This is a genomic window from Stappia indica (assembly GCF_020177335.1).
Taxonomy (GTDB): Bacteria; Pseudomonadota; Alphaproteobacteria; order Rhizobiales; family Stappiaceae; genus Stappia; species Stappia indica_B.
The window spans coordinates 1-54,586 of the sequence record NZ_JAIVMG010000015.1 but is presented as its reverse complement, the minus strand read 5'-3'; the positions used below and the strand labels follow the sequence as shown (position 1 = coordinate 54,586).

The following is a 54,586-nucleotide window of genomic DNA, read 5'->3' as shown; positions in this document are numbered from 1 at the left end:
TCTGGCGATGATGTCGCTACGACCGCATGCGCTGGCGGCGCTGCCCGGGTTCCAGCTCAAGATGGGGCTGATCGCTCTGGCCGGGCTGAATGCGCTGATGCTGCGGATCGTCCCGGCCTGGCGCCTGCTGGCGCAGGTGGATTCGCGCGGGACGATCTCCCGGTTCCGCACCGCCGGTCTGATTTCGTTGGCGTTGTGGCTCGGCGTTCTGGCGGCCGGACGCTGGCAGGCGGGCTGGCCGCCGTCCTGGCCAGCGGTCTGGTAGCCCGGTCGGATATCCGGCTACTGCGCCCGGCGGTAGATGGCCGTGTTGACCACTTCGCCCTGGCCGGGAACATTCACCGATTGTTCGATTTCCAGGGTGCGGCCATCCTCTGACAAACGCCTGCGCGCGGTCATCAGCACCTCGTTGCCGCGCTTGGCCTCCGAGGTCAGGGTGCGGTCGCCTTCGAAGAACAGCAGCAGACGGTCGGCAAGGCCGCTCTGTGACAGGCGCTGGCCGGGACCGCCAGGGATTGCCGCCATCTCGCCTTCCACGGTTTCTCCCTCGGCGGTGACCAGCATCATGCGGATGGTGACCAGACCGAACTCCTCCTCGATCCGGCACTGGCCGGAGCGGGGAAGGTCGCTCTGGTCAAACTCGCTGTCATCAAGGTCGAGCAGCCAGGTGCCTAGAAACGGTGCGATCTGATCGGTCATCGTGTGCCTTCGTTCATGTGTGCGGCCGCGCGATCGGCAGGGGCGCGGCGATTGGCCCTGCTTTAGCGCGCTTGGCCGGCGATGTCATGACCTCGGGGCCCCATCCCGCGGACCGCACCCTAGACGAATGGCGTTCTAGTGCTGGCCCGGCCCGGCGGGCATAGTAATATGCGGAGGAGGAAAGCGCATGACCGCACGGGTTCTGATTGTCGACGATGCGATAACCCTGACCGGGTTTCTCAAGGACCTGATCGAGGAAGACGGCTATCTGGTGGACACCGCCGATAGCGCCGGGACAGCGCGCGCGGCGCTGAACGCGCATCCGCCGGATATTGTCCTGCTGGATGCGGAACTGCCGGATGGCACCGGCTATGCCCTGTGCCAGTCGATGCGCGGCGATCCGCTGTCCCGGGAAATCCCGGTGGTGATGATGAGCGCCTGTTCGCGCGCCGTCGACATCGAGAAGGGGCAAGCCCTTGGTGCGGATGCCCATCTGGCCAAGCCTTTCACCGCCTCCGAGCTGATGGCCGTGGTGGCGCGGCTGCTCACGGAGACGCCGGGGCTGGCGGGGCGCGCGAATGCCTGATGGCTGGGCCGAGCGCTGGAACCTGCGGCTGCGGTTTTTTCTGTTCTTCGCCCTGATCCTGCTCGGCACCTCGGCAAGCATTGCCGGTGCCATGATCTATCTTGCGGCAGCGGCGCCGCAGGTGCCGGTCAATGCGCTGGTGCTGGGGGGCGGTGTGGCGCTGTTCGCCAGCGCCGGACTGACCTTGTGGGTCTGGCTGAAGTTCGACGACCATGTCGCCCAGCCGTTGATGAAACTGGGCGCGGAGTTGCGCGCCAGTGTTCATGCCGGCACCCCGCGCGAAATCCCTCAGGACACCGGGCGCTATCTCGGGCTGCTCGCGCCGGCCGTGCGGGAGGCGGCTGTGGCGCTGCTCGAGGCGCGGGCCGACGTGGAAGAGATGGTCGCCGTTGCCACCGCCGAAGCGGACCGGCAGAAGGGGCAACTGGAAGCGGTGCTGCGCGATCTGCAGCAGGGGGTGGTGATCTGCACCCTCGATCACAAGGTTCTTCTGTACAACCGGTTTGCCCATCACCTGCTCGATCAGGGGCGCAGCAGCCCGCTTGGGCTGGAGCGGCGATTGACCGGTCTGGTCGCCGGTCAGCCGCTGCGGCACAGTCTGGAGCGGCTGACGCGGCGCTTTTCCTCCGGCCGGTACCGCAGCCACAAGGACGGGCTGGCGGCCCAGTTCATCGGCACCACCGCCTGCGGTCACGAAAGCCTGCGCGGGCGCATGTCGCTGATCCTCGGCGAGGAGGAGCGCGAGGCGATCGGCTATGTGGTGACCTTCGACAAGGTGACCGACGAGCTGGCCGCCGGGATCTGGCGCGACCGTCTGCTTCAGGACGTGACCCGCGACATGCGTCAGCGGGTGGCGACGCTGTCCCTGTCGGGGGAGGTGCTGTTGCGCAAGGCGCCGATGGATGACGCGGCCCGCGAGCGGCTGCGCGAGACGGTCGACGTGGAAACCCGGGCGCTGGGGGAGCGGCTCGATCGGCTCGACCAGGTAGCGGGAGACCTTCTGGCCGGGGCCTGGCCGATGACGGAGGTCTACTCGTCCACACTGATGGACTGTATCGCCGCTCGCCGGTCCGAGGGACGGGACCTGTCCGTGACGGTGATGGGCGATCCGCTGTGGCTGTCCTGCGACAGTGCCACCGTGGTCGATCTGGTCGACCGGATGATGAATCGCATCGGCGTCTGGGCGCAGGTGCGTGATTTCCGCCTGTCGACCAGCCGGCGCGATGGAACGGCCTATCTCGATCTGCTGTGGGCGGGGGAGCCGGTGCCCGAACCGGTGCTGGAAGGCTGGCTCGACGAACCGCTGGAAGAGGCGCTGGGGGCAATGACCGGCCGGGATGTGCTCAGCCGGCACAAGACCGACGTGTGGAGCGATGTGCTTGGCGGCGGGCAGGCCCGGCTTCGGTTGCCGCTGGCCGTGGCGGTGGAGCATCAGGACCGGCCGATGAAGTCCAGCGCGCCGCTGGCGCCGCGGCCGGAGTTCTATGACTTCGACCTGTTTGCCCGGCCGACACCGAGCACCATCGGCGAGACGCTTTTGCGCAATTTGTCCTATGTGGTGTTCGATACGGAAACCACCGGGCTGGAACCGTCGCGCGGCGACGACCTGGTGTCGGTGGCCGGGGTGCGGATCGTCAACGACCGGGTGTTGCGCGGCGAGATCTTTGACGGCCTGGTCAACCCGGGGCGGCCGATCCCGCCGGCGTCCAGCCGCATCCACGGCATCACCGATGACATGGTGGCGGAGGCGGATCCGGTGGAGCAGGTGCTGCCGCGCTTTTATGCCTTCATCGGTGACAGTGTCCTGGTGGCGCATAACGCGGCCTTCGACATGACCTTCCTGTCAAAATACCAGGGCCGCACCGGCCTGCGCTTTGAACAGCCGGTGCTGGATACGGTGCTGCTGGCCGGTCACATCTTCGGCGCCAGCGAAAGCCTCACGCTTGATGCGCTGGCCGAGCGGTTCGGCATCGTCATCCCCGTGGAGGACCGGCATACGGCGCTGGGGGATGCGCTGGCGACCGCGGAGGTCTTGCGCAAGCTGATCGCCCTGTTGACGCCGCTGGGTGTCGTGACCCTGAGCGATGCGATCAAGGTCTCCAACCGGCAGGTCGCCTTGCGCCGGCGCCAGCGGCGCTATTGAGGCGGACGTCCGGACCTGGCTTGGTCAGGGCAGGGCGGGCGCTTCCGCCGTGCCGCTGGCCTGCGCGCCGCGGCGGTCGATCAGCAGATCGGTCAGCCCGGCGGCGGCCCACATGGCGCTGAGCGTCAGCCACGCGGTGAGGGCGAAGATCGAACCGCCGGTGACGCCGGCGCCGACGGCGCAGCCGCCGGCCAGCATTCCGCCGAAGCCCATCAGTACCGCACCGGCAATGTAGCGGCGCATGCTGTGCCCATCCCGAAACCCCTCCAGCGTCCACTCGCGGGCAAGCAGGGCAGCGATGGCCGCGCCGATGAAGACGCCGGGGACAAGGCCGATGTCGAAATCGATGTTGGTGCCCGGCGGGGTAAGGACGGTCATCAGGGTGTCAGCGGAAGGACCGGTGAAGGTCATGCTCTTCACCGTCATGGGCTCGAATGCCTGGAACGACAGCTGATAGGTGAACCACCAGCCGGCGGCGACGGTGGCGCCGACACCGGCAGCGCCAAGCCAGCCCCAGGGGCCGAGGCGGGCGCGGACGGCGAAGAACACCGCACCGGACAGGAACAGGAGCCCGATCACCAGACCGGCTTCGGGGCCCGGTCCGAGCAGTTGCAAGAGGTCGAGCCGGTCGCGCCCGCCGACGGTCCACAAGCCGGCGAGCCAGTCGCGCAAGGGCGACAAGAGGCCATGAATGGAGGCTTCGGCGGCGACGGCGAAGATCAGACCGGAGAGCAGCGCACGCAGATTTCCGGTGGCGGACAGGACGAGCAGCCGGCTGGCGCAGCCCCGGGCCAGCACCATGCCGCAGCCGAACAGCGCCCCGCCGATCAACGCGCCGGAGATGGAGCCGCGCGCGGCGAATTGCCTGGCCTCGGACACGTCCAGCAGGTCCAGGCTGATCAGCGCCTGGGTCAGGAAGACGGCGGAAGCGAAGGCAATCAGCCAGACGGCCACCTTCAACTGAATGGCGCCGCGCACGAATTCCACCACGGCGGCGCGCAGGCAGAAGCGGCTGCGCTGGGCGAAGGCGCCAAAGGCGATGCCGATCAACAGGCCGCCGATGGCCGAGGTTCCCTCCTCGCCGAAAATCTCGAACCAGCCGGTCAGATCCATTTCCTGCCTCCCGCCATCCCGTCCAGGCACGCATATCACATTCCAATATATGAATATCGGAAGGAAGATGCGGGCGCCTTGATTTTCCTCAAGCGGGCGGAAGCGGTGTCAGTCGACGATCAGTTTCAGGGCAGTGCCTGCGGGGATCGGCTTGCCGGCGGGCGTCTGGTTGAGGATCGTGAACAGCTCAAGCCGGCGTGCCGGCTCAATGCCGCTCATGCCGACCGCCAGCTTTTCCGGGGTATCGCCGGCATCGGCGCGGATCACCTTGATCCGCAAGGGACGCAGCCGCGCCCGTTCCGTCGGTGTGAGCTGGCGGAAGCTTTCCAGAGTGTTCTGATAATCGGCGGCGAAGGCATTGCCGCCCTTGCGCGAGGCGAAGATGAAGCGGTAACCGGTGCGGCCGATGCGCACCACGGCGATGCGGAAGGTCCAGCCATCGGTGATGGCCGAGGCGGTGACTGCCGGCAGGCCATTGACCGTGGTTTCGCGCACGCTGTCGCGGATCAGGCCATTGATCCAGCCGCTGGTCATATAGGCGGTGAGTGATTCGAAGTCCGTCAGGTCGGCGCCATCGAAGCGCAGGGCCGTGCCGGCGGAGTTGCTGGCCAGCACTGCTTCGGGCGAATTTTCCAGCACATAGCCACGCGGGACGGTGAAGCTGATGCCGAGCGCCTTGTGCAGGAAGGAGCGGCCGCGCACAAAGCCTTCAAGCGGATCGTCGCCATAGAGCATGCCGTCGATCTTGGTCAGATAGGCGTCGCGGTCGCGCTCGCCGACACCGGGCGCGCCGATCTGCCGGGCCGCGCGCACGGCGGTCTGCACCCGCTCCGGCGTGGTCGGGTGGGATGACAGGAAGTCTGGCGCGCTGGAGGTGGTGCCCTGAGCGCTTTGATAGGCGGCGTAGAGGCCCATGGCGTTGAGGAAACGGGCAGCGGCGAACGGATCGTAGCGGGCACGCGACAGGGTGCGCACGCCAACTCCGTCCGCCTCCAGTTCCTGGATCTGGGAGAACCGGGCGAAGGAGAGCTGGGAGGAAATGATCGCCGCGCGGGCCTGATCCGGATCGCGGACGACATTGCCGAGCACCTTGCCGGCCAGTTCGGTCGCCTCCGCCCGCTGCTGACGCTTGATCGCGTGGCTGGCGGTGACATGGGCCATCTCATGGGCGAGGACGGCGGCCACTTCCGAGGTGTCGGTCGCCAGTGCCAGAAGGCCCCGGGTGACATAGAGATAGCCCCCGGGCAGGGCAAAGGCGTTGACCGCCGGCGAGTTCAGGATGGTGATGCGGTAGCTCTGCGAGGGATCGTCCGAGGCCTCGACCAGCCGTCCGACCACCTGGGCGACGGCCCGTTCCGCGCCCCGGTCCTCGTAGACGCCGCCGTAGGTCGCAACCACCTTCGGGTGTTCGCGGGCGCCAAGATCGGAGGAGAGGCCCGGACGCAGCTTGCCCGGCGCCGGCGTGCCGATGTCGATCGGCGAGGAGCCGGAGAACTGGCAGGCGGAAAGCAGAGCCGCGGCCACGCTCACGAGCGCGAGGCGGGTCCCCTTTGCAACGAACCGTTTGAAGAGCGAGGGCGTCATCACTGCCGCATGTTGTCCTTGTCGAGCCGCTCGATCTGCGCGGGATGGAATACCCTTATACCCGGACCGCCGGAAAATTGAATGACCCCGCGCACACGCACCGTGGCGCCTTTCAGGGAAGGAAGGTCGAGACCGGCTTTCGCGAAGGCCGCTTCGTCGTCCGCCGGAATGGTGACCGTGAAGTCGCGGCTCCAGCGGCGACCGAAATTGAGATAGAGCGTCGAGCGGGTTTGGCCCACCGAGCGCACCCGGCCGCTGACCAGCGTGTAGCGGCCGGTACGCGGGGCAAGCTGGTCCGGCTCGTGCGCCGACCAGACCCGTTCTGTCGCCCAGAGACCGCGCCGCGCCTTGCGGGCCTGCCGTTCGGCGCCGAAAAGCGGAGCCAGACAGTCGGTGGGGCTCTGAGCGGGAGCGACCAGCGCCTGACCAGCGGAAACAAGCGCATGGGCCAGCCAGCCATTCGTTTTCTTATTGGAAAAATGCCCCAGGCGCCGGTTCCAGCGGTCCGGTTCCCCCGACGTATCGGTAAATTGCAGGGATGTCGGCAGGCGTCGCGCCGACAGGGCGGGGGCGGCCTTTGCCGGAAAGACGAGGTCGGACTGCCGGAACAGGGCGCCGTCGGCGGCAATCAGATCGCCGTTTGTGCCGATGCTGGCGATGACGACCTCGCGTCCGGTGGCCTCGGCGCGGCAGGACGCCGGGACGGGGATCGCCTCCGTTGCTTCCGCTGTGCGGCTACCGGCAAGCATTGCCAGGATCGATCCGGCGGCGAGCACCGTTCCGGCCAGCGGCAGGGGCCGGCATGGTTGTCCGCGTCGCATGTGCCTGTTCCCGTGCATCGTGGTGAAACAGCTGCCTCCGATCCTGTGCATTCGCCGCCTGTTGTGGCGGCGAATGGTGACAGGACTGGGGCAGGCCGCTGCGTCAGCTTGCCAGACCGTCCTCGATTGCTCCGGCGAGCTTGTCGACCAGTTCGTCGATCTGGCTGTCCTCCAGGATGAACGGCGGGGCAAGCAGGATGTGGTCGCCATGCCGGCCGTCGATCGTGCCGCCCATCGGATAGCAGATCAGGCCGCGGGTGAAGGCCGCCTTCTTGATGACGGCGTGAAGCTTGCGGGCCGGGTCGAACGTGGTCTTGCTCTCCCGGTCGGCGACCAGTTCCAGGCCGAGGAACAGGCCTCGGCCGCGAATGTCGCCCACATGGGGGTGCTGGCCGAAGCGGTCGCGCAGGGCCGCGTCGAGCTTTGCGCCCATATCGCGCGAGCGGCCGACGAGATCGCGCTCCACCAGCGCGCTGACCACCGCCCGGCCGGCGGCGGCAGCGGCCGGGTGCCCCAGATAGGTGTGGCCGTGCTGGAACAGGCCGGAACCGGTCTCGATGGCCGAATAGATCGCCGCGCTGCACAAGGTCGCGCCGATCGGCTGATAGCCGGCGCCAAGGCCCTTGGCGATGCACAGGATGTCCGGCACCACGCCATCTGCGTCGCAGGCGAACAGGTGCCCGGTGCGGCCCATGCCGCACATCACCTCATCGAGAATGAGCAGGACGCCGTAACGGTCGCAGATTTCGCGGATCCGGGCGAAATAGCCCGGCACGGCGGGCACGGCGCCAAGGGTGGCGCCGACCACCGGTTCGGCGATGAAGGCGGCGATGGTTTCCGGTCCGCGGGCGAGGATTTCCGCCTCCAATTCGTCGGCGACCCGTCGGCCGTATTCCTCGGCGCTCTCGTCCTCCCGCTGGTCGCGATAGGCGTAGCAGGGAGCGATATGCGACATGTCGACCAGCAGCGGTCCGAAGGGCTCGCGCCGCCACATGTTGCCGCCAGCGGACAGGGCGCCGATGGTGTTGCCGTGGTAGCTCTGGCGGCGGGCGATGATGCGCGCTCGGCTCGGCTCTCCCCGCTCAAGATGGTACTGGCGGGCAAGCTTGATCGCGGCTTCCACCGCCTCCGATCCGCCGGACACCAGATAGACCCGGTCGAGGTCGCCCGGGGCATGGGCAATCAGAAGATCGGCCAGCTCCTCGGCGGCTTCGGAAGTGAAAAAGCCGGTATGGGCGAAGGGGATGGCATCGAGCTGGCGTTTGATCGCCTCGGTGACGGTCTTGTCCGAATGCCCGAGGCAGGACACGGCGGCGCCGCCAGAGGCGTCCAGATAGCGCTTGCCGCTGTCATCGATGATGTAGCAGCCGTCGCCGGAGACGGCGCGCGGCAGGCGCATGGCGGTATGTCTGGGGAAGATATGGGTCATGATGTTAGATGTCGATCGTGAAGGGGACGCTCAGGTCCGGTTGGTCAGAAGGATCTTGACGGCGAAACCGCCGATCACGCTGGCGAACAGCCAGTCGACCAGGCGCATGACGCGCGGCGATTTGCGCAAGGAGGCGGAAAAGCCCTCGGCGGCCAGGACCATGGCGGCGCAGAAGGGGAGGGAAAAGGCAATCATGTAAAGCCCGAGAAAGACCAGCTTGGCCGAAGCTTCCGGATCGCCCGCCGTTACGAACTGCGGCAGGAAGGTGAGGAAGAACAGGATGATCTTCGGATTGAGCAGGTTCACCAGCAGGCCGGTGGCGAACACCCGGGACAGGGGCCTGCGCTGCGCTGGTGCGTCGGCGCGTACCGTCAGCGCCGAACCGTGGCGGATGCTCTGATAGGCCAGCCACAGCAGGTAGAGGGCGCCGACGAGCTTGACCACCAGAAATGCTTCGGCGGAGGCGGCGATCAGGGCCGACAGGCCGAAGGCAATCAGCAGGGTATGCACCAGATTGCCGGTCGCGGCGCCCAGCATCGAGGCCATGCCGGCGGCGCGTCCCTCGGACAGGGAGCGGCTGACGAACAGGGTCATGTCCGGACCGGGGGTCAGCACCAGAACGAGGCAGGCAGCGGTGAAGGTCGCCAGCGTGGCAAGATCGGGAATGAAGCTCATGAATTCCCCGTTGGACCGTCCAGACCGGTCGTCCAGGCCGGTTGTACAAGGGCTTTGGTTCAGGTGGCGCAGTCACCGTGAGCGACCACAAAGATGCAACCTATCACGGGTGTCAACGCCCGGTCGATGGCCGTTTTGCCGCGCTGGGCTGCGCTGCGCGCAGGGCGATGCTGGACAGGCGTACGCAGCACTTTATAACCGGCGGACCTGAAACGGTCCGATTTGTCGGGCCTGCCAATATCGTTGCGGCGCCGCCGGTGTCTTCCGTTGACGCGTACCGCCATGCCGATCGAGGATCCCTGCTCGCGATGACGCCCGTGCCGCATCAAGCCTCCGTTCCGCGCAACCTGTGTGCGTGGTGCGCTGCCCATCCGTTTCTTGCCACCTTCGTCTATCTGCTGCTGGTGTCCCTGCTGTTTCTCGCGGTCCCCGCCCTGGACCTGATGGCGACCGGGCTGTTTTACGATGCCGAGGCGGGGTTCTGGCTCGCCGAGGTGCCGTTTTTCGTGCGGCTGCGCGCGCTCGGCCCCTATCTGGTGAAGGTGGTTGCGGTGCTGGCGGCTCTGCCGCTGCTGGCGGCGCTTCTCCTGCCGCGCTTGCCCGAGTGGGTGCGGCTGCGGGCCTCGCTGTTCCTGCTGTCGACGCTGGCGCTGGGGCCGGGACTGGTGGTCAATGCGCTGTTCAAGAACAACTGGGGCCGGCCGCGCCCGCGTGACGTGACCGCCTTCGGCGGTGACGCCCCCTATGTGCCGGTCTGGAAGGTCACCGACCATTGCGACACCAATTGTTCCTTCGTGTCCGGCGAGGCCTCGGCCAGTCTCTGGCTGGTGAGTCTGGTGTTTCTTGCGCCCCGGCGCTGGCGCCTGGGCATGCTGGCGGTGATCGGGCCGCTCTGCGCGGCGCTGTCCATCAACCGGGTGGCCTTCGGCGGTCATTTCCTGTCCGACACCCTGCTCTCCTGGGGCCTGACCCTTCTCGTGATCCTCACCATGTACCGGCTGTTCTACGTCGCGCCGCCGGCGATGCTTCAGGAGGCGTCGCTGCGCTCCGGGCTCGCCCGGGTTGGAGGCTGGCTGCGCCGGGCCGGGTGCCGGTTGGCCTGCGGGCTTGCGAGGCGCACCCGGGCGTTTTTGCACCGATTCCGATAGGCTGGTTGAACTTGTCGCCCAAAAACGGTCAACTCCGGAACGGAGGATTGCGCCCGATGACCCGGTTGGCGGATGGCCGCCTCGATTGCTGGAGTGCGAAAGGTGGGAAGGACGCCGGAGGCGGCACTTTGCGTGGAAACTGCTGGTCTGGCGGCCGATGATGATGATGGATCGAGCAACTTCACTGCCGCAGGACGAGACGGCCAAGGAGGCGCAAGCGACGCCTGAGGGCGCGGGAGCGGAAACACGTCGGCGGATGCCCCGTCGGCGGCGGTTCCTCCGCTGGCTGCTGGTGCTTGCCCTGGCGGTGGTCGTGGTTGGCGGCGGGTTCCTGGTTGGCGGGTTTTTCCGCTTCGCCGGCATGGTGACGGAGGGGGAGCCTGCGGTGCTGACCCGCGCCGATGCGATCGTGGTGCTGACCGGCGGACGCGAGCGGGTCAAGAAGGCCTTGATGCTGCTGGAGGAGGGGCGGGCCAATCGCCTTTTGATCTCCGGTGTGCATCCGGACACGCGGCCGGAGCAGATCGTTGCCCTGACCTCCAGCAATCTCGCGCTCTTCCGCTGCTGCGTCGATCTGGACCGGATTGCCAACAACACGCTGGAAAACGCTGCGGAAACCGCGAAATGGGCGCGTAGCCGGCATTTCGACAGCCTCTTGGTGGTCACCAGCGCCTATCACATGCCGCGCGCCATGCTGGAATTGCGTTCGGTGGCGCCGGACCTGCGCCTGATCCCGGCCAAGGTGCAGAGCGCCGACCTGCCGCTTGAACGCTGGTATGCGGATCCGCAGACGACGCGGCTTCTCCTGCGCGAATATGTGAAGTATATGCTCACCTGGCTGAGAATAGGGATGGTTGACGGCGCGTCGTCCTGAGGGGCGTTGCCGGCCTTGTACCTCCCGTCGATTGGCCGCGACACGCAATTCATCCGGTTGGCCATTCGATGCTTCTTCTTCGCTCGCTCCTGTTTCATGCGCTGTTTTATCTGGTGACCCTGGGTCTGATGATCCTGTTTTCGCCGGTGCTCATCCTGCCGCGCCGCTGGGGCTGGCCGGTCGTGCCGTTCTGGGCGCGGACCTGCCTGGCGCTGCTGCGCTGGATCGTGGGCCTCAGGGTCGAGGTGCGCGGTCTGGAGAACATTCCCGAGGGCGGCTATATCGTCGCCGCCAAGCATCAGTCCGCCTGGGAAACCTTCGCCCTCTTGCCGCTGTTCGCCTCGCCGACCTACGTGCTGAAGCGGGAGCTGCGCTACATTCCGCTGTTTGGCTGGTACACCGCCAAGTACCGGCAGATCCCGGTCGATCGCGGCAAGCGCTCCGTGGCGCTGGCGCGGATGACGGAAAAGGCCAGCGAAGCGGTGGCCGAAGGACGGCAGATCCTGATCTTTCCCGAAGGCACCCGCCGGCCGGCCGGGGCTGAACCGCGCTACAAGCATGGCGTGGCCCATCTTTACCGCTCGCTCGGCTGTCCGGTGCTGCCGATCGCGCTGAACTCCGGCGTCTATTGGCCCCGGCGTGGCTGGACCCTTTACCCGGGCACGGTGCTGGTGGAGATCCTGCCGCCGATCCAGCCGGGGCAGGACCTTCATGCCTGCTACGACCAGCTGGTTTCAGTGGTGGAGAGTGCGTCGGACGAGTTGTTGCGGGAGGCGGCGCGGCGCGATCCCGGCAGTCCCGTTCTGGCTCAGGTGGAAGAGCGCTGGCGCGCGCGCGGGCTCGTGCTTCCGCGCGACTGACAGGGTGCGCAAGACGCGGCGTTGCTCGCGTCGATTGTCTGCTGACAAGGTTTCCGGTTTGTTCTATTGTTGCCAGCATGACGTCATCGCTGACCAATATAGATCGGGCTGTTTCCGGGGTGGTTCCCAGCTCGGGCGAGGGGAAAAGCGGCGGCGCCGCGGCGCCGCGCGCGGCCGCGGCGCTGGGGCTGGATGATCGCTACCGGTATTTCTTCGGCCATTCGGGCCGGCGGTACCTTTTCTCTGCCGTGCCGGTGGAGGCGCTGGAAGATTATTGCGGCGCGGTGGTCGTGCTGTTGCCGCGCCGCAGCGGCGGGGCCGTCTGGATCGGCGAGGTCGACCGCTACGGACAGCGGCGCGGCGCGCCCATCGCCAGCCGCGACCTCGGTCGGCGCATCGCCTATGTGCATCTGCTCGCCGGCCGGCCCGACGAACGTCGCGCCGTGGCCGATGACCTGTCCCGGGCGAGCTGCATCTTCGCCGCCGACGCGGCGGGCGCGGAGGTGGGAACGGACCTGTCTGTGGCGGAAGGCGATTAGCCTCCCGGGCAGGGAAGGCCGGGCGCGCCGCCTCAGACGACCGCGGCGAGGGCCTTCAGTCGCTTCGCCAGCGCTGACAGCGCCGGATCGTGGATCTTCAGTTCCTCCAGATGCGCGGCGGTGTTGAGCACATATTCGGGATTGGGGCCGGATTGACCCTGGGCCCCTTGTACCAGCTCGAACTGGCGCTCAGTGCTGAGAACGCCGGCATATTGATGGTGGTCGCGGTTGACCAGGTAGGTCAAAGCGGAGACCGTGCCGCCCTCTTCGCCATCGAGTCGCACCCGCCTTTCCGCTTCAAGATAGACGGCGGTGACCTGCTCGCGTTCGCGCAGATAGGCGATCACCTCTTCCCGGTTGCGACCGGCAACCCGAAAGGCGATGCCCCGGCAGGCGCCGCCCCGATCAAGACCAAGCACGAGGCCGGGCCGCTGCTCGGTGCCGCGATGCACCCAGGAATAGACGCAAAGCGAGCGGTGGGCGCCATGAAGAACGCCGGGAACGGCGATCTCGTAGGGAAAACCCGGTCGCCACATCAGCGAGCCGTATCCGAACACCCAAAGATCGCTCATTCGCCGTTGATCCTCTCATCGCTTCCGGCCGTGCCTTTGCCCTTGCTCGGGCCTGGCGAGGCGGCCGGCAGGGTGCGTCAGAACCGGGGGGAGGATCAACCCTCCGGCGGTTGTTTCCGGCCGGGTTGGTCGGATTTTCCTCCCACGGGCGCGGATGTGACGCGGGAGCCGCGCGCCGATCCTCCTTGAAACTGTCGCGATCCGGGCGTAGACGCGGAGGGTCGATTTCCAGCCGCGAGGACCAGATGACCGAGACGCCGACAGCCACCGGGACGCCGAAAGGGCGCTCGCCCTCCCGCTGGAAGTACCGTTTGCTGGTGGGGCTCGTCTTTCTGGTTGTCGCCCTCTGGAGCGCCTATTGGGCGATCGGCCGGGGGATGGCCATCGATATCCTGCGCAACACGGTCGAAGTGGCGAAAACCGAAGGCGGCCGGCTTGCTTGCGGCGATCAGTCGCTGGGAGGGTATCCGTTCCGCTTCGAGCTGCGCTGCGCGCCGCTGGAGGTTGCGGCGGCGACCGGCGACAGCCTGAGCCTTGGAGGCGTGCGGGCGGTGGCGCTTGCCTATAACCCGCGCCAGCTGATCGTCGAGGCGGACGCGCCGGCGCGGCTGGTGCGCTCCGCCGGTCCCGCCGGCCTGGCGGTCGATGCGACCTGGCGCACGGCGCGGTCCAGCGCCCGGCTCGGCGATGAGACAGTGGCGCGGATGGATCTCGTCGTCGAGGCGCCAGCGCTCGATATCGCGCTGGAGGGCGCCGGTGCGGATATGCCCTTCCGGGTCGCTGCCGATACGGCTGAGGTGCATCTGAGGCAATCGCCGGAGGCGGCGGAGGACGTGGATCTCGCCGTGCGGCTTGCCGCCGTTTCGACCCTGCCGTCCGTGCCGTCGGTCGATCTGTTCGCCGACATGACGGTTGTCGGCGCTGCGCCGCTGCTCGGCCGCTCGGATGGCGACTGGCGGGCGGTGCTGTCGTCGCGCGAGGCGCTGGCGATCGACCGGCTGGTGCTGTCGTCAGGCAAGCTTTCCCTGCAAGCCAGCGGGGCGCTGTGGCTCGATGAGGCGGGCCGGCTGAGCGGCGGCCTGCCGCTGACCGTGGTCGGTGTGGACCAACTCGCCCAGGCGCTGGCGCCGTTCTTCCCACCGGAGTCCACCGTGCCGGCAACCTTGCAAGGGGCGTTGATGGGCTTCGGCAGTCCGGCGGAGCTCGATGGCGCGCCGGCGGTCACCGTGCCGCTCCGCTTCGAGGGCGGTGTCGCCCGTGTCGGCCTCATCCCGATCGGACGGCTCGGGCCGATGATGTAGCCAGGCGGTTCCGGCGCGCAACGCACCGCGTGTCGGGCGCGGCGCGTTGTGGGCACTCGGACAGGGATCAGTCGGTTGTCGGCCGGTCGATCGCCAGGGTGTACCCCTTCCAGTTGGCCGGTTCGGCGATCTGGTCGTAAAGGGTGACGGCAGGCACGTTCTTGCCCGGAACGATCCAGCGCAGTTCCGACCAGTCGCGGCGGGCGCCTTCCTGCACCAGGGTCTCGATCATCCGCCGGGCAACGCCGTTGTTGCGGGCATCCGGATGCACATAGAGCTCATCGAGCTGTCCGGCGCGCAGGCCGGTGATGATCTCCGGCAGGTCGAAGAAGATGGCAAAGCCGACAAGGCGGCCATTCAGCTCCGCACCGATGACCTCGGCAGTGCGGTCGCCAAGAATGCGCTCGGCGTAGAACTGGTCGGGACGGCGCGGCGCGCCGCGCTTCAGGGCCTGGGCGTATTCCGCGATCAGGGGCGCGAGAGCAAGTGCGTCGTCTGGGCCAAGCGTCTTGATGTCGATGGTGTTCATGAAAGCTCCGCGTTGGATCGGTGGTCAGCGACCCGGGGGACCGGAACGCGGCGCTCACCTTGTCCCGAACCGTGACGGTTTTGCAACCGCCTCTGTCGATCCGTGCGCCGCTGGCCCCATTGACCGTGGTGGAAAGGTCGCCGCATAGTTGTGAGGTGCCCTGCCGTTTCTCTTCCGGAAAGCCATGCCATGAGCGAGGATTCGCGCCGTCGCCGTGCGACAATGATCGGCCTGACCGCCGTCCTGATGTGGTCGATGCTCGGTGTCTTCGGCGCCGCTTCGGGCGCTGTACCGCCGTTTCTGCTGAATGCCCTGTGCTTCGGCATCTCCGGGCTGGCGGCGACCCTGTGGCTGGCCGCGCGGGGTAGACTGCGGCTGATGCGCCAGTCGCTTGGCGTTTGGGCGTTCGGAACGCTGGGCCTGTTCGGCTTTCATTTTTTCTATTTCACGGCGATCCGCAATGCCCCGCCGGTGGAGGCCAATCTGATCAACTACACCTGGCCGTTGTTGATCGTCGTCTTCTCCGCGCTGCTGCCGGGGGAACGGCTGCGGGCGCATCACCTGATCGGCACCGGGCTGGGGCTTGCCGGGGCGGCGCTGCTCGTCACCCGGGGAGAGAGCCTGGCGCTCGATCCCGCGTATCTGACCGGCTATCTTGCGGCGGTTGCCTCGGCGCTGTTCTGGTCGAGCTATTCGGTGCTGTCGCGGCGTCTTGATCAGGTGCCGACCGAGGCGGTGGCGGGCTTTTGCCTCGGCACCTCGGTTCTGTCGCTGGTCGCCCATTTGGCGGTGGAACAGACGATCTGGCCGGCGGGGGCGGGCGAGTGGCTGGCGGTGCTCGGCCTTGCGGCCTTTCCCGTCGGTCTGGCGTTCTTCGTCTGGGATATCGGCGTGAAGCGCGGTGACATCCAGGTTCTGGGGGCGGGGGCCTATGCGGCGCCGGTGCTGTCGACCTTGCTGCTGATCCTCTTCGGCTTCGGCACGTTCACCGTCAGCGTTGCGCTCGCCTGCGCGCTGGTGACTCTCGGTGCGCTGGTGGCTGCCCGGGACATGCTGTTTCGTCCCGCAGCAGGCGCATCGGCTCGCGCCTCCGCCGAAAGACCGGTGGCGGAGGACCGTTCCGCGCATTAGGGTCCACATCCCAAGGCCCGGCTTTCCAGCGCCGCAGGCAAATTCTCGCAACCAACCAAAAGGGACAGGTTCGCCCATGACGACATCCGCCGCCATCAGACCTCGCCGCAGCGTCCTTTACATGCCCGGTTCCAACGCTCGGGCACTGGAAAAGGCACGCAGCCTCGATGTGGATGCGCTGATCCTCGATCTTGAGGACGCCGTGGCGCCCGACGCCAAGGATCTGGCCCGCCAGCAGGTGGCCGAGGCGGTGGCCGCCGGCGGCTACGGGCACCGGGAGGTGGTGATTCGGGTCAATGGCGCCGGGACGCCCTGGGGCGAGGCGGATCTGGAGGCGGCGATTGCCGCCGGTCCCGATGCTATCCTGCTGCCGAAGGTGTCGACCCCGGCGGATCTGGAGCGGGCGGCGCACAAGGTCAACGCGGCCAAGGCTCCGGCCGGGCTGGCGCTCTGGGCGATGATGGAAACGCCGCTTGCCATGCTGAACGCGCGGGAGATCGCGGCGGCGGCGGCCAATCCCGAAACCCGGCTTGCCTGTTTCATCATGGGAACCAACGATCTGGCCAAGGAGACCCGGGCACGGCTGGTGCCGGGACGGGCGCCGATGCGTCCCTGGCTGATGGCTTGCGTCGCCGCGGCCCGGGCCCATGGGCTCGACATCATCGACGGGGTCTACAATGACCTGTCGGACGCGGACGGCTTTGCCGCCGAATGCCGTGAGGGCGCCGAGATGGGCATGGATGGCAAGACCTTGATCCATCCCAAGCAGGTCGAGGCCTGCAATGCCGCCTTCTCGCCGGATGCGGCCGAGGTGGCGCAGGCGCGCAAGATCATCGCCGAATTCGAGAAGCCGGAAAACGCTTCCAAGGGCGCCTTGCAGGTGGATGGCCGGATGGTTGAGCGGCTGCACGCGGAGATGGGCGAGCGGGTGGTGCGGATCGCCGATGCGATCGCCGCTCGCAGTGCCGCGGCCGCAGCCGGCTGACGTGTTTTTTGCCGGCCGGGTGCCGCCCGGCCGGGTTCCTCCCGGAGACGCATTTCATGAAACTCTATCGCTTCATCACCGGCCCGGACGACAGCGCCTTCTGCCACCGGGTGACGGCGGCGCTCAATGCCGGCTGGGACCTGCATGGCACCCCGAGCCTGACCTTCGACGCGGCCAAGGGGATCGTCGTCTGCGGCCAGGCGGTGACCAAGGATGTCAGCGGCGAAAGCTATTCGCCGGAGATCAAGCTGTCGGACTACTAAAGGTCCGCGCCAAGGCCGCGCGGCAGCGTGGTCAATCCTTGTCGTGATCCAGCGTGTGACGCTGGATCATCGGCAGCTGCATCAGGGTGAAGACCACGGTGATCGGCATCATGCCGAACACCTTGAACGACACCCAGAAATCGGTCGAGAAGCTGCGCCAGATGACCTCGTTGAGGGCGGCGAGGAAGAAGAAGAACACCCCCCAGCGGAAGGTGAGCTTGCGCCAGCCGGCGTCATCGAGCCGGAACACGCTGTCGAACACATAGCCAAGCAGCGATTTGCCGAACAGAAGGCCGCCCAGGAGCACCGCCCCGAACAGGACGTTGACGATGGTCGGTTTCAGCTTGATGAACAGCTCATCCTGCAGCCACAGGGTCAGCGCGCCGAACACCAGCACCACAATGCCGGAGACCACCGGCATCACCGGCAGGCGCCGGGTCAGCACGTAGGACACGGCCAGCGACACGGCGATCGCCACCATGAAGACGGCGGTGGCGAAGAAGATCGGTCCGCCCAGGTCGGTGATCACCGGAAAGCGCTCGGCGAGCATCTCGCCGCGTGAGTTGGCGAGGAAGAACAGCAGCAGCGGGCCAAGCTCCAGCGCGATCTTCAGGAGCGGCGCCACCTCCTTGCGGTCGGCGGCATTGGGGCTGTGTTCGAATTCCATCAGGGATCAACTCTCGCTTGCGGCGATGGCGGCGGCGAAGTCGCCGGCGGTGAAGGGTTCGAGGTCGTCGATGCCCTCGCCAACGCCGATGAAATGGACCGGCAGCTTGTGCCGGGCGGCAATGGCGACAAGGATACCGCCGCGCGCGGTGCCGTCCAGCTTGGTCATGACGAGGCCGGTGACGCCGGCGGTCTTGCCGAAGATCTCGACCTGGTTCATGGCGTTCTGGCCGGTGGTGGCATCGAGGGTCAGCAGCACGCTGTGCGGGGCGTTCGGGTCGTGCTTGCGAATGACGCGCACGACCTTTTCCAGCTCGGCCATCAGTTCGGCTCGGTTCTGCAGCCGCCCGGCGGTGTCGATCAGCAGAACGTCGACGCCCTTTTCCCTGGCTTCGCGCATGGCGTCGAAGACAAGGCCGGCGGCATCGGCGCCGGTGTCGCGGGCGACCACGGGGGCGCCGGTCCGTTCGCCCCAGATCTTGAGCTGCTCGACGGCGGCGGCGCGGAAGGTGTCGCCAGCGGCCAGCATCACAGATTTGCCCTCGGCCCGGAGCTTGGCGGCCAGCTTGCCGATGGTGGTGGTCTTGCCGGTGCCGTTGACGCCGACCATCAGCACCACATGCGGGGCGTTGGCCGGGTCGAGCACCAGCGGCTGGGCGACCGGTTCCAGCACCTTGGCCACTTCCTCGGCCAGGATACGGCGCACCTCCTCGGGGGCGATCTCCTTGTCGAACCGGCCGTCGGAAATCCGCTCGGTGATGGTCATCGCCGTCTCGACGCCGAGATCGGCCTGGATCAGCAGGTCTTCCAGCTCTTCCAGGGTCTCCGCATCGAGCTTGCGCTTTGTGAAGAGCGCGGTGATGCCGCCGGTCAGGCTGGCGGAGGAGCGCGACAGGCCCGCCTTCAGCCGGGCGAACCAGGACAGGCGCGGCGCGGCCGGTTCCGGCGCCGCTTCGCTGGTCTCAGGCTCCATGGGGGCAGGCGGTTCGCTCTCTTGCGCTGGTTCCGCTGCGGCCTCCGGCGCCGGCTGCTGCGGGGCTTCGGCGGCCGGGGTAGGCCGTTCCCCGTCGGCGGGCGCGGTGGGGGCCGGTTCCACCGGCGTTTCCGGCGTGGCGAGGTCCGAGGTCTCGCTGTCGGGGCTATCGGTTTGGGGGGCGCGGGCCTCCGCAGGCTGCGCCTTTGGCTCGACCTCGGTTGGCGCCTCGGGTGCAAGGGGGGCTTGCGCGGCGTCGTCCGCGCCGGAGAGAGGGGCGTCGGCGGTTTCGACCGTCTCGCGCGCATCCGTCTGCGTCTTGTTGTCCTTACGGCCGAACAGACGTCCGAGGAAACCGCGTTTTTCGTCACTCATGCTGTCATGCCGCCCGCTGCCCGAGGAGATGGCGCCCGGTATGCCCGCTGATGCGCAGGCTGACAAGGTCCCCCGGTCCGGCACCAGCGCAGGCATCCGCATCGAACTCGACCTGGGTGAACTGTTCGCTGCGGCCAAGACCCTCCCGCTCGATCAGGACCTGGCGGGTGCGGCCGACCTCGGCATCGAGATGGGCCAGGAGCGCCGCCGCGCCCTTTTCCCGCAGCCGCGCCGCCCGCTCCTTGACGGCGGCACGCTCCACCTGGGGCATGCGCGCGGCCGGGGTGCCGGGCCGGGGCGAGAAGGGGAAGACATGGAGATGGGTCAACCCGCATTCATCGACGATGCGCAGGGTGTTCTGGAACATCTCCTCGGTCTCGGTCGGGAAGCCGGCGATGATATCGGCGCCGAACACCACATCGGGGCGGGCGGCGCGCACCTCCTGGCAGAAGCGGATGGTATCGGCGCGCAGGTGCCGGCGCTTCATGCGCTTGAGGATCAGGTCGTCGCCGGCCTGCAGCGACAGATGCAGATGCGGCATCAGCCGGTCTTCCTCGGCGATCACCCGCATCAGGGCCGGATCGGCCTCGATCGAGTCGATCGAGGAAAGGCGCAACCGGTCGAGGGTCGGGACCTTCTTCAGGATCTTTTCCGACAGGGTGCCGAGGGTCGGGGTGCCCGGCAGGTCGGCGCCATAGCTGGTGATGTCGACGCCGGTCAGCACCACCTCGCGGTAGCCGTTGTCCACGAGCCGGGCGATCTGGTCGACCACCACGCCCATGGGCACGGACCGGGAATTGCCGCGGCCGAAGGGGATGATGCAGAAGGTGCAGCGATGGTCGCAGCCGTTCTGCACCTGGACGAAGGCGCGGGCGCGGCCCTCCAGCCCGTCGATCAGATGGCCGGCGGTCTCCGTCACGCTCATGATGTCGTTGACGCGCACCTTTTCGGTCTCATCGATGCCGAACTGGGCGACCCGGCCATAGGAGGCCCGTTCCAGCTTTTCGCTGTTGCCGAGAACGAGGTCGACTTCCTCCATGCCGGCGAAGCTGTCGCTTTCGGTCTGGGCGGCGCAGCCGGTGACGATGATCCGCGCTCCAGGGTTTTCCCGGCGCAGGCGGCGGATGGTCTGGCGCGCCTGGCGCACCGCCTCGCCGGTCACCGCGCAGGTGTTGACCAGAACCGCGTCCTTGAGGCCGGCGGCCTCCGCCTCATGCTTCATGACCTCCGATTCATAGGCATTGAGCCGGCAGCCGAAGGTGACGACATCGACGCTCATCGGCCTGCCTCCGGCGTTGCCGAGGCATCCGCATCGCCCGGGCCGGTCTTGCGGAAGCGGCCGGTGGCAAGGTCGACAAGCCCTTCGAACTCGATTTCCGTGTCGCCGGTCATCAGCACATGCCCATCGCTTTCGCGCCATTCCAGCAGCAACGGGCCGCCCGGCAGGTGGATGGTGACACGGCGGTCGGTGCGCCCGTCGCGGATCGCCGCGACCGCGGTGGCACAGGCGGCGGTGCCGCAGGCCTGGGTCAGGCCGACGCCACGCTCCCACACCTTGATCTCGATCTCCGTATCCGACAGCACATGGGCGAGGGTGATGTTGGCCCGCTCGGGGAACATCGGGTGGTTCTCCAGCATCGGGCCGACCTGTTGAAGGTCGACAACGTCAAGCGCCGGCACCCAGAAGATGGCGTGGGGATTGCCCATGTTGACGACGGAGGGGGTGTGCAGCACCGGCGCGTCGATCGGGCCGATCTGCAGTTCGATCGCCCGGGTGTCGGCGAAGGGCTCGGCCAGCGGGATCTCGTTCCAGGCGAGCTTCGGCTGGCCCATGTCGACGGTCACGCGGCGCGGGTCATCGGTGCCGGCGGCGTTGAGCAGGCCGGCCCGGGTTTCGATGGTGGCGGCGGGACGGCCGCTCTCTTCCATCAGCAGGCGGCCAATGCAGCGGGTGGCATTGCCGCAGGCGGACACTTCCGACCCATCCCGGTTGTGAATGCGCATGAAGGCATCGGCGCCGCCGGGCGAGCGCTCGACCGTGATCATCTGGTCGAAGCCGATGCCGGTCGTCCGGTCGCCGATCAGGCGGATCGTTTCCACCGGCAAGGCAAGCGGCGTGGTTCGGGCGTCCCAGACAACGAAATCATTGCCGAGCCCGTTCATCTTCAGGAAAGGGGTGCTGCCGTCGCTCATCGCCGGTAATGCCTGTGACTTGAAGGCCTGATGCCTGGGCCCGGTATCGGGGGCCTGATGTCTGGAATCCTGACGCGGCGCCGGTCCCCGATATCAGGGCAAGCGGGATCGTCGCGCTTTTCGTCTATATGGCCGAAAGCGGGGCAATATTCCAGTGTTGCCTTCAAATCCGCCCCTCACCGAGAGAGCGAGGAGCGGATGCGCGTGGGTGGAGCCTTCTGTCGGGGAGGGCTTAGCGCCCGTCTCCTTGCCTGATGAAGGTGCCGTTCTGCAATTCAGTGACCGCCTCGATCAGCTCCTGCCGGGTGTTCATGACGATCGGTCCGTGCCAGGCCACCGGCTCGCGGATCGGCTTGCCCGAGACCAGCAGGAAGCGGATGCCGAGCGGGCCGGCGGTGACGGTGATCTCGTCGCCGGTGCCGAACTGCACCAGCGTGCGGTCGCCGCTTTGATCGCGAATGTGCAGCTCCTCGCCGCCGACCGATTTTTCGGTGAGGATCCCCACCGGGCTGGAGGCGTCGCGAAAGCTGCCCGAGCCTTCGAAGATATAGGCGAAGGCTTGCCGGTAGGTGTCGACCGGCAGGCGCCGGGTCCGGCCGGCCGGCACGAACACATCGAGATAGGCCGGATCGGCGGCGATGCCGTCGACCGGGCCGCGCTTGCCCCAGAAGCTGCCGCAGAGGACGCGCACGGTGGTGCCGTCATCGTCGATGATCTCGGGGATCTCCGCCGCCGGCACATCCTGATAGCGCGGATCGGTCATCTTCAGCGATGAGGGCAGGTTGGCCCAGAGCTGGAAACCATGCATCCGGCCCCGGGCGTCGCCCTTGGGCATTTCCTGATGCATGATGCCGCGTCCGGCGGTCATCCACTGGATGTCGCCGGCTCCGAGCGTGCCGCTGTTGCCGAGGCTGTCGCCGTGATCGACCGTGCCGGCCAGCACATAGGTGATGGTCTCGATCCCCCGGTGCGGATGCCAGGGGAAGCCGGCCCGGTAATCCTCCGGGCGCTCGTTGCGGAAATCGTCGAACAGCAGGAAGGGATCGTGCCGGGTCGGATCGTTGAAGCCGAAGGCGCGGTGCAGCTTGACGCCGGCCCCTTCAAGGGTCGGCTGGGCGGCGGCTGTGTGGGTGACGGGTCTGATGGACATGGCGGCTCCTTCTCGCCAAAGGGCGTTTTCTCCCATCTGGGGCGACGGCGGGGCGGAATAAAGCCCCGGTGTGGCGACACACCGTTCACCGCAGGCGCATCAATCGATGATCATGCGCGTTGCCGGGCCGCAGGTGCCGAGCACCTTCAGCATGTCGGCGCGGGGAAGGGCGACACAGCCCTCCGTCGGCGTCAGGCCGGGGCGGGCAAGGTGGAAGAAGATGGCGCTGCCCCGGCCGCGCACCGCCGGCGCCAGATTGCAGTCCAGCACGACGACGATGTCGTAGAGCCCATCCTCGCGCCACATCTCTTCGTGCGAAGCGGCAAAGGGGCGGGTCACCATCCGGTTGTAACGCGGGTGGACGGGGTCGTCGCACCAGCCCATCTCTGGCGACAGCGGCACGACCGGCAGGCGGCTGCGCGGCCGGGGGAGCCGGTCCGGCCGAAAGTAGACGGTCTTGAGCAGGAAGATCCCCGCCGGGGTGGCGCCATCGCCTTCGCGCTTCATCCGGGTGATGCCGCCCCGGCCGAGCGCACAGGGGCGCGTGATTGGGCCGAGGCTGAGCCGGCCGGTGGTGGCGTGGGCGGACAGCGCCCGTACCCGCAGGATATCCGCCGGGCCGGCGGGGGGAGGCGCACTTGGTGTGCAGTCTGGGGCGTGAAGGTCGATCGACATGGGTACCGTGATACCCTCTCGATCAAATCCACGTGAAGCAGATTTGTTTCCGGGCGGGACATTTTCGGTCAATTCCCGCTCGCGGCGCGTGTTGTTGTTGCATAAGTGATGATCAAGGGATTGAATTGATTGAGAACCCCAAAAGGGAGGACAGAGAATGAGCGCCCGCAAAATCCTCATTGTCGATGATGACAGCGATCTGCGTGAGGCGCTGGTCGAGCAGCTTTCGCTCTACGACGAGTTCGAGACGCTGGAGGCGGAGACAGCGGCGGCGGGGATCAACACGGCCAAGACGGAGCATGTGGATCTGTTGCTGATGGATGTGGGCTTGCCGGACATCGACGGGCGCGAGGCGGTCAAACTCCTGCGCAAAAACGGCTTCAAGGCGCCGATCATCATGCTGACCGGCCATGACACGGATTCCGACACGATCCTCGGGCTGGAGGCGGGGGCCAACGATTACGTGGCCAAGCCGTTCAAGTTCGCCGTGCTGCTGGCGCGGGTGCGGGCGCATCTGCGCCAGCACGAGCAGAGCGAGGACGCGGTGTTCACCATCGGCCGGTTTGCCTTCCGGCCGGCGCAGAAACTGATGAGCGACGACAAGGGCAGCAAGGTCCGGCTGACGGAGAAGGAAACCTCGATCCTGAAGTTCCTCTACCGGGCCGGGGAAAAGCCGGTGACCCGCGATGTGCTCCTGCACAAGGTGTGGGGCTACAACTCCGGGGTAACCACCCATACGCTGGAAACCCATATCTATCGCCTGCGGCAGAAGATCGAACGGGATCCGTCGAACGCGGAACTGCTGGTGACGGAAGCGGGCGGATACAAGCTGGTGCCTTGAGACCGGGGACGGGGTGCAATTCTGGTCTTGTGCTGGCCAAGGGCTTCGGCGTACTCCTCAAGTCATGAGTCTCGCCCGTGATATGGATCTCCTGCGCAAGGTGCCGTTGCTCGCCGATTTTCCGGATGAGCAATTGCGTCTGCTCGCCTTTTCGGCGGAAAACGTCTCCTACCGGGATGGCGAGGTGCTGTTCGTGGAAGGCGAGCGGGCCGATGGCGGGTTGGTGGTCGCCTCCGGGGCGGTCATGCTGGAAAGCGACAGCGAGGCGGATGGGCTGGGGGGGCGCTATGGCCCCGGCAGCCTGATCGGCGAGACAGCGCTTCTGGTGGAGACCCGGCGCCCGGCGCGGGCCGTTGCCAGCGGCGCCACCGAGGTCATCCGCATTCGCCGCGCCCTGTTCAAGCGCATGCTGCAGGAGTTTCCCGATATCGCGCAGCGGCTGTTCGACAGCCGGGCGGCACGGTTCCGCGATACCACTGCGGCGCTTGGCCGGGTGGGGACCTTGCTGGAACAGCTCGAACGGGAGCATAGCGCCTTCCGCGCCGCCCGGGCGAAGGCGAGCGGCGACGCCCAGTAGGGCGACGCCAGATCCCGTTATGTCTTGAAATTTGCGCTGTGTGACGCGGGCTGCATCAACGCGGCGTCACACCAGCTTCAGCGTGACCGGAATGTTGCCCCGGGTTGCGTGTGAATAGGGGCAGACCACATCGGCCTTGGCGATCAGCGCCTCGGCGGTGGGTTTGTCGAGCCCGGGCAGGGCGATGTTGAGGGTGACCGCGATGCCGAAGCCGCCGCCATCCTCGCGCGGGCCGATGCCCACTTCCGCATTGATCGAGGTCTCCGCCGGCAGCTTGATCTTGTCGCGCCCGGCGACAAAGCCGAGGGCGCCGATGAAACAGGCGGAATAGCCGGCGGCAAAGAGCTGCTCCGGATTGGTGCCAGCGCCGCCGTCTCCGCCCAGCTCCTTCGGCGTCGACAGGGTAATCTCCAGCCGACCATCGTCGGATTGCGCGGTGCCGGTACGGCCGCCGGTGGCGCTCGTGTGGGCGGTATAGAGGATGCTCATCTGCGGGTCCTTTCCCGAAAGGCGGTACGTTTCGAGAAAAACTATTGCGCAAAATTTAATTTTGTCAAATTCAATATCAAGCAAGCAAACTTGACAGGCCGGGCGCACCGGGAGATTTGAGAGAAGATGGAAAGCGCGCGGTGCGGCTGTACGCGACCGCCGCCGGCAAGGCGCGAACGGCGCAAAGGGCAAGCGACAAGACGGATGACCGAGACCATTTCGGCGCAGGTGGAGGAAGATGCGGCGCTGCTGCTGTCGCATCAGCTCTGTTTCAGCCTGCATTCCACCACGCTGGCACTTGGTCGGCTCTATGCCCGGCTGCTGGCGCCGTTGGGACTGACCTATACGCAGTACCTGGTGATGCTGGTGCTGTGGCAGCACCGCAGCCATCCGGTGAAGGCGCTGGGCGCGGCCTTGATGCTGGATTCCGGCACGCTGACCCCGGTGCTGAAGCGGCTGGAGGCGGCGGGGCTGGTGTCGCGCCGGCGCGATCCCGCCGACGAACGGCGGGTGATCGTCACGCTGACGGAGGCGGGCGAGGCGCTGCGCCAGGCGGCGCGGCCCATCCCGCATCAGGTGATGGCGGCCTGCGACACCTCTGGCGTCGATCTTCAGCGGCTGAAGGGGGAGCTGGAAGCGCTGCGGGACGGGCTGACCGGCGAAGCGGGCGCATAATCCGGATACACAAAAGACAAATCCCCCGGCGCCGCTGGCACCGGGGGATCTGCAAAGCGTCTGCTCTCAGGCGGCCAGTGTGGCTGGCCGCCTGTCAGAGGTTCACGCCCAAGGGCGGCTTTCCGCCGTGGTCTTCTCGAACCGGTCGATCGACGGTGCCTTTTCCATGGTCAGGCCGATATCGTCGAGGCCGTTCAGCAGGCAGTGCTTGCGGAACGGATCGATGTCGAAGGTGACCACGCCGCCATCGGGGCCGCGAATTTCCTGGGCTTCCAGATCCACCGTCAGGGTGGCATTGGCGCCGCGCTGGGCGTCGTCCATCAGCTTGTCCAGCTCTTCCGGCGAGACGACGATCGGCAGGATGCCGTTCTTGAAGCAGTTGTTGTAGAAGATGTCGGCGAAGCTGGTGGAGATCACGCAGCGGATGCCGAAGTCCAGCAGCGCCCAGGGTGCGTGCTCGCGCGAGGAGCCGCAGCCGAAGTTGTCACCGGCGACCAGAATGCTGGCCTTGCGGTAGGCCGGCGTGTTGAGCACGAAATCCGGGTTCTCCGAACCGTCGTCAAGGGTGCGCATCTCGTGGAACAGGGCGCTGCCGAGCCCGGTCCGCTTGATGGTCTTGAGAAACTGCTTCGGGATGATCATGTCCGTGTCGATGTTGATGATCGGCAACGGCGCGGCAACGCCGGTCAAGGTGTCGAACTTGTCCATTTCGCAAGGTCTCCTGCAGGTCAGTCGCGGGTCAGGCGGCAAGGCTTGTGGCGCTGTCGCAACCCAGCATCAGGTTGAGGTTCTGTACGGCGGCGCCGGAGGCGCCCTTGCCGAGATTGTCGAATACGGCGACCAGCACCGCCTGGGCGCGGGCGTCATTGGCAAAGACATGCAGCTGCATGCGGTTGGTGCCGTTGAAGGTTTCCGGGTCCAACTCGTCCAGCCGGGCGCTCTGGGAGAGCGGCGCCACATCGACGAAGCTGCCCGCAAGGCTGCCGTAATGCTCCGTGAGCGCTGCATGCAGCTGCGTGCCTGTGGGGACGCGGGCGAGGCCGCCGAGTTGCAGCGGCACCATGGTCACCATGCCTTGGGCGAAGTTGCCGACGGCCGGCACGAACAAGGGCGTGCTCGTAAGCCCGGAGTACAGCCCCATTTCCGGCAGGTGCTTGTGGTCGAGGGTCAGCGCATAGGGCATGTAGGCCGCGGCCGCGTTGCCCTCGGCCTCATAGGCCTCGATCATCGTGCGGCCGCCGCCGCTGTAACCGGAGATCGCATTGACCGTCACCGGCAGATCGGCCGGCAGCAGGCCGGCGGAAATCAGCGGCCGCAGGCAGGCGATCACCCCTTGCGGATAGCAGCCCGGGTTGGCGACCCGGGCCGAGGCGGCGATCTTCGCGCGCTGATCGGCAGCCATCTCGGCAAAGCCGTAGTCCCAGCCCTCCGCCGTGCGATGGGCGGTGGAGGCATCGATCACCCGGGTGTCGGCATCGCCGATCAGCGACACGCTTTCGCGCGCCGCGTCGTCCGGCAGGCAGAGGATGGCGATATCCGCCTCGCGCAAAAGCTCGGCGCGGGCGGCAATGTCCTTGCGCCGCTCCGGGGCGATCGACAGGAGGTCGAGGTCGCGGCGACGCGCCAGCCGCTCGCGGATCTGGAGACCCGTCGTGCCGGCTTCGCCGTCGATGAACACTTTCGCGACCATGTCCTTCTCTCCGTTGGTGGACGCCTCTGACTTCCAGGCGCAAAACCTGGCAGGCGTAACTGATTTCGCCGGGCGCGGCGGCGATGCCACGCCCGGTTCGGCGGACTTCTACACCACCGGCGACCGGTTTGTCATTCTTCTCCTGCCCGAGAGCTGCCCGGTTGCCTGTTCGTGAGCATGTCCGCGGGTCTGTCAGCGGGCCTGGCCATGATACTCCGGATTGGGCCGCATGTCGGTGGCGGCGGCGACCCGGTTGGACATGTTGAAAAAGGCGGCCACCGCGGCGATGTCCCAGATATCCCGGTCGGAAAAGCCGGCCGCGCGCAGGGCCTCGCGATCCGCCTCGACGATGGCATGGGGTTGCTCGGTCAGCTTCACCGAAAAATCGAGCATGGCCCGCTGGCGCTGGTCGAGCTCGGCGGCCCGGTAGTTCATCACCATCAGCTCGCCCAGTTCCGGATCGCCGGAATATTGGCGCACGGCCGCGCCATGAGCGGTAAGACAGTAGAAGCAGCGGTTCACCGAGGAGACGGCGACGGCGATCATCTCCCGCTCCAGCTTGCTCAGCCCGCTGTCGGCCAGCATCAGGTCATTGTACATGGCGGTGAAGGCGCGCAGCTTGTCCTCGTTGAAGGCATAGGCGCGCAGCACATTGGGCACCATGCCGAGTTTTTCCTCGCATTTGGCGAAATAGGCCTCGGTCTCGGGGCCGAGCTCGGTTTCCTGCGCCAGGGTCAAGGCGATGGGGCTGGTCGCGTCGTTCATGCAGTTCTCCTCCCGAAAACAGACGGCAAATGCGCCGCCATTTACCCAATCGTCCGTTTGTCCGCCGTGATCGGTGGATCGCGGCGCATGAAGTGATTACATCGGACGACAACTCGGCCTAGCATGGGGCCGTTTGTCGGAGATAGCGACCGGCGAATCAGTTCCGACGGCCAGGTGGCCGCTCCGGTGTCGAAATCACAAACAGCAGTGAATGCCAGAAATGGCTCTAGGGGGAAAAATGCCCGAAGGACAAGAGCAAGCAAAGGTCCGGCTCATCGAGGCGGTGGTCGCGGGTCTCGCGCCCGATCTGGCGGCCTTTGCGCGCGATTTGTTCGCACGCGGTGCCGCCGAGGATCTCGTCAGCTACACACCGGAAGAGCTTGTCGCCATCGCCGAGGTCGCCTGGGCCGACATGGCAACCCATCCGATCGGAACGCATCGGATCAACATCTACAATCCGGACTTCAAGATCGAGGGCGGGCGCACGGGCGACGTCACCGTGATCGAGGTCGTCAACGACAACATGCCGTTCCTGGTCGATTCCGTGATGGGCGAGTTGCAGGCGAGCGGCCTGGAGGTGCGGCTGGTGCTGCACCCGATCCTGACGGTGGAGCGCGACGACAAGGGCGGGCTGATCGCCTGCCACGGCATTGTTCGCAGCAAGAAGGCCGGATACCGGCGCGAAAGCCTCATTCACATGCATGTGGCGCGGATCGATGCGGATGTGGAGCGCACCGGACTGCGGGAGCGGCTGGAGGCGGTGATGCGCGATGTGCGCTCCGCCGTCGACGACTGGGTGCCGATGCGCGAGCGATTGGTGCAGGCGATCGCCACCTTCAAGGAGACGCCGCCGCCGGTGCCGGCCGCTGAGCTCGGCGAGGCGGTCCAGTTCCTGGAATGGCTGGCTGCGGACAATTTCATCCTGCTGGGCATGCGGGAATACTATTTCGAGGGCGGCGCCGCCGAGGGCGAACTGTCCTTGAAGAAGGGCACGGGGCTCGGCCTGCTGGCCGACCCGGAGGTGCGGGTGCTGCGCCGCGGGTCCGAATTCGTGGTGATGACCCCGGAGATCCGCGACTTCCTGATCAAGCCCGAACCCCTGATCATCGCCAAGGCGAATGTGAAGAGCCGGGTGCACCGCCGGGTGCACATGGACTATGTCGGCGTCAAGCTGTTCGATGAGAATGGCGAACTGGCGGGCGAGTTGCGCATCGTCGGGCTGTTGACGGCGACCGCCTACACCCTGTCGACCAAGAACATTCCCTTCCTGCGCCGGAAGATCGACGCGGTGCTGAACCAGGCCGGGTACGATCCGGAAAGCCACTCCGGCCGCGCTCTGCTGAACGTTCTGGAAAGCTATCCGCGTGACGAACTGTTCCAGGTCGACGTGGACCTGCTCTACTACTTCGCCACCTCGATCCTGCAACTGGACGAGCGTCCGCGCATCCGCGTGCTGGCGCGGCGGGACAAGTTCGACCGGTTCGTGTCGATCCTGTGCTATGTGCCGCGCGACCGCTACACCACCGAGGTCCGGCTGAAGGTCGGCGACTATTTCGCCCGGGTCTATGACGGGCGCCTGTCGGCCTGGTACGTGTCCTACCCGGAAGGTCCGCTGGCGCGGGTGCATTTCATCATCGGCCGCGATGAAGGCGAGACCCCGGACCCCAGCCAGGAGGATCTGGAGCAGGCGGTCACCGGTATCGTGCGGACCTGGGCCGACGATTTCCGCGACGTGCTGCGCGTCGCCTATGGCGGCAACCGGGCGGTGGAGCAGGCCACGCGCTATGCCGACGCCTTCCAGGCCGGCTACAAGGAAACCTATGGCGGCGAGGCGGCGCTGTCGGACATCGGCATCGTGGAAAAGCTGTCCGATGAGGCGGACACGGCGCTGACCTTCTCCCAGCGCCCGGAGGATGCGCCGCGCCGGGTGACGCTCAAGGTCTATCACCATCTGGTGCCGATCCCGCTGTCGGCCCGGGTGCCGATCCTGGAGAACATGGGTTTCCGCGTCATCAACGAGCGGACCTACCGGGTCACCCCGGCGGACCGGCCGCTGGCCTATCTGCATGAGCTGACGCTGGAGGCGGCCAGCGGCGACGACCTTCTGCTCGATGACGATCTGAAGGGCCGGCTCGAAGCGCTGTTCATGGCGATCTGGCGCGGGCAGTCGGAATCGGACGGGTACAACGCGCTGGTGCTCAACGCCGGACTTGCCTGGCGCGATGTCGCCATGCTGCGGGCGCTGTCGCGCTACCTGCGTCAGGCCGGGATCCGTTACTCGGAAGACTACATGTGGCGGACCCTGAACCGCTATTGCGATGTGGCGAGCAAGCTGGTGGAGCTGTTCCACCTGCGTTGTGACCCCGAACCGGGCGATGAGGATCGCGCGCTGGTGGCGGCGCAGCTGGAGCAGGAACTGGCTGATGTCTTCGACGGGGTGGAAAGCCTCGACGACGACCGGATCCTGCGCCGGTTCGAAAATGTCATCGACGCGGTGCTGCGGACCAACTTCTTCCAGCTCGACGTGCATGGTCAGCCGAAGCCGACCTTCGCCTTCAAGCTCGATCCGCAGCGCATCGACGAATTGCCCCGGCCGCGCCCGTTCCGCGAGATCTTCGTCTACAGCCCGCGGGTGGAAGGCGTGCATCTGCGCTTCGGCAAGGTGGCGCGCGGCGGTCTGCGCTGGTCCGACCGGTCGCAGGATTTCCGCACCGAGGTGCTGGGCCTGGTCAAGGCGCAGCAGGTGAAGAACGCGGTGATCGTGCCGGTCGGCGCCAAGGGCGGGTTCGTGCCCAAGAATCTGCCGGTCGGCGGGTCGCGCGAGGAGATCTTCGCCGAGGGCACCAAGGCCTACAAGATCTTCATTTCCTCGCTGCTGGACGTCACCGACAACCTCAGCGGCGACAAGATCTGGCCGCCGGAGCGGGTGGTGCGTCACGATGAGGACGATCCGTATCTGGTGGTTGCCGCCGACAAGGGCACGGCAAGCTTCTCCGACACGGCGAATGCGATTTCCGAAAGCCGCAACTTCTGGCTCGGCGATGCCTTCGCCTCCGGCGGGTCCGCCGGCTACGACCACAAGAAGATGGGCATCACCGCCCGGGGCGCCTGGGAAGCGGTCAAGCGGCATTTCCGGGAGATGAACAAGGATATCCAGTGCGAGCCCTTCACCGTCGCCGGCGTCGGCGACATGTCGGGCGACGTGTTCGGCAACGGCATGTTGTTGTCGCGGGCGATCCGGCTGGTGGCCGCGTTTGATCACCGCGACATCTTCCTCGACCCGGATCCGGATCCGGAGGCGAGCTGGGAGGAGCGCAAGCGGGTGTTCGATCTGGGGCGCTCGTCCTGGAACGACTACAATGCGGCGCTGATTTCCAAGGGCGGCGGGGTGTTCTCGCGGCAAGCGAAATCGATCCCGCTCTCGGCGGAAGTACAGGCGATGCTGGGTATCGGCAAGGCCAAGGCGACACCGCATGAGGTGATGAACGCGATCCTGCGCATGTCGGTGGATCTGTTCTGGTTCGGCGGCATCGGCACCTATATCCGCGCCGCCAGCGAGAGCGATGCGGATGTGGGCGACCGGGCCAACGACGCCATCCGCGTGACTGCGGCCGAGGTGGGCGCCAAGGTGATCGGCGAGGGTGCGAACCTCGGCATGACCCAGCTTGCGCGCATCGCCTTCAACCGGCACGGCGGCCGCTGCAACTCCGATGCGATCGACAACTCGGCCGGCGTCAATTCGTCAGACGTGGAGGTCAACATCAAGATCGCGCTGGGCGCGGCGGTGCGGACCAACAAGTTGACCCTGACCGCGCGCAACCATCTCCTGTCGGAAATGACGGACGAGGTGGCGGGGCTGGTGCTGCGCAACAACTACCTGCAGACCCTGGCGATCAGCCTTGCCGAGGCGCGGGGCATGGAGGACTTCGGCTATCAGCGGCGGATGATGCGCCAGCTCGAACAGGCGGGTCTGCTCGACCGTGCGGTGGAGCAGTTGCCGGACGAGGCGGCGCTGGATGAGTTGCAGCTTGCCGAGAGCTTCCTGACCCGGGCGGAGATCGGGGTGCTGCTGGCCTATGCCAAGCTCACCCTCTACGATCGGTTGCTGGAAAGCTCCGTGCCGGATGACAGCTATCTGGCCAAGGAGCTGTTCCGCTACTTCCCGGTTGCCATGCAGGAGACCTATGCGGAGGAAATCGCGGGACACCGGCTGCGGCGGGAGATCATCGCCACCATGCTGGCGAACTCGATGATCAACCGGGGCGGACCGACCTTCCCGACCCGGATCGCCGATCAGACCGGAGCCGATTTCGCCCGGATCGCCCAGGCCTTCGCGGCGGTGCGCGATGCCTATGGCCTGACCGACCTGAACACCGAGATCGACAGGCTGGACACGCATATCGATGGCGCGCTGCAGCTGTCGCTCTATCGCGCGGTGCAGGATCTGGTGCTCGACCAGACGGTCTGGTTCCTGCGCAACGTCGACTTCGAGGACGGGCTGGAAGCGGTGATCGGCCGGTTCCGGGACGGCATCGACGCGGTGGCGCCAACGCTGACGGGCATCGTCAACGAGGCGATGCGCGAGGGGCTGGCGGCGGAAACCGCGCGGCTGGTCGAAGGAGGCGTGCCGGAGGCACTCGCCGCCCGGATCGCCCGGCTGCCGGTGGAAACCGAGATCCCGGACATCGTCCTTGTCGCCGAGCAGGTCGACCGGCCGCTGGCGGATGTGGCCGAGGTGTTCTTCAAGGCGGCGGGGCATTTCCGCCTCGGTGCCATGGAGGCCAAGGCGCGCGGCCTGTCGATCCACGACTATTACGACGGGCTGGCGCTCGACCGGGCGCGGGCGCTGCTCGCCGACGCCCACCGCCAGATCACCGCTCAGGCGCTGGGTGCGAATGGGTTCGAGAACTGGCTGGAGGCCAATGAAATCCGGGTGGAGCGCACCGCCCGGGCGGCCAACGAGATCGTCGAGGGTGACCTGACGGTGTCGAAGTTCTCCGTCGCGGCAAGCTTGCTGGCCGAACTGGCCCGGTGAGCGAAGCCCATTGCATGCCCTCTGGCGGCCGCGTCGCGGTCGCCAGCTGGGTGCTGTTCGACTGGGCGGCGCAGCCGTTCTTCACGCTGGTCACCACCTTCGTGTTCGCGCCCTATTTTGCCTCCGCCGTGGCATCCAGCCCGGCGGAGGGGCAGGCGTTGTGGGGCTATGCCACCGCGGCGGCCGGGCTGATGATCGCGCTGCTCGCGCCGGTGCTCGGCGCGGTCGCCGACAAGACCGGTGCGCGCAAGCCCTGGATCGGGGCGTTTTCCGTGCCGTTGGTTCTGGGCTGTCTGCTGCTCTATTTCGCCGAACCGGGCAGCGGCTTCGGCGTTGCCGTGGCTCTGACCGGCTTCGCCGTTGCGACGCTCGGGGTCGAGTTCGCCACGGTCTTCACCAATGCGATGATGCCGGATCTGGTGCCGACGCATCGGCTGGGGCGGCTGTCGGGCAGTGGCTGGGCGGTGGGCTATGCCGGCGGGTTGATATCGCTGGTGCTGGCGCTTGGGCTGATGGCGGCCAATCCGGAGACGGGCAAGACCCTGCTCGGGCTCGATCCGATCCTTGGGCTCGATCCGGCGACCCGGGCCGGCGACCGGGCCTCGGGGCCATTCTCGGCTCTGTGGTATCTGGTGTTCGTGCTGCCGCTGTTCCTGTTCGTGCCCGATGTGCCGCGCCGGGCGGTTGCCTTGAAGGCGGCGGTTCGCCAGGGGCTTGCCGATCTCGGCGAGACCGCGCGCGGCGCTCGCGCCGACCGCAATGTCTTTCTCTTCCTTGTCGCCAACATGGTCTACAAGGACGGACTGGTGGCGCTCTTTGCCTTCGGCGGCATTTATGCCGCCGGGGTGCTCGGCTGGTCGACCATCGAGATCGGCACCTTCGGCATCCTGCTGACCATCACCGGAACGCTCGGTGCCTTTCTCGGCGGGCGGCTCGATGACCTGTTCGGGCCGAGGCCGGTGATTGCCGGTGCGCTTCTGATCCTGATCCTGTGCGGGCTCGGGCTGGTCTCCGTCGACCGGCAGACGGTGTTCTTCGTGATCAACGTGGCGCCGGCCGATGGGGCCGGGCTGTTCACCACCTTGCCGGAACAGGTGTTCCTGGTGCTGGGCGGGCTGCTTGGCGCCGTCGCCGGACCGTTGCAGGCGGCCTCGCGCACCTTGCTGATCCATCTGGTGCCGCGCGGCGAGTTGACGAAATACTTCGGCCTGTTCGCGCTGTCGGGCAAGGTGACGAGCTTCCTCGCGCCGCTCGCCGTCGGCGTTGTCACGGCGGCGACGCTCAACCAGGCCGCCGGCATGGCGGTGATCCTCCTGTTCTTCAGCGTCGGGCTGGTGTTGCTGACGCGGGTGCGAGATCCCCACGCGGGCTGATCCGCCCTGCCTCGCAGTCGATCCATTGAAAAAGGCGCGGTCCGTGAGGGCCGCGCCTTTTTTGTCATTGAGGTCTTTCTGGGGGGCTTTCCGGCCGGATCAGCCGGCGGCCTTGCCTGCGGCGCGCTCGGCGCGGCGGCGGTCGTTCGGATCGAGCAGGGCCTTGCGCAGGCGGATGGTTTGCGGCGTCACCTCGACCAGCTCGTCATCGGTGATGTAGGACAGCGCGGCTTCGAGCGACAGGCGGATCGGCGTCGTCAGCCGCACCGCTTCGTCCTTGCCGGAGGAGCGCACGTTGCTGAGCTGCTTGCCCTTCAGCACATTGACCTCAAGGTCATTGCCGCGCGTATGCTCGCCGATCAACATGCCCCGGTACACCTTGACGCCCGGGTCGATCAGCATCGGGCCGCGATCTTCCAGGTTGAACAGGGCATAGGCCACGGCCTCGCCGTCGCCATTGGAGATCAGTGCACCGGTGTGCCGGCCGGCGATCTCGCCCTTGAACGGCGCATAGTCGTGGAAGACGCGGTTGAAGATCGCCGTGCCACGGGTGTCGGACAGGAGCTCGGACAGGTAGCCGATCAGGCCACGGGTCGGGGCATGGAACACCAGCCGGGTGCGGCCGGCGCCGGAGGGGCGCATTTCCAGGAGCTCGCCCTTGCGCTCCGACAGCTTCTGCACGACGACGCCGGAATGCTCCTCGTCGACGTCGATGGTCACTTCCTCGATCGGCTCCAGACGGGTGCCGTCCTCGGCGGTCTGGAACACCACGCGCGGCCGGCCGACGCACAGCTCGAAGCCCTCGCGGCGCATGTTCTCGATCAGGATGGCAAGCTGCAACTCGCCGCGTCCGGAGACGATGAAGGCATCGGCCTCGGGGGAATCCTCGACCGTCAGCGCCACGTTGCCTTCCGCCTCGTCCATCAGCCGCTTGCGGATGACGCGCGACTGCACCTTGTCGCCCTCGGTGCCGGCGAGTGGACCGTCGTTGACGTGGAAGGTCATGGACAGGGTTGGCGGGTCGATCGGCTGGGCCGGCAGCGGCTCGCCGACTTCCGGCGCGCAGATCGTGTCGGAAACGGTGGCTTCCTGCAGGCCGGCGATGGAGATGATGTCACCGGCGACCGCCTTGTCGATCGGCTGGCGCTCCAGACCGCGGAAGGCGAGCACCTTGGAAATGCGCCCCGTTTCGACGGTCTTGCCGTCGCGGGACAGGGCCTTGACGGCCATGTTCGGCACCGCCTCGCCGGAGATGACGCGGCCAGTGAGAATCCGGCCGAGGAACGGGTTCGGCTGGACGGTGGTCGCCAGCATGCGGAAAGCGCCTTCCTCGGCCGCCGGGGCGGGAATGTGCTTTTCAACCAGATCGAACAGCGGGTCCATGCTGTCCTTCGGCCCGTCCGGATCGGCGGCCATCCAGCCCTGCTTGGCCGAGCCGTAGAGCACCGGGAAGTCGAGCTGCTCCTCATCGGCATCGAGGGCGGCGAACAGGTCGAACACCTCGTCGAGGACTTCCTCGGAGCGCTGGTCCGGCTTGTCGATCTTGTTGATCGCGACGATCGGGCGAAGCCCGAGCTTCAGCGCCTTGCCGAGCACGAACTTGGTCTGCGGCATGGGACCTTCCGCCGCATCGACAAGCAGGACGACACCGTCGACCATGTGCAGGATACGCTCCACCTCGCCGCCGAAATCGGCGTGGCCGGGGGTGTCGACGATGTTGATCCGGGTGTCGCCATGGGTCAGCGAGGTGACCTTGGCGAGAATGGTGATGCCGCGCTCCCGCTCAAGATCGTTGGAATCCATCATCCGCTCTTCGGTCCGCTGGTTGTCGCGGAAGGAGCCGGATTGCTTCAGGAGCACGTCAATCAACGTGGTCTTGCCATGATCGACATGGGCAATGATGGCGATATTGCGCAGTTGCATCAGTTGATTGCTCCGAGAAAAAAGTAACGCGGGCCGTTTGGACCCGCGCAATTGTGCGGCCTGTATAAACCGGCAAGGGCCATCTTGCAACGCAGCAATACGTGGCGTCATCCGGCTGGGCACACGGGCGGATTGACAAGGGGCGCGGGTGCGGGCAGATAGTAAGGAAATCTGATTATATGGATTCCTCATGAAATCTGCCGCAGCATCCCGCCCGATGGGCTTCCTTATTGGTGATCTGGCGCGCCTGATGCGCCGGCGTTTCGAACGCCGGCTGGCCGGGAGCGACACCGGTCTGACCGTCAGCGAGGCGCGCACATTGGCGATGGTCGAGCATTATTCCGGCTGGCGCCAGACGGCGCTGGCGGATCGCATGGGCATCGAGCCGATGACGCTGAGCGGTTTTCTCGACCGCCTGGAAGCGGCCGGACTTGTCGTTCGCAAGCCGGACCCGAACGACCGGCGGGCCAAGCTGATTACCCTGGCTCCGGCGGCCGCGCCGGTGCTGGAGCGGATCCATGAGGAAATGGTGGCAATCCGGCTGGAGGCGCTGGAAGGCTTTTCCGAGGAAGACGCGGACCGGCTCTACGCGCTCTTGCAACGGATGCATGGAAATCTCTGTTGTTGCGGGCCGGAGGAGCTGTCATGAACCGAACGCCCTTGATGAGCGAGCGGCGCACGGCGATGCTCGGCGGCGCGCTGGTGGCCATCGGCCCGATCTCCATGGCACTCTACACGCCGGCGATGCCCGTGCTGGCGGCTGCCTTCGACACGTCCCAGGCGATGATCAAGCTGACCCTGACCGCCTATTTCACCGGTTTTGCCCTGAGCCAGCTTTTGTGCGGACCGCTGACCGATGCCTTCGGGCGCAAGCCGATCGCGCTGCTGTTCCTGAGCCTTTATTTGGCCTCGACGCTGCTGGCCACCTATGCACCGACCATCGAATGGATGCTGGCGGCCCGCGCGCTGCAAGGGGTCGGCGCCTCGGTCGGTATCGCCGTGTCGCGGGCACTCGCCCGGGATCAGTTCGTCGGCCAGGCGTCGGCGCGGATCATGAACACCACCGGGATGATGCTGGCGATCGGACCGGCGCTGGCGCCGACCATCGGCGGTGTCACGCTGGAGCTGTTCGGCTGGCGTGAGATCTTTATCGCGATGATCATCTACGGTGTTGCCCTGATGCTGGGCGTCATGGTCTTCATGCGCGAGACCAACCCCTATATCGACCGCAGCAACCTGCATCCCTACCGGCTGTTCCGCAACTATCTCACCCTGATCACCGATACCCGCTTTCTCCAGCCAAGCCTTCTGACCGGGATCGGCACCGGGACGATCTACACCATGGCGACCATTCTGCCCTTCGTGCTGATCGACAAGGTCGGGTTGACGCCGGTCGAGTTCGGCTTCGGCATGATGGTGCAGTCCTGTTCCTTCATCGCCGGCACCATTGTCACCGCCCGCCTGCTGCGCCGGGTCGAGGCGCATCGGCTGTTGCCCTACGGCATCGCCGGCATTGTGGTCGCCGCCGTGTCGATGGTGGTTCTGCTCACCATGTTCCCCTTGCATTTCCTGACGGTCATGGGGCCGGTGGGGCTGTTCGTCTTCTTCCTGGCGACGGTGATGCCCTCCGCCTTCACCTCGGCGCTGCATGATTTTCCCAAGATTGCCGGCGCGGCGTCGGCGATGATGGGCTTCCTGCAGTTCGGCGCCGGGCTTGCCGGCAGTCTGGTCGCCGCCGCGCTTGGTGACCCGCTGCTCGGCGTGGTGATCGTTCCGCCGGGCATGATGCTGCTGGCGGTCGGGCTCTACCAGGTGCTGGGCATGCGCAACCGCAGGCGGGCCATCGCTGCCGAATAGGTGGCGGTTCCGCCCCGGCGCTCACCTATCGCGCCTTCCGGTAACTGGACGGCTTGACGAATGGGCGGGAAAGCCGCAAGACCCTTCGCTCGAACAGGGACCTTGCGCGTGATCGCGCGGGCGCGGGCAGGCCAATCGCCCGGGTTGGGCACGGGTGGCAGCGGGAGAGCGACGGCATGACGGCAGACACAGCAACCGGCCGGTTCTGCTTTCGCGGTGGTGCGCTCGAGCTGTCCGTGCCGCGGGTCATGGGTATTCTCAATGTGACGCCGGACAGTTTTTCCGACGGCGGCCGCTTCATCAACCGGGATGACGCGCTGGCGAATGCGCGCAAGATGATCGCCCATGGGGCGGACGTCATCGACGTTGGCGCGGAGAGCACGCGACCCGGCAGCGAGCCGGTGGATGCGGCGGAGGAATGGCGGCGCCTTGAGCCGGTGATGGCCGATCTCGCCGGGTTGGGAACGCCGGTCTCAATCGATACCTACAAGGCGGAGGTGGCGGCGAAGGCCTGCGCTGCCGGCGCGGGGATCGTCAATGACGTCTGGGGCCTTCTGCACGATCCGGCGATGGCCGATACGGTGGCGGAGGCGGAGGCCGGGGTCATCATGATGCACAACCGGCGGGAGGTGGATCCTCATATCGACATTCTCGCCGATATCGACCGGTCGTTCGAGCGGTCGATGGAGCGGGCCACCCGGGCGGGGATCCCGACCGAGCGACAGATGCTCGATCCGGGCATCGGCTTTGGCAAAACGCTGGCGCAGAATTTCAAGATCCTCAAGCGGCTCGACCATTTCGCACGGCATGGCCTGCCGCTGTTGGTCGGTGCGTCGCGCAAGCGGCTGATCGGTACCGTTCTGAACGTGGATACGGACGATCGGCTGTACGGATCGCTGGCGATCCATACGCTCGCGCTCGCTCGGGGCGCGGCGATGGTCCGGGTGCATGATGTGCGGGCCCATGTGGATGCCGCCCGGATACTGGCCGCCATTGAGCGAGAGGACTGTGAATGACCCATGAGGACCCGCAAGGTCGGCCGGTGCGTGTCGCGCTCGGGCTTGGCTCGAACATCGGCGACACCCGGGCGCATCTGGATGCGGCGCTGGGCGGGCTGGAGCGTGAAGGCGATATCGTGGTGGTGGCCCGCTCCAGCGACTACCGCACCCCGCCCTGGGGGCCGGTGCCGCAGGACGATTACCGCAACGCCTGTGTCGTGGTGGAGACCCGGCTGGGGCCGCGCGAGCTGCTGAACCGCTGCCTGGCGGTCGAAAAGGCGCTGGGACGGGTCCGGGACATCCGCTGGGGGCCCCGGGTGATCGATATCGACGTGCTTGTCTACGGCGACCGGAAGGTCGAGGAAGAAGGCCTGTCGATCCCCCATCCGCGCATGGGCGAGCGGGCCTTCGTGCTGGTGCCGCTGGCGGAGATCTGGCCGGACGCGCCGCTCGGCGACGGGCGCACCGCCGCCGAGGCGCTCGCCACCTGTCCGGGGCAGGAGGATATCACCCGCCTATGAGGCGGATGAGTGTGAGAAGAAAGCGCCTTAGCTGGTGTCCTCCCGGACGCAGCAAAGCGGAGATCCGGGATCGGCGAGGCACGGCCTCGAGGGTTCAGCCGATTGAAAACGCTTGCCTTTCGGCTCCCTGATCCCGGGTCGCGCTGACGCTTGCCCGGGATGACGAAGAAGGGGGCGCGGTTTGTCGGCGGTCCGACCCGCCTATGAGGCGGGTGTGTCCGGTTTTTGCGTCGACGCGTTTCGGCCGAAGTTCGGGATATCCGTGTCCTGGCCGGCCTCGACAATGGAGCGGCGGATGCTCCGGGTGCGGGTGAACAGGTTGAACAGCGCCTCGCCGTCGCCCCAGCGAACCGCCCGCTGAAGCGCCGAAAGGTCCTCGGAGAACCGTGCCAGCATCTCCAGGATCGCCTCCTTGTTGTGCAGGCAGACGTCGCGCCACATGGTCGGGTCGGAGGCGGCGAGCCGGGTGAAGTCGCGAAAGCCCGAAGCGGAATATTTGATCACTTCCGACTTGGTCACCGTTTCAAGGTCATCCGCCGTTCCGACGATGTTGTAGGCGATGATATGCGGCAGATGCGACACGATCGCCAGAACCAGGTCGTGATGTTCGGGATCCATGGTGTCGACCATCGAGCCGCAGGCCTGCCAGAAGGCCGAGAGCCGGGCAAGCGCGTCCCGGTCGCTGTCCGGGGTCGGCGTCAGGATGCACCAGCGGTCGTCGAACAGGTCGGCGAAGCCCGCGTCCGGACCGGATTCCTCCGTGCCGGCAATCGGGTGTCCGGCGATGAAATGCACGCCTTCGGGCACGTGCGGGGCGATTTGGCTGATCACCGATCCCTTGGTGGAGCCGACATCGGTGAGGATTGCGCCCGGCTTCAGCGCCGGGGCGATCCATTTTGCCACCGCCTCGCTGGCGCCGACCGGCACGCAGATGATGACAAGATCCGCACCGGCAACCGCCTCTCCCGCATCCAGATAATATCGATCGCCAAGGCCCAGTTCCTCTGCCCGGCGCAGGGTGTGCGTGGAGCGGGTGGAGACGATGATCTCGTCGGCGAGCTTCCGCTGGCGGATGACGTGAGCCAGCGAGGAGCCGATCAGGCCGATGCCGATCAGGGCGATGCGATTGAAATGCGGGTCTGACATGGATTGGACTTGGCTGTTCGGGCCGCCGGACCAGCGCACCCGAAGGGGAGGAAGGCCGGACGGGAGGCGCCGGACGGGCGCGTCCCGCCCGGGCCGCGAAGATCGGCCTAGGCCGAGAGATACTCCTTCAGGATGGCGACGGTTGCCCGGTTGGCTTCCTCGTCGCCGATCGACATGCGCAGCGCGCCGGGCAGGCCATAAGCGCCGACCGCGCGCAGCACGCAGCCGCGCGCGCTGAGATAGCTGTCGGCCTCTGCCGCCGTCTTTCCGGACGTGTCCGGGAAGTGGATCAGCACGAAATTGCCGACACTCGGCGTCACCGTGAGCCCGAGCGCGGTAATCTCCTCGGTGACCCAGCCGCGCCATTTCTCGTTATGGGCGATGGCCAGGTCGAGGAAACTGGCGTCGCGGATCGAGGCAATGCCGGCGGCCTGGGCGGCGGTGTTGATGTTGAACGGGCCGCGCACCCGGTTGAGCGCGTCGATCACATGGGCCGGGCCGTATCCCCAGCCAAGGCGCAGGGCCGCCAGGCCGTGGATCTTGGAAAAGGTCCGGGTCATGATGACATTCGGCGCGGTCGCCGCCAGTTCGACGCCGGCCTCGTAGTCGTTGCGCCGGACATATTCGGCATAGGCGGCATCGAGCACCAGGAGCACATGCGGCGGCAGGCCCGCCTGCAGCCGCTTGACCTCGTCGAACGGCAGATAGGTGCCGGTCGGATTGTTCGGATTGGCGAGGAACACCACCTTGGTACGCTCGGTGACCCGCTCCAGGATCGCGTCGACATCGGTGGTCAGATTGCGCTCCGGCGCCACGACCGGCGTGCCGCCGGCGGCCAGAATGGCGATCTTGTAGACCAGGAAACCGTATTCGCTGTAGATCGCCTCGTCGCCCGGGCCGATGTAGCAGCGGGCCACCAGCTCCAGGATCTCGTCCGAGCCGTTGCCGCAGATGATCCGGTCGGCGTTGAGCCCATGCACCTCGGCGATGGCCGCGCGCAACAGGGCGGAGCTGCCATCGGGGTAGCGCTCCAGATCGACCCCGGCCTCGCGATAGGCGGCAAGCGCCTTCGGGCTGGCACCGAGCGGGCTCTCGTTGGATGAGAGCTTGTGCAGCTTGGCACCGCCGGTCGCCATCGTCTTGCCGGGAACGTAAGGGGCGATGTCGAGGATGCCGGGCCGGGGCTGCGGGTGGGTCGATTGAGGCTGCATTGTCTTCGTCGTCCAGCGCAAGGAGTGGGTCGCGAGTGCCCGCGTCCGGTATCCGAATGGTTTCCTGCTCGGAACATGCCCGGGACGGGGGCGTTCAGTCATAGGCAGACAGGCTTGCGAAAGCAAAAGAAAACATTGACCTTGGCGAGGTTGCCTCCTACCTGTCGGGCCCTGCGCGCGAGCAGATCGCGCGCGCCGGACCGGACGACGGGTCCGGCTGGAGACAGGCCGTCATACCTGCATGGGATAACGCCAGATGTCTGGAAACAATGGGCGTTCCGAGGCGCTGGATGGGACGGCACAGACGACCACGGAGGCTGGGGTGAGCGCGGATGCCGCGAACCGGGCGGATCACCCGTCCAGCAAGGTAATGCGGTTCGGCGCCGATGCGGCGCTGACGCTGGACAGCGGGCCGAAGCTCGGCCCCTGGCAGATTGCCTATGAGACCTACGGCACGCTGAATGCCGACCGCAGCAACGCGGTGCTGGTGTGCCACGCGCTGACCGGCGACCAGTATGTCGCCTCGGCCAACCCCTATACCGGCAAGCCGGGCTGGTGGTCGATGCTGGTCGGCCCCGGCCGGCCGGTCGACACGGACCATTATTTCGTCATCTGCGCCAATGTGCTCGGCGGCTGCCTCGGCACCACCGGGCCGGCCTCGACCAACCCGGCCACCGGCCAGCGTTGGGGGCTCGACCTGCCGCTGGTGACGATCCGGGACATGGTCAATGCCCAGGCCGTGCTGCTCGATCATCTCGGCATCGAGACGCTGTTCGCCGTCGTCGGCGGCTCGATGGGGGGCATGCAGGTGCTGCAATGGGCGGCGAGCTATCCGGAACGGGTCTTTGCCGCCATTCCGATTGCCACCGCCGCGCGCCATTCCTCGCAGAACATCGCCTTCCACGAGGTTGGCCGCCAGGCGGTGATGGCGGATCCGAACTGGTGCGGCGGGCGCTATTTCGAACGCGGCGTGCGCCCGTCCAAGGGGCTGGCGGTGGCGCGGATGGCCGCGCATATCACCTATCTCTCCGATCCGGCGTTGCACAGGAAGTTCGGGCGCAATCTGCAGGATCGGGAGACGGTGACCTTCGGTTTCGACGCCGATTTCCAGATCGAAAGCTACCTGCGACACCAGGGCATGACCTTCGTCGACCGGTTCGATCCGAACTCCTATCTCTATGTGACGCGGGCGATGGATTATTTCGATCTGGCCGCCGACTATGACGGCTCGCTCGCCCGCGCCTTCCTGCACTCCCCGACCCGGTTCTGCATCATGTCCTTCACCTCCGACTGGCTGTTTCCGACCGAGGAAAGCAAGGTGGTGGTGCGCGCGCTCAACGCCTCGGCGGCAAACGTGTCCTTCGTCGAGGTGGAAAGCGACCGGGGCCACGACGCCTTTCTGCTCGATGAGCCGGAAATGTTCCGCACGGTGCGGGGCTTCCTGACCGGGGCGGCCAACGCGCGCGGCATCACGCCGCCGGGAGCGGGCGCATGAGCGGGGTGCAGACACCCGAGACAGGGGCAAGCCGCGGCGATCATCGGCTGGTCGCCGGGCTGGTCACCCCCGGCGCGCGGGTGCTCGATATCGGTTGTGGCGATGGCGCCCTGCTCGATCTGCTGATGCGCGAGAAGCAGGTCGACGGGCGCGGCATGGAGCTGTCGCAGGCCGGGGTGAACGCCTGTGTCGCCCGCGGGCTGTCTGTGGTGCAGGGCGATGCGGATCGCGATCTGGAGGATTATCCGGACGATGCGTTCGATTTCGTCATCCTGAGCCAGACCCTGCAGGCGACCCGTGCACCGCGCAAGGTGCTGGAGCAGCTGTTGCGCATCGGCGAGCACGTGATCGTGTCCTTCCCGAATTTCGGGGTCTGGCGCAATCGGCTGCAACTGCTGTTCACCGGCAGCATGCCGGTCACCGAGCATCTGCCGTATTCCTGGTACGACACGCCGAACATCCATTTCTGCACCATCCGCGATTTCGTCTCGCTGTGCCGGGAGGTGGATGCGCGGATGGAAAAGGCGATGGCGCTCAATGCCCGCGGTGAGCCGGTGCCGTTTACCGCGCCGTGGTGGGTCTGGAACCTGATCGGCGAACAGGCGGTGTTCCTGCTGAGACGCTAGCGGCGGCCCACAGGGGCTGATGGATCGCTTCAGCTTTTGGGCGCCGGGTCGCGGCGATGCGCCGAGCCGTGCATCCCCGGGGCGGCGCCATCGGGGATGAACACCGGCCGAAGGGCGTGCACGAGGCGTTTTTTCCCCACGGGCACGCCGCGGAACAGCTGCTTTTCCGCTTCGATGATCAACAGGCCGGCGAAGGCCGGCCACAGGCGCCGGCCCACCTGTTCCCAGGCACGGGCGCTGCGCAGCAAAAGCCGCGAGCGGGTCGGCGGCAGGCACAGCGCCTCGTCGCTGCCGGTGGTGCGGAACTGGCAGGTCTTCAGGAGTTGCTCGATCTGACCCCGCGAGAACGGACGGCCATAGCCGAAGGGCGAGATTTCCGAGCGCGCCCAGAGCCCGCGCCGGTTGGGGACGACGACGATCAGCCGGCCGCCGGGGGTGAGCACCCGCCAGACCTCGCGCAGGAGGGCATCCGGGTCGCCGCAATGGTCGATGCCATGCACCAACAGGGCATTGTCGAAGATGCTGTCGGGAAACGGCAGGTCGGTTTCATCGACCAGGGTCGCCGAATTGCGCCCGCCGCGCGGCCAGGCGACCACCCCTTGCGCCGCCGGCATGGCGGCGATGCAGCGTTCCGCCTCATCGAGATAGGGGCGCATATAGGGGCCGGTGTAGCCGATGCCGATCAGCCGCCGTCCGGTCAGAGTTGGCCAGAAAGTGCGGATCCGCGCGCCGACCAGCACCCGCAGCATGCGGCCAAGCGGCAGATCGTAGAAGGTGCGCTGATGGGCAACGTCGAGATACATGGAGGCCTTGTGATGACGGTGCGAGGAAAACGCGGCGGGTGATTGAACCCTCCCGCGCCCGCCGATGCAACAGCGGTGATTGCGGCGCGGCCTCGCCTCTTGTTCCGGTGGCCGTGCCGGGGCACTGTGAGCGCAAAGCACGAGGCGCGGCCTGGCGGGTCGTCTTGCAAGGGGAGTTGAGCGAATGAGCGCAGACGGGACAGGCACCGGCGCAGTAGTGGAAATCAGGCAGTTCGGTTGTCTTGAGGACAATTTCGGGGTGCTGGTGCATGTGCCGGAAACGGGGGCGACCATCGCCTTCGACGTGCCCGATCAGGGGCCCTATGTGGCGGCGCTCGCTGAGACCGGCTGGACGCTGACCGATATTCTTATCACCCATCACCATTGGGACCATGTGCAGGGGCTGGAGGAGCTGAAGCGGCAGACCGGCGCGCGGGCCATCGGTCCGGCGTTGTCACGCGACCGCATCGAGGGGCTCGACGACTGGGTCGAGGGCGGGGCGAAGCTCACCGTCGGCGGCCTTGCGTTCCAGGCCATCGGCACCCCGGGGCATACGCTTGACCAGATTTCCTGGTGGGCGCCGGATGCCGGCTTTGCCCACACCGGCGATACCCTGTTCGCGCTCGGCTGCGGCCGGGTGTTCGAGGGCGACATGGAGATGATGTGGACCTCGCTCGACCGGCTGGCGCGCATGCTGCCGCTGGAGACGCAGATCTACTGCGGTCATGAATACACCCTTGCCAATGCCCGGTTTGCCCTGACCATCGATCCGGACAACGCGGCGCTGGCGGAGCGGGTTCGCCAGATCGAGGCGCTGCGCGCCGCCGGCAAGCCGACCCTGCCGACGACCATGGCGGAGGAACTGGCGACCAATCCGTTCCTGCGCGCCCGGGACCCGGCGATCCAGCGGCATCTTGGCATGAGTGGCGCCGATCCGGCGGAGGTGTTCGCCGAGATCCGCCGGCGCAAGGACAGCTTCCGATGAGCGATCCGATGGTGTCCGGTCAGATGATGGATCCCTCGCTCACCGCGCGCGACATCATCCGCCTGCTCGATCTCGCCCCGCATCCGGAGGGCGGGCATTACCGCGAAACCTTCCGCGATCCGACAACGGATGCGCGAGGGCGCGCCCTGTCGACGGCGATCTACTACCTGCTGGAGGCGGGCGAGGTGTCGGCCTGGCACCGGGTCGATGCGGTGGAAATCTGGCACTGGCACGCGGGCGGGCCGTTGGCGCTGACCATTTCGCCAAACGGCCATGACGTCAGCGCGATGCATCTGGGCCTGGATCTTGCCACCCACCAGCGGCCGCAAGGGATCGTGCCGCGCAATGCCTGGCAGACGGCGGAAAGCCTTGGCCGCTGGACGCTGGTCGGCTGCACGGTGGCGCCGGGGTTCGAGTTTGCCGGCTTCGAAATGGCGCCGAAGGGCTGGCGGCCGCGCCCGCGCGGCTGACCGGCGCCGCGATCGGTGCTTTCCCGTCTTGCTTTGAGCGTGTGCGCCGCTACAGTGCGCGCGACTTTCCGGGCGCGTCGTCGCGCCCGGTCGGGCCACTCGCGATCGGACGGCAATGACTATGGCAAAGAACGACATCAAGAAGGTGGTGCTCGCCTATTCGGGCGGTCTCGACACTTCGATCATCCTCAAATGGCTGCAGACCGAATACGGCTGCGAGGTGGTGACCTTCACCGCCGACCTCGGCCAGGGCGAGGAACTGGAGCCGGCGCGCCGCAAGGCGGAGATGCTCGGCATCAAGGAAATCTACATCGATGACCTGCGCGAGGAGTTCATCCGCGACTTCGTCTTCCCGATGTTCCGCGCCAATGCCGTCTATGAGGGCATTTACCTGCTCGGCACCTCGATTGCCCGGCCGCTGATTTCCAAGCGCCTGATCGAGATCGCCCACGAGACCGGCGCCGACGCCATTGCCCATGGCGCCACCGGCAAGGGCAACGACCAGGTGCGGTTCGAGCTGTCCGCCTATGCGCTCGATCCCGATATCAAGGTGATCGCGCCCTGGCGCGACTGGACCTTCAAGTCGCGCACCGACCTGATCGAGTTCGCCCAGCAGCACCAGATCCCGGTGCCGAAGGACAAGCATGGCGAGGCGCCCTTCTCGGTCGACGCCAACATGCTGCATTCCTCATCCGAAGGGAAGGTGCTGGAGGATCCGTGGGAAGAGGCGCCGGAATATGTGCACCAGCGCACCGTCTCGCCGATGGACGCGCCCGATGTCGCCACCGAGATCACCATCGGCTTCGAGCGCGGCGACGCCGTCTCGATCAACGGCGAGCGCCTGTCGCCGGCGACCCTGTTCGCCAGGCTCAACGATCTGGGCCGCGACAATGGCATCGGCCGCATCGACCTGGTGGAAAACCGCTTCGTCGGCATGAAGTCGCGCGGCGTCTACGAGACCCCCGGCGGCACCATCCTGCTGGCGGCCCATCGCGGCATGGAATCCATCACCCTCGACCGTGGCGCCGCCCATCTCAAGGATGAGCTGATGCCGCGTTACGCGGAGCTGATCTACAATGGCTTCTGGTTCTCGCCGGAGCGGGAGATGCTGCAGGCGGCGATCGACAAGAGCCAGGAGAAGGTCACCGGCGAGGTGCGGCTGAAGCTCTACAAGGGCAACATCATCACCGTCGGCCGCCAGTCGCCCTATTCGCTCTATTCGGAAGAGCTGGTCACCTTCGAGGATGACCACGGCGCCTATGACCAGAAGGACGCGGCGGGCTTCATCCGCCTCAACGCCCTGCGCCTGCGTACCCTCGCCAAGCGCAACAAGCTGGACTGAGGCGAAGGCCCATGGACATGGCACGGGCGACCCGGCTTTCCAAGGCCCTCGCCCGTGCCGGCTTTCTCGGGCTCGGCGGGTTTCACCCCGAGCCCGGCGACGCGGTGCCGCCGGTCTGCCCCGGCGGACCGGACACGCGGACCCTGCTCCTCATCGGCAGCGTTGGCCCGGATCTCTTTCGCGCCTTTGGCGCAGCGCCTGAAGCCGCCGATGGCGCGCCCGATCCGCTCGACCGCTACACCCGCCGCCTGCTCGGCGCGATTGCCGGCGATTTTGGCCTTGTGCCGCTCTTTCCCTTCGATGGCCCGCCCTATCACCCGTTCCAGCGCTGGGCGCTGCGTGTGGGCGGCTTTTCCCGCTCGCCGATGGGAGTCTTATCTCACGCGGTGTTCGGCCCCTGGGCGGGCTTGCGCGCGGCCTTGCTGTCGGACGAGCGGTTTGGCCGGTTCGAGGCGAATGGCACATCGGGGCCTTGCGAAACCTGTGCGGATACCCCGTGCGTTGCCGCCTGCCCGGCCGGGGCGCTGTCGCTGGAGGCGGGCTATGACGTGCCGCGCTGCCGGTCTCATCTTGAAGCGCGACGAGACGCGCCCTGCCGCAGCGGGTGCCTCGCCCGCAGGGCCTGCCCCTTCGGGCGTGCTTATGCCCAGGACCCGGCGCAAGGGACGTTTCACATGCGGGCGTTTTTCAGCTAGTCGCAGGAGTGTTCGACCCGACGTCGTCAATTGACGGAAGTCGGGCGCTCGCGCTCCGGGTTGCGGTGGTAGCCCGGGCCGATGGTCAGCGGGCTGTCGGGCACCAGGCCGGGGTCGACATCGCTCACCAGGTGCCGTTCGTGGGTCTCGATCACCTTGCCGCTGGCGTTTTCCTCCAACGTCAGGGTGACCTTGTAGGGGTGCCCTTCCTTCACGCCCTGAACCGGCGGGGTTTCAAAGCTGTAGCGGGTGGCGCGGGCGGTGATCGCGTGCTGCAGGGTGATCGGCTGTCCGCCAGTGGGGTTTTCAAAGCGGGCGATCAGGCGCAGGCCCGTGGGCGTTGGTCGCTGCACGGCGGCGGTGATGCCGTAGTGGATATCGGCGTGCCGGTAGTTGTAGATGAACCCGCCGCCGGTGATCGTCATATAGGTCTTTTCTGCCTGCATCTGGTGATTGTAGACGGCAAGACCGATGAAGGTGCCGCCGACAAGGACGACGACAAGACTGACCGCAAGGCGAAAGTATCGGGTCTTCTCGAATTCCATGACCGGCTCCGGCTGGACGAGAGGGATTGCAAGTTTCCCGTCAAACCGGCGCGCGGGCAAGCTGTCGCTTTTTACACGTGTCGCGATTGTTCAAGACGCCCGCTGGCCCCGTAGTTATCAGGGGGGACACAGAGGAGTTCGCAGATGAAGCTGAGATACACGATTTTCTACGTCGAGGATGTGGCGGCAACGCTGGCCTTCTTCAACCGCGCCTTCGGGCTGGAGACCGGCTTTCTGCATGAAAGCAAGGACTATGGCGAGCTGGTCACGGGCGAGACCAAGCTGGCCTTTTCCTCGCGCGCGCTGATGACTTCCCTGGGCAAATCGCCGCTTGTCCCGGATCCGCAGCGGCCGACCTTCGAAATCGCGTTTGAGACAGATGACGTCGCGGCGGCGCTTGAGCGGGCACGCGAGGCCGGGGCGACGGTGGTGCAGGAGGTGCGCGAGGAAGCCTGGGGGCAGACCACCGCCTATGTGACGGATCCCGACGGCTATCTGATCGAGATCTGTTCGCCGGTGAGCGGGACGGCAAGCCCGGACTGACGCAACAGGTGGCGGCTGCGGGCATCGTGTTGCAGCCGCGCCGGCGATATGGCGAACCAGCGGCGGAAGGCGCGGGTCATGTGCGCCTGATCGGCGTAGCCGGCCTCGGCGGCCAGATCCGACAGCGGCACATGCGGGGCGAGTGCCGCCGCCGCCCGCCGGGCGCGGGCCAGTTGCAGCCAGAAGCCCGGCGGTGGCAGCTCGTGATCGCGAAACAGCCGCTGCAGGCTGCGCAGGCCAAGACCGATGCGCCGTGCCGCCCTTGCCACCGAGGCGGTTTCCGTTTCCAGGCTGTGGATGGCCTCGGCAATCATTGGGGGGCGAGCAGTGTGTTCGCCCAGTAGCGCAGAGGCGTCCTCCGGATCGCAGCCGCCGGCGGCAACCCGGGCAAGCAGCGGCGCGGTGTCGATCACCGTACCCGGCTGCAGCCGAAAGCCGGTCATGCGGGCGCCGGCGGCAATCTCCGTCACGCGCGGCGCCGCCTGCAGCTCGGAGACAAAGCAGTCCGGGCGTTGTTCCGGCGCGGCGACCAGGATCAGGTCGCGGCAACCGTCAGGCAGGATCAGTTCGCGCGAGGGAGCGGTTGCCGTGTGGCTCCAACGTTCCAGCAGTGTCGTCATACCGCGTCCTCGACCTTCAGGGGAGAGCGGGGAGACATGGAGGGGCGCTCAGCGGTCGCGGATGGCGACGAAACGGGCCAGCGCCAGCAGCGGCTCGGCTTGTGCGCCATAGGGCTGGAGTTCCGTGGTCGCGGCCTCGACGAGGCGTGTCAGTTCGGCCCGGGTCCAGTCGGCGCCCTTGAGCGCCACCAGCGTCGCCTTGCCGGCGGCGGCATCCTTGCCCGCGGCCTTGCCGAGCGCACTGGCATCGCCCTCCACATCCAGCAGATCGTCGGCAAGCTGGAAGGCAAGGCCGATGATCTCGCCGAAGCGGGTCAGACGCTCGATGTCGTCCGGGCCGGCGCCGGCCAGCCGGGCGCCGGTGCGCGCGGCGTAGCGAATCAGCGCGCCCGTCTTCATCGCCTGAAGTTCGCGGATCTCGGTTTCCCCGCGCGGAGCGTGCTGCGAGGCAAGATCGAGCATCTGACCGCCGGCCATGCCGCCGAGACCGGCGGCCCGCGCCAGCTCGCGCGAGGCGGCAAGGCGGATCTCCGCGTCGGCATGGACCGCAGGGGCGGCGATCAGGTCGAAGGCGAGGGTGAGCAGCGCATCGCCGGCCAGGATCGCGGTTGCCTCGTCATAGGCCTTGTGCACCGTCGGCTGGCCGCGGCGCATGTCGTCGTCGTCCATCGCCGGCAGGTCGTCGTGGACGAGGGAATAGCAATGGATGCATTCCAGCGCGGCACCGGCCGTCACGATGCCGGCATCGTCCCGGCCGAACAGCCGGGCGGCGGCGATCAAGAGCACCGGCCTCAGGCGCTTGCCGCCGCCAAGGCCGGCATGGCGCATGGCCGCCATCAGGCGCTCCGGGCGGGCGATCTCGCCATCGAGAGGGGCGGCGTTGAGCGCGTCGTCCAGTGCGGCGGCGATCCGGTCGGCGTCCCAGGTGAGGTGGGCGGCGATGTCGAGTGTCACGCGAGGCGTCTCCGGCAGGGACCGGCGTCGGGGGCCGGCATCTGGGGAACAGGGAAGGGCGCCGGTGGGCGTCCCTCGCAGGTCTCAGTGTCGCGAAACGCGCCGCGGGTCAAGCGCCGGTCTTTGCGGGCTGCTCAGGCAGCGCCGGCTTCGAGGGCGACGGCGGCCGACTGGATGATCGCGGCGTAGCGAATAGCGGCCTGCACCTGATCGGCACCGAGCCCGCCCTTGCGCAGGATGTCCTCATGGGCATCGATGCACATGCCGCAGCCGTTGATGGCCGAGACCGCCAGCGACCACAGTTCGAAATCGAGCTTGTCGACCCCGGGCTTGCCGATGACGTTCATGCGCAGCTTGGCCGGCATGGTCTTGTACTGGGCGTTCGAAGCCAGGTGGACAAAGCGGTAGTAGACGTTGTTCTGGGCCATGATCACCGCCGCGGCCTTGGCGGCGCTGAGCGCTTCGGCGGAAAGATGCGGAGCGGCTTCCTCGATCAGTTCGGCGCGCACGGTGTCATTGCGGCTGGCAATGGCGCAGGCGACCAGGAGGCCATACTTCTGCTGTGCGGTGAAGGTCTCGTCGCTGGCCAGCGAGGACAGGTTCAGGCGCGTGTCCTTGGCGAAATCCGGCAGGGCATTCTTCAGGTTCTCGATCGACATGGCAGGCCGCTCTCAACTCGGTGGGCTTCATCTGGACAAACCGAAGGCCGGGGCGGGACCCCGGCCTTCGAAAAGCAACTGGGCTGGTGCCTCAGGCCGCGAGCGTGTCGCCACCGACTTCGCGGTTGCACGGGCACAGCTCGTCGGTCTGCAGCGCATCGAGGACCCGGAGCGTGTCCTTGGGGTTGCGGCCGACGTTGAGGTTGGTCGCGTAGATGTGCTGGATGGTGTTCTCGTTGTCGACGATGAACGTGTAGCGGTAGGCGACGCCATCGGGCGAGCGCACGCCGAGACCGTCGACCAGGGTGCCGTTGGTGTCGGCGAACGACCAGATCGGCAGCTTGTCGAGATCCGGATGATCGCGGCGCCAGGCCAGCTTGCAGAACTCGTTGTCGGTCGAGCCGCCGAGGACGACGCAGTCGCGGTCCTCGAACTCACCGGCGAGACGGGCGAACTCGGCGATCTCGGTCGGGCAGACGAAGGTAAAGTCCTTCGGGTAGAAGAAGATCACCTTCCACTTGTCCGGGAAGCTTTCCTCGGTGATCGCCTCGAAGGCGCTCTCGCCGTTCTCTTCGTGGTGGTTGAAGCCGGGCTTTACGCCAACGACCTCGAATTCGGGGAGCTTGTCGCCGATGCCGATCATGTGTGTCTCCTCAAGGGGCTTGCCGTGCGGCGCTGGGCGCTCGGCACGACGGGTGAAGGTGGCACCACAGCATTGTGTGTGGCGGCAGGACCGGTTATGCAAAGATTTGCCGTTCGGTCAAACCGATAAAAGCGATCCGCTCTATCGAAATTATCGATATCGTGCGGTGACCCAGCGTGAGCGAAACGCGAAAAGCCATCAGGCTCGTAAGGGCTTGGCAGGAAAGACGGGGAGGCCCTCCGGCCATGCTTCCGACGCTTCGTCAGATGCAATATTTCGTCGCCCTGGCGGAGACCCGGTCCTTCGTGCGCGCGGCGCGGGTCTGCCATGTCACCCAGTCCACCCTGTCGGCGGGGATTCGTCAGTTCGAGACCTGTCTTGGTGCCGAACTGGTCGACCGTTCCGGGCGCAGCATCGCGCTGACCGATGCCGGCCAGACAATCCTTGACCGGGTGAGCGGCATCCTGCGCGATGCGGAGGATCTGGCCGGGGCGGTGCGCACGGCGCGGCAGCCGCTCAGCGGCCGGCTGCGTCTTGGCGTGATCCCCTCGATTGCCCCCTATCTGTTGCCTCAGGTGTTGCCGGGCTTGCGCGCGCGCTACCCCGACCTGCGGCTGCATCTGCGTGAGGGGCTCACCGGCGCGCTGATGGAGGCCCTGCGCGAGGGGCGGCTGGATGTGCTGCTGATTGCCTTTCCCTATGATACGCAAGGTCTGGAAATGGAAATGATCGGCGAGGATCCGCTGTTGCTGGCGGTTCCGGGCGATCATGCCTTTGCGGCGGGGGGCTGCGTCTCCCTTCACAAGCTGCGCGGCGAGCCGCTGCTGCTGCTTGAGGATGGGCACTGCCTGCGCGAACATGTGCTGCGTGCGTTTGATGGCGCCGCGCCGCCCGAATCGGATGAGATCCAGGCCTCCTCGATGACGACACTGGTGCAGATGGTCGACAATGGGCTGGGCATCACCCTGCTGCCCCGCATTGCGGCGGATGCGGGGGTGACCCGGGGCACCGGACTGGTGCTGACCCCGCTTGAGGCGCCGCAGGCCACGCGCGAGCTGGGATTGGTGTGGCGCCGCCGGTCCGGCCATGCGGCGGATGCTGAGGCGCTGGCGGGTGCCTTGCGCGGTTACTTGAGCGAGCGCGGGCGCCGAACGCGGGGGGAGGGGGCGTGAGCGGACGGCGGCGCGATGCCTCGGCGGACAAGAGGCAGGCCGACAGGACGGGCAAGGGGGGCGACGAGCGCCGCCAGCGGCACTGGCTGCGCCGCTGGCTTCTGCGGGCGTTCCTGGTGCTGGTGCTGCTGCCGCCGGCGCTGACGCTGGTCTACGCCTTGGTGCCGCCGGTCAGCACCTTGATGCTGGAGCGCTATGCGCGCGGCCTGTGGGTCGACCGCAGCTATGTGCCGCTGTCGCAGATCTCACCGCATCTGATCCGCTCGGTGGTGGCTTCGGAAGATGCCCGGTTTTGCGAACATGGCGGCGTCGACTGGCAGGCGCTGGAAACCCAGATCGGCGCCCTTGGCGAGGGGGAGAAGGTGCGCGGCGCCTCCACCTTGACCATGCAGGTGGCCAAGAACCTGTTTCTGTGGAGCGACCGCAGCTACGTGCGCAAGGCGCTGGAGGTGCCGCTGGCGGTGATGCTCGATGCGATGCTGACGAAGCGGCGGATCCTGGAGATCTATCTCAACATTGCCGAATGGGGCGAGGGGGTGTTCGGCGCCGAGGCGGCGGCCTCGGCCTGGTTCGGCAAGCCGGCGGCGGCGCTGACCCGGACCGAGGCGGCGCGGTTGGCCACCGCCCTGCCCAATCCGCGTGCGCGCAA

57 protein-coding genes (1 of these 57 cut by a window edge) are annotated in these 54,586 nt (G+C 66.9%); 30 read left to right on the top strand and 27 right to left on the bottom strand.

Going from position 1 to position 54,586, the window contains the following annotated elements; translation table 11 throughout:
* Positions 1–265: the 3' portion of a hypothetical protein gene (locus LC062_RS18095; protein WP_224912428.1), read on the top strand. Its footprint begins 251 nt before the window's first position; only the last 265 of its 516 coding nucleotides appear in the window; the start codon falls outside the window, past its left edge; the stop codon is at positions 263–265.
* 17 nt (positions 266–282) lie between these two features.
* Here LC062_RS18095 and LC062_RS18090 read toward each other — a convergent pair whose 3' ends face one another.
* Positions 283–699 carry a hypothetical protein gene (locus LC062_RS18090; protein ID WP_224912427.1) on the bottom strand — a complete coding sequence of 139 codons (417 nt, stop codon included), beginning with the start codon at positions 697–699 and terminating at the stop codon, positions 283–285.
* A 187-nt stretch (positions 700–886) separates the two neighbouring features.
* On the opposite strand from LC062_RS18090, the gene LC062_RS18085 reads away from it, so the two are divergent.
* The gene (locus tag LC062_RS18085) at positions 887–1,285 is read left to right on the top strand and encodes a response regulator transcription factor (RefSeq protein WP_224912426.1); all 399 of its coding nucleotides are present in this window, start codon (positions 887–889) and stop codon (positions 1,283–1,285) included.
* Positions 1,278–3,428: a 3'-5' exonuclease gene (locus LC062_RS18080; RefSeq protein ID WP_224912425.1), complete on the top strand. Its 2,151-nt coding sequence runs from the start codon at positions 1,278–1,280 to the stop codon at positions 3,426–3,428. The genes LC062_RS18085 and LC062_RS18080 overlap by 8 nt, the downstream gene beginning before the upstream one ends.
* Before the next feature lie 24 nt (positions 3,429–3,452).
* Here the strand turns inward: LC062_RS18080 and LC062_RS18075 are convergent, their stop codons facing one another.
* The 5 genes from LC062_RS18075 to LC062_RS18055 all read right to left on the bottom strand — a co-directional run bounded on the left by LC062_RS18075 (position 3,453) and on the right by LC062_RS18055 (position 9,050).
* Positions 3,453–4,541 carry a YeeE/YedE family protein gene (locus LC062_RS18075; RefSeq protein WP_224912424.1) on the bottom strand — a complete coding sequence of 363 codons (1,089 nt, stop codon included), beginning with the start codon at positions 4,539–4,541 and terminating at the stop codon, positions 3,453–3,455.
* Positions 4,542–4,649: 108 nt separating this feature from the next.
* A complete protein-coding gene (locus LC062_RS18070; RefSeq protein ID WP_263625779.1) occupies positions 4,650–6,125 on the bottom strand; it encodes a M48 family metalloprotease in 1,476 nt (491 codons plus the stop codon).
* Entirely contained in the window at positions 6,125–6,946 is an 822-nt protein-coding gene (locus LC062_RS18065) for a thermonuclease family protein (protein WP_224912422.1), read from the bottom strand. Before LC062_RS18065 ends, LC062_RS18070 begins: the two co-directional genes overlap by 1 nt.
* 103 nt (positions 6,947–7,049) lie before the next feature.
* Complete coding sequence (locus LC062_RS18060) at positions 7,050–8,375, bottom strand: aspartate aminotransferase family protein (RefSeq protein WP_224912421.1); 1,326 nt, start codon at positions 8,373–8,375, stop codon at positions 7,050–7,052.
* Positions 8,376–8,405: 30 nt separating this feature from the next.
* Positions 8,406–9,050: a LysE family translocator gene (locus LC062_RS18055; protein WP_224912420.1), complete on the bottom strand. Its 645-nt coding sequence runs from the start codon at positions 9,048–9,050 to the stop codon at positions 8,406–8,408.
* A 308-nt stretch (positions 9,051–9,358) separates the two neighbouring features.
* Here LC062_RS18055 and LC062_RS18050 point away from each other — a divergent pair, with 308 nt between their 5' ends.
* The 4 genes from LC062_RS18050 to LC062_RS18035 all read left to right on the top strand — a co-directional run bounded on the left by LC062_RS18050 (position 9,359) and on the right by LC062_RS18035 (position 12,471).
* Positions 9,359–10,198 (top strand): phosphatase PAP2 family protein, encoded by an 840-nt coding sequence (locus LC062_RS18050; protein WP_224912419.1) that lies wholly within the window; start codon positions 9,359–9,361, stop codon positions 10,196–10,198.
* A 166-nt stretch (positions 10,199–10,364) separates the two neighbouring features.
* Positions 10,365–11,072, top strand: coding sequence for a YdcF family protein (locus LC062_RS18045; RefSeq protein WP_224912418.1), 708 nt, complete (start codon positions 10,365–10,367; stop codon positions 11,070–11,072).
* A 68-nt stretch (positions 11,073–11,140) separates the two neighbouring features.
* The gene (locus tag LC062_RS18040; RefSeq protein ID WP_224912417.1) at positions 11,141–11,932 is read left to right on the top strand and encodes a lysophospholipid acyltransferase family protein; all 792 of its coding nucleotides are present in this window, start codon (positions 11,141–11,143) and stop codon (positions 11,930–11,932) included.
* A gap of 77 nt (positions 11,933–12,009) precedes the next feature.
* A complete protein-coding gene (locus tag LC062_RS18035; protein ID WP_224912416.1) occupies positions 12,010–12,471 on the top strand; it encodes a hypothetical protein in 462 nt (153 codons plus the stop codon).
* A gap of 32 nt (positions 12,472–12,503) precedes the next feature.
* Here the strand turns inward: LC062_RS18035 and LC062_RS18030 are convergent, their stop codons facing one another.
* On the bottom strand, positions 12,504–13,043 hold the full coding sequence (locus LC062_RS18030) for a gamma-glutamylcyclotransferase (protein ID WP_224912415.1): 540 nt from the start codon (positions 13,041–13,043) through the stop codon (positions 12,504–12,506).
* Between the two features lie 245 nt (positions 13,044–13,288).
* On the opposite strand from LC062_RS18030, the gene LC062_RS18025 reads away from it, so the two are divergent.
* Positions 13,289–14,344: a DUF2125 domain-containing protein gene (locus LC062_RS18025; protein WP_224912414.1), complete on the top strand. Its 1,056-nt coding sequence runs from the start codon at positions 13,289–13,291 to the stop codon at positions 14,342–14,344.
* A gap of 67 nt (positions 14,345–14,411) precedes the next feature.
* Here LC062_RS18025 and LC062_RS18020 read toward each other — a convergent pair whose 3' ends face one another.
* Positions 14,412–14,873: a GNAT family N-acetyltransferase gene (locus LC062_RS18020; RefSeq protein WP_224912413.1), complete on the bottom strand. Its 462-nt coding sequence runs from the start codon at positions 14,871–14,873 to the stop codon at positions 14,412–14,414.
* A 189-nt stretch (positions 14,874–15,062) separates the two neighbouring features.
* Between LC062_RS18020 and yddG the strand changes: the two genes are divergently transcribed.
* The 3 genes from yddG to LC062_RS18005 all read left to right on the top strand — a co-directional run bounded on the left by yddG (position 15,063) and on the right by LC062_RS18005 (position 17,252).
* A complete protein-coding gene (yddG, locus tag LC062_RS18015; protein WP_224912412.1) occupies positions 15,063–16,004 on the top strand; it encodes an aromatic amino acid exporter YddG in 942 nt (313 codons plus the stop codon).
* A 76-nt stretch (positions 16,005–16,080) separates the two neighbouring features.
* Positions 16,081–16,989 (top strand): HpcH/HpaI aldolase/citrate lyase family protein, encoded by a 909-nt coding sequence (locus LC062_RS18010; RefSeq protein WP_224912411.1) that lies wholly within the window; start codon positions 16,081–16,083, stop codon positions 16,987–16,989.
* Positions 16,990–17,045: 56 nt separating this feature from the next.
* Positions 17,046–17,252 carry a DUF1737 domain-containing protein gene (locus LC062_RS18005; RefSeq protein WP_224912410.1) on the top strand — a complete coding sequence of 69 codons (207 nt, stop codon included), beginning with the start codon at positions 17,046–17,048 and terminating at the stop codon, positions 17,250–17,252.
* A gap of 31 nt (positions 17,253–17,283) precedes the next feature.
* Here LC062_RS18005 and LC062_RS18000 read toward each other — a convergent pair whose 3' ends face one another.
* The 6 genes from LC062_RS18000 to LC062_RS17975 all read right to left on the bottom strand — a co-directional run bounded on the left by LC062_RS18000 (position 17,284) and on the right by LC062_RS17975 (position 23,284).
* A complete protein-coding gene (locus tag LC062_RS18000; protein WP_224912409.1) occupies positions 17,284–17,919 on the bottom strand; it encodes a septation protein A in 636 nt (211 codons plus the stop codon).
* Between the two features lie 6 nt (positions 17,920–17,925).
* Positions 17,926–19,266, bottom strand: a complete 1,341-nt coding sequence (gene ftsY / locus LC062_RS17995) for a signal recognition particle-docking protein FtsY (protein ID WP_224912408.1) — start codon at positions 19,264–19,266, stop codon at positions 17,926–17,928.
* Between the two features lie 4 nt (positions 19,267–19,270).
* Positions 19,271–20,545, bottom strand: coding sequence for a tRNA (N(6)-L-threonylcarbamoyladenosine(37)-C(2))-methylthiotransferase MtaB (gene mtaB, locus LC062_RS17990; RefSeq protein WP_224912407.1), 1,275 nt, complete (start codon positions 20,543–20,545; stop codon positions 19,271–19,273).
* Positions 20,542–21,459, bottom strand: coding sequence for a diaminopimelate epimerase (dapF, locus tag LC062_RS17985; protein ID WP_224912406.1), 918 nt, complete (start codon positions 21,457–21,459; stop codon positions 20,542–20,544). The genes mtaB and dapF overlap by 4 nt, the downstream gene beginning before the upstream one ends.
* A gap of 232 nt (positions 21,460–21,691) precedes the next feature.
* Positions 21,692–22,609: a pirin family protein gene (locus LC062_RS17980; protein WP_224912405.1), complete on the bottom strand. Its 918-nt coding sequence runs from the start codon at positions 22,607–22,609 to the stop codon at positions 21,692–21,694.
* Between the two features lie 99 nt (positions 22,610–22,708).
* The gene (locus tag LC062_RS17975) at positions 22,709–23,284 is read right to left on the bottom strand and encodes a L,D-transpeptidase family protein (protein ID WP_224912404.1); all 576 of its coding nucleotides are present in this window, start codon (positions 23,282–23,284) and stop codon (positions 22,709–22,711) included.
* Positions 23,285–23,441: 157 nt separating this feature from the next.
* On the opposite strand from LC062_RS17975, the gene LC062_RS17970 reads away from it, so the two are divergent.
* The gene (locus LC062_RS17970; RefSeq protein WP_224912403.1) at positions 23,442–24,125 is read left to right on the top strand and encodes a response regulator transcription factor; all 684 of its coding nucleotides are present in this window, start codon (positions 23,442–23,444) and stop codon (positions 24,123–24,125) included.
* A gap of 64 nt (positions 24,126–24,189) precedes the next feature.
* The gene (locus tag LC062_RS17965; protein ID WP_224912402.1) at positions 24,190–24,702 is read left to right on the top strand and encodes a cyclic nucleotide-binding domain-containing protein; all 513 of its coding nucleotides are present in this window, start codon (positions 24,190–24,192) and stop codon (positions 24,700–24,702) included.
* Between the two features lie 66 nt (positions 24,703–24,768).
* Here LC062_RS17965 and LC062_RS17960 read toward each other — a convergent pair whose 3' ends face one another.
* A complete protein-coding gene (locus LC062_RS17960; RefSeq protein WP_224912401.1) occupies positions 24,769–25,191 on the bottom strand; it encodes an organic hydroperoxide resistance protein in 423 nt (140 codons plus the stop codon).
* A gap of 204 nt (positions 25,192–25,395) precedes the next feature.
* Between LC062_RS17960 and LC062_RS17955 the strand changes: the two genes are divergently transcribed.
* On the top strand, positions 25,396–25,866 hold the full coding sequence (locus LC062_RS17955; protein ID WP_224912400.1) for a MarR family winged helix-turn-helix transcriptional regulator: 471 nt from the start codon (positions 25,396–25,398) through the stop codon (positions 25,864–25,866).
* 102 nt (positions 25,867–25,968) lie between these two features.
* Here the strand turns inward: LC062_RS17955 and leuD are convergent, their stop codons facing one another.
* A complete protein-coding gene (gene leuD, locus LC062_RS17950; RefSeq protein ID WP_224912399.1) occupies positions 25,969–26,574 on the bottom strand; it encodes a 3-isopropylmalate dehydratase small subunit in 606 nt (201 codons plus the stop codon).
* 31 nt (positions 26,575–26,605) lie between these two features.
* Positions 26,606–27,556 carry an N-acetyl-gamma-glutamyl-phosphate reductase gene (gene argC / locus LC062_RS17945; RefSeq protein ID WP_224912398.1) on the bottom strand — a complete coding sequence of 317 codons (951 nt, stop codon included), beginning with the start codon at positions 27,554–27,556 and terminating at the stop codon, positions 26,606–26,608.
* On the opposite strand from argC, the gene LC062_RS17940 reads away from it, so the two are divergent.
* Positions 27,537–27,731, top strand: a complete 195-nt coding sequence (locus LC062_RS17940; RefSeq protein WP_224912397.1) for a hypothetical protein — start codon at positions 27,537–27,539, stop codon at positions 27,729–27,731. The genes argC and LC062_RS17940 overlap by 20 nt on opposite strands.
* Before the next feature lie 17 nt (positions 27,732–27,748).
* Here LC062_RS17940 and LC062_RS17935 read toward each other — a convergent pair whose 3' ends face one another.
* Positions 27,749–28,321 (bottom strand): peroxidase-related enzyme, encoded by a 573-nt coding sequence (locus tag LC062_RS17935; RefSeq protein ID WP_224912396.1) that lies wholly within the window; start codon positions 28,319–28,321, stop codon positions 27,749–27,751.
* A 238-nt stretch (positions 28,322–28,559) separates the two neighbouring features.
* Here LC062_RS17935 and LC062_RS17930 point away from each other — a divergent pair, with 238 nt between their 5' ends.
* Positions 28,560–33,356 carry an NAD-glutamate dehydrogenase gene (locus LC062_RS17930; RefSeq protein ID WP_224912395.1) on the top strand — a complete coding sequence of 1,599 codons (4,797 nt, stop codon included), beginning with the start codon at positions 28,560–28,562 and terminating at the stop codon, positions 33,354–33,356.
* A gap of 14 nt (positions 33,357–33,370) precedes the next feature.
* Complete coding sequence (locus tag LC062_RS17925; RefSeq protein ID WP_224912394.1) at positions 33,371–34,729, top strand: MFS transporter; 1,359 nt, start codon at positions 33,371–33,373, stop codon at positions 34,727–34,729.
* 99 nt (positions 34,730–34,828) lie between these two features.
* On the opposite strand, the gene typA is transcribed toward LC062_RS17925, so the two are convergent.
* A complete protein-coding gene (gene typA, locus LC062_RS17920; protein WP_224912393.1) occupies positions 34,829–36,652 on the bottom strand; it encodes a translational GTPase TypA in 1,824 nt (607 codons plus the stop codon).
* A gap of 190 nt (positions 36,653–36,842) precedes the next feature.
* Between typA and LC062_RS17915 the strand changes: the two genes are divergently transcribed.
* The 4 genes from LC062_RS17915 (at position 36,843) to folK (ending at position 40,028) form a co-directional block, all read left to right on the top strand.
* A complete protein-coding gene (locus LC062_RS17915; protein WP_224912392.1) occupies positions 36,843–37,301 on the top strand; it encodes a MarR family winged helix-turn-helix transcriptional regulator in 459 nt (152 codons plus the stop codon).
* Positions 37,298–38,509 (top strand): multidrug effflux MFS transporter, encoded by a 1,212-nt coding sequence (locus LC062_RS17910; RefSeq protein WP_224912391.1) that lies wholly within the window; start codon positions 37,298–37,300, stop codon positions 38,507–38,509. The genes LC062_RS17915 and LC062_RS17910 overlap by 4 nt, the downstream gene beginning before the upstream one ends.
* 176 nt (positions 38,510–38,685) lie before the next feature.
* Complete coding sequence (gene folP / locus LC062_RS17905) at positions 38,686–39,525, top strand: dihydropteroate synthase (protein WP_224912390.1); 840 nt, start codon at positions 38,686–38,688, stop codon at positions 39,523–39,525.
* Positions 39,522–40,028 (top strand): 2-amino-4-hydroxy-6-hydroxymethyldihydropteridine diphosphokinase, encoded by a 507-nt coding sequence (gene folK, locus LC062_RS17900; RefSeq protein WP_224912389.1) that lies wholly within the window; start codon positions 39,522–39,524, stop codon positions 40,026–40,028. The genes folP and folK overlap by 4 nt, the downstream gene beginning before the upstream one ends.
* 201 nt (positions 40,029–40,229) lie before the next feature.
* On the opposite strand, the gene LC062_RS17895 is transcribed toward folK, so the two are convergent.
* Both LC062_RS17895 and hisC read right to left on the bottom strand, forming a co-directional pair.
* Positions 40,230–41,174 carry a prephenate/arogenate dehydrogenase family protein gene (locus LC062_RS17895; RefSeq protein ID WP_224912388.1) on the bottom strand — a complete coding sequence of 315 codons (945 nt, stop codon included), beginning with the start codon at positions 41,172–41,174 and terminating at the stop codon, positions 40,230–40,232.
* 107 nt (positions 41,175–41,281) lie between these two features.
* Complete coding sequence (gene hisC / locus LC062_RS17890) at positions 41,282–42,385, bottom strand: histidinol-phosphate transaminase (protein WP_224912387.1); 1,104 nt, start codon at positions 42,383–42,385, stop codon at positions 41,282–41,284.
* Positions 42,386–42,755: 370 nt separating this feature from the next.
* Between hisC and metX the strand changes: the two genes are divergently transcribed.
* Positions 42,756–43,880 carry a homoserine O-acetyltransferase MetX gene (metX, locus tag LC062_RS17885; protein WP_404829747.1) on the top strand — a complete coding sequence of 375 codons (1,125 nt, stop codon included), beginning with the start codon at positions 42,756–42,758 and terminating at the stop codon, positions 43,878–43,880.
* Positions 43,877–44,506 (top strand): methionine biosynthesis protein MetW, encoded by a 630-nt coding sequence (metW, locus tag LC062_RS17880; protein WP_224912385.1) that lies wholly within the window; start codon positions 43,877–43,879, stop codon positions 44,504–44,506. The genes metX and metW overlap by 4 nt, the downstream gene beginning before the upstream one ends.
* A gap of 29 nt (positions 44,507–44,535) precedes the next feature.
* On the opposite strand, the gene LC062_RS17875 is transcribed toward metW, so the two are convergent.
* Positions 44,536–45,309 (bottom strand): class I SAM-dependent methyltransferase, encoded by a 774-nt coding sequence (locus LC062_RS17875; RefSeq protein WP_224912384.1) that lies wholly within the window; start codon positions 45,307–45,309, stop codon positions 44,536–44,538.
* Between the two features lie 184 nt (positions 45,310–45,493).
* On the opposite strand from LC062_RS17875, the gene gloB reads away from it, so the two are divergent.
* The 4 genes from gloB (at position 45,494) to LC062_RS17855 (ending at position 48,801) form a co-directional block, all read left to right on the top strand.
* Positions 45,494–46,294 carry a hydroxyacylglutathione hydrolase gene (gloB, locus tag LC062_RS17870; protein ID WP_224912383.1) on the top strand — a complete coding sequence of 267 codons (801 nt, stop codon included), beginning with the start codon at positions 45,494–45,496 and terminating at the stop codon, positions 46,292–46,294.
* 26 nt (positions 46,295–46,320) lie between these two features.
* The gene (locus tag LC062_RS17865) at positions 46,321–46,764 is read left to right on the top strand and encodes a cupin domain-containing protein (protein WP_224912478.1); all 444 of its coding nucleotides are present in this window, start codon (positions 46,321–46,323) and stop codon (positions 46,762–46,764) included.
* Between the two features lie 121 nt (positions 46,765–46,885).
* Positions 46,886–48,106: an argininosuccinate synthase gene (locus LC062_RS17860; protein WP_224912382.1), complete on the top strand. Its 1,221-nt coding sequence runs from the start codon at positions 46,886–46,888 to the stop codon at positions 48,104–48,106.
* Positions 48,107–48,117: 11 nt separating this feature from the next.
* Positions 48,118–48,801: a 4Fe-4S dicluster domain-containing protein gene (locus LC062_RS17855; RefSeq protein WP_224912381.1), complete on the top strand. Its 684-nt coding sequence runs from the start codon at positions 48,118–48,120 to the stop codon at positions 48,799–48,801.
* 26 nt (positions 48,802–48,827) lie between these two features.
* Here the strand turns inward: LC062_RS17855 and LC062_RS17850 are convergent, their stop codons facing one another.
* Complete coding sequence (locus LC062_RS17850; protein ID WP_224912380.1) at positions 48,828–49,346, bottom strand: hypothetical protein; 519 nt, start codon at positions 49,344–49,346, stop codon at positions 48,828–48,830.
* A gap of 144 nt (positions 49,347–49,490) precedes the next feature.
* On the opposite strand from LC062_RS17850, the gene LC062_RS17845 reads away from it, so the two are divergent.
* Positions 49,491–49,889: a VOC family protein gene (locus tag LC062_RS17845; RefSeq protein WP_224912379.1), complete on the top strand. Its 399-nt coding sequence runs from the start codon at positions 49,491–49,493 to the stop codon at positions 49,887–49,889.
* On the opposite strand, the gene LC062_RS17840 is transcribed toward LC062_RS17845, so the two are convergent.
* From LC062_RS17840 to LC062_RS17825, 4 genes are all read right to left on the bottom strand, one after another.
* On the bottom strand, positions 49,838–50,509 hold the full coding sequence (locus LC062_RS17840) for a helix-turn-helix domain-containing protein (RefSeq protein ID WP_224912378.1): 672 nt from the start codon (positions 50,507–50,509) through the stop codon (positions 49,838–49,840). The genes LC062_RS17845 and LC062_RS17840 overlap by 52 nt on opposite strands.
* A 48-nt stretch (positions 50,510–50,557) precedes the next feature.
* Entirely contained in the window at positions 50,558–51,463 is a 906-nt protein-coding gene (locus LC062_RS17835) for a polyprenyl synthetase family protein (RefSeq protein ID WP_404829745.1), read from the bottom strand.
* A 134-nt stretch (positions 51,464–51,597) separates the two neighbouring features.
* Positions 51,598–52,122: a carboxymuconolactone decarboxylase family protein gene (locus tag LC062_RS17830; RefSeq protein WP_224912377.1), complete on the bottom strand. Its 525-nt coding sequence runs from the start codon at positions 52,120–52,122 to the stop codon at positions 51,598–51,600.
* Positions 52,123–52,213: 91 nt separating this feature from the next.
* Positions 52,214–52,765 (bottom strand): peroxiredoxin, encoded by a 552-nt coding sequence (locus tag LC062_RS17825; RefSeq protein WP_224912376.1) that lies wholly within the window; start codon positions 52,763–52,765, stop codon positions 52,214–52,216.
* A gap of 245 nt (positions 52,766–53,010) precedes the next feature.
* On the opposite strand from LC062_RS17825, the gene LC062_RS17820 reads away from it, so the two are divergent.
* Complete coding sequence (locus LC062_RS17820; protein WP_224912375.1) at positions 53,011–53,937, top strand: hydrogen peroxide-inducible genes activator; 927 nt, start codon at positions 53,011–53,013, stop codon at positions 53,935–53,937.
* On the top strand, positions 53,934–54,586 hold a 653-nt coding region (gene mtgA / locus LC062_RS17815; RefSeq protein WP_224912374.1), incomplete at its 3' end, for a monofunctional biosynthetic peptidoglycan transglycosylase. The genes LC062_RS17820 and mtgA, both read left to right, overlap by 4 nt.

Bases quoted from the DNA above. Each gene is read 5' to 3' on its own strand.
- LC062_RS18090 (WP_224912427.1), bottom strand. From the start codon at position 699: ATGACCGATCAGATCGCACCGTTTCTAGGCACCTGGCTGCTCGACCTT.
- LC062_RS18085 (WP_224912426.1), top strand. From the start codon at position 887: ATGACCGCACGGGTTCTGATTGTCGACGATGCGATAACCCTGACCGGG.
- LC062_RS18080 (WP_224912425.1), top strand. From the start codon at position 1,278: ATGCCTGATGGCTGGGCCGAGCGCTGGAACCTGCGGCTGCGGTTTTTT.
- LC062_RS18075 (WP_224912424.1), bottom strand. From the start codon at position 4,541: ATGGATCTGACCGGCTGGTTCGAGATTTTCGGCGAGGAGGGAACCTCG.
- LC062_RS18070 (WP_263625779.1), bottom strand. From the start codon at position 6,125: ATGACGCCCTCGCTCTTCAAACGGTTCGTTGCAAAGGGGACCCGCCTC.
- LC062_RS18065 (WP_224912422.1), bottom strand. From the start codon at position 6,946: ATGCGACGCGGACAACCATGCCGGCCCCTGCCGCTGGCCGGAACGGTG.
- LC062_RS18060 (WP_224912421.1), bottom strand. From the start codon at position 8,375: ATGACCCATATCTTCCCCAGACATACCGCCATGCGCCTGCCGCGCGCC.
- LC062_RS18055 (WP_224912420.1), bottom strand. From the start codon at position 9,050: ATGAGCTTCATTCCCGATCTTGCCACGCTGGCGACCTTCACCGCTGCC.
- LC062_RS18050 (WP_224912419.1), top strand. From the start codon at position 9,359: ATGACGCCCGTGCCGCATCAAGCCTCCGTTCCGCGCAACCTGTGTGCG.
- LC062_RS18045 (WP_224912418.1), top strand. From the start codon at position 10,365: ATGGATCGAGCAACTTCACTGCCGCAGGACGAGACGGCCAAGGAGGCG.
- LC062_RS18040 (WP_224912417.1), top strand. From the start codon at position 11,141: ATGCTTCTTCTTCGCTCGCTCCTGTTTCATGCGCTGTTTTATCTGGTG.
- LC062_RS18035 (WP_224912416.1), top strand. From the start codon at position 12,010: ATGACGTCATCGCTGACCAATATAGATCGGGCTGTTTCCGGGGTGGTT.
- LC062_RS18030 (WP_224912415.1), bottom strand. From the start codon at position 13,043: ATGAGCGATCTTTGGGTGTTCGGATACGGCTCGCTGATGTGGCGACCG.
- LC062_RS18025 (WP_224912414.1), top strand. From the start codon at position 13,289: ATGACCGAGACGCCGACAGCCACCGGGACGCCGAAAGGGCGCTCGCCC.
- LC062_RS18020 (WP_224912413.1), bottom strand. From the start codon at position 14,873: ATGAACACCATCGACATCAAGACGCTTGGCCCAGACGACGCACTTGCT.
- yddG (WP_224912412.1), top strand. From the start codon at position 15,063: ATGAGCGAGGATTCGCGCCGTCGCCGTGCGACAATGATCGGCCTGACC.
- LC062_RS18010 (WP_224912411.1), top strand. From the start codon at position 16,081: ATGACGACATCCGCCGCCATCAGACCTCGCCGCAGCGTCCTTTACATG.
- LC062_RS18005 (WP_224912410.1), top strand. From the start codon at position 17,046: ATGAAACTCTATCGCTTCATCACCGGCCCGGACGACAGCGCCTTCTGC.
- LC062_RS18000 (WP_224912409.1), bottom strand. From the start codon at position 17,919: ATGGAATTCGAACACAGCCCCAATGCCGCCGACCGCAAGGAGGTGGCG.
- ftsY (WP_224912408.1), bottom strand. From the start codon at position 19,266: ATGAGTGACGAAAAACGCGGTTTCCTCGGACGTCTGTTCGGCCGTAAG.
- mtaB (WP_224912407.1), bottom strand. From the start codon at position 20,545: ATGAGCGTCGATGTCGTCACCTTCGGCTGCCGGCTCAATGCCTATGAA.
- dapF (WP_224912406.1), bottom strand. From the start codon at position 21,459: ATGAGCGACGGCAGCACCCCTTTCCTGAAGATGAACGGGCTCGGCAAT.
- LC062_RS17980 (WP_224912405.1), bottom strand. From the start codon at position 22,609: ATGTCCATCAGACCCGTCACCCACACAGCCGCCGCCCAGCCGACCCTT.
- LC062_RS17975 (WP_224912404.1), bottom strand. From the start codon at position 23,284: ATGTCGATCGACCTTCACGCCCCAGACTGCACACCAAGTGCGCCTCCC.
- LC062_RS17970 (WP_224912403.1), top strand. From the start codon at position 23,442: ATGAGCGCCCGCAAAATCCTCATTGTCGATGATGACAGCGATCTGCGT.
- LC062_RS17965 (WP_224912402.1), top strand. From the start codon at position 24,190: ATGAGTCTCGCCCGTGATATGGATCTCCTGCGCAAGGTGCCGTTGCTC.
- LC062_RS17960 (WP_224912401.1), bottom strand. From the start codon at position 25,191: ATGAGCATCCTCTATACCGCCCACACGAGCGCCACCGGCGGCCGTACC.
- LC062_RS17955 (WP_224912400.1), top strand. From the start codon at position 25,396: ATGACCGAGACCATTTCGGCGCAGGTGGAGGAAGATGCGGCGCTGCTG.
- leuD (WP_224912399.1), bottom strand. From the start codon at position 26,574: ATGGACAAGTTCGACACCTTGACCGGCGTTGCCGCGCCGTTGCCGATC.
- LC062_RS17940 (WP_224912397.1), top strand. From the start codon at position 27,537: ATGAACACTTTCGCGACCATGTCCTTCTCTCCGTTGGTGGACGCCTCT.
- argC (WP_224912398.1), bottom strand. From the start codon at position 27,556: ATGGTCGCGAAAGTGTTCATCGACGGCGAAGCCGGCACGACGGGTCTC.
- LC062_RS17935 (WP_224912396.1), bottom strand. From the start codon at position 28,321: ATGAACGACGCGACCAGCCCCATCGCCTTGACCCTGGCGCAGGAAACC.
- LC062_RS17930 (WP_224912395.1), top strand. From the start codon at position 28,560: ATGCCCGAAGGACAAGAGCAAGCAAAGGTCCGGCTCATCGAGGCGGTG.
- LC062_RS17925 (WP_224912394.1), top strand. From the start codon at position 33,371: ATGCCCTCTGGCGGCCGCGTCGCGGTCGCCAGCTGGGTGCTGTTCGAC.
- typA (WP_224912393.1), bottom strand. From the start codon at position 36,652: ATGCAACTGCGCAATATCGCCATCATTGCCCATGTCGATCATGGCAAG.
- LC062_RS17915 (WP_224912392.1), top strand. From the start codon at position 36,843: ATGAAATCTGCCGCAGCATCCCGCCCGATGGGCTTCCTTATTGGTGAT.
- LC062_RS17910 (WP_224912391.1), top strand. From the start codon at position 37,298: ATGAACCGAACGCCCTTGATGAGCGAGCGGCGCACGGCGATGCTCGGC.
- folP (WP_224912390.1), top strand. From the start codon at position 38,686: ATGACGGCAGACACAGCAACCGGCCGGTTCTGCTTTCGCGGTGGTGCG.
- folK (WP_224912389.1), top strand. From the start codon at position 39,522: ATGACCCATGAGGACCCGCAAGGTCGGCCGGTGCGTGTCGCGCTCGGG.
- LC062_RS17895 (WP_224912388.1), bottom strand. From the start codon at position 41,174: ATGTCAGACCCGCATTTCAATCGCATCGCCCTGATCGGCATCGGCCTG.
- hisC (WP_224912387.1), bottom strand. From the start codon at position 42,385: ATGCAGCCTCAATCGACCCACCCGCAGCCCCGGCCCGGCATCCTCGAC.
- metX (WP_404829747.1), top strand. From the start codon at position 42,756: ATGCGGTTCGGCGCCGATGCGGCGCTGACGCTGGACAGCGGGCCGAAG.
- metW (WP_224912385.1), top strand. From the start codon at position 43,877: ATGAGCGGGGTGCAGACACCCGAGACAGGGGCAAGCCGCGGCGATCAT.
- LC062_RS17875 (WP_224912384.1), bottom strand. From the start codon at position 45,309: ATGTATCTCGACGTTGCCCATCAGCGCACCTTCTACGATCTGCCGCTT.
- gloB (WP_224912383.1), top strand. From the start codon at position 45,494: ATGAGCGCAGACGGGACAGGCACCGGCGCAGTAGTGGAAATCAGGCAG.
- LC062_RS17865 (WP_224912478.1), top strand. From the start codon at position 46,321: ATGGATCCCTCGCTCACCGCGCGCGACATCATCCGCCTGCTCGATCTC.
- LC062_RS17860 (WP_224912382.1), top strand. From the start codon at position 46,886: ATGGCAAAGAACGACATCAAGAAGGTGGTGCTCGCCTATTCGGGCGGT.
- LC062_RS17855 (WP_224912381.1), top strand. From the start codon at position 48,118: ATGGACATGGCACGGGCGACCCGGCTTTCCAAGGCCCTCGCCCGTGCC.
- LC062_RS17850 (WP_224912380.1), bottom strand. From the start codon at position 49,346: ATGGAATTCGAGAAGACCCGATACTTTCGCCTTGCGGTCAGTCTTGTC.
- LC062_RS17845 (WP_224912379.1), top strand. From the start codon at position 49,491: ATGAAGCTGAGATACACGATTTTCTACGTCGAGGATGTGGCGGCAACG.
- LC062_RS17840 (WP_224912378.1), bottom strand. From the start codon at position 50,509: ATGACGACACTGCTGGAACGTTGGAGCCACACGGCAACCGCTCCCTCG.
- LC062_RS17830 (WP_224912377.1), bottom strand. From the start codon at position 52,122: ATGTCGATCGAGAACCTGAAGAATGCCCTGCCGGATTTCGCCAAGGAC.
- LC062_RS17825 (WP_224912376.1), bottom strand. From the start codon at position 52,765: ATGATCGGCATCGGCGACAAGCTCCCCGAATTCGAGGTCGTTGGCGTA.
- LC062_RS17820 (WP_224912375.1), top strand. From the start codon at position 53,011: ATGCTTCCGACGCTTCGTCAGATGCAATATTTCGTCGCCCTGGCGGAG.